Source organism: Pectobacterium sp. 1950-15, from assembly GCF_037136835.1.
Lineage (GTDB): Bacteria > Pseudomonadota > Gammaproteobacteria > Enterobacterales > Enterobacteriaceae > Pectobacterium.
On the sequence record NZ_JBBBQR010000009.1, the window covers coordinates 114,686 to 172,356 of the forward strand.

Here is a 57,671-nt window from a genome sequence, read left to right on the forward strand (position 1 = left end):
TTTCCTCCATTAAAAATTTGCAGCTAGATATCACAATAACAGATACACCATCCAATAGATTCTTTCGCCTTTTAACAAAAGTCTCGGCTTATTGTCATTGTATTCTGTCGCTTTCCACGGTGGTTGTACAGATGCAACCTACATTGTCAGCAAGAGTTCACACACGAAAAAACACGGCGAGAAGACCAAATCTAAACATATGATAAACAGATAAAAAAAATCCGGAAACGCGAGACGATTCCGGATTTTTATATTACTCAATCTGAGCGTTATTTCTCTGTTTTATCCTGCAGTTGGCCTACCTGCGGCAGACCCGTACTGGCGGAGGAAGAGAGCAAACCCGTTTCAACGTAGTTAAACAGTTTTTCACGCGTGTCCGTGATATCCAGATTGCGCATGGTCAGCTGGCCGATACGGTCATCCGGCGAGAAGACCGAGTCACCTTTCTCCATAGTCAGACGCTCTGGTTTATAGGTCAGATTGTCAGACACGGTGTTCATGATGGAGTAATCATTGCCACGACGCAGCTCCAGCGTTACTTCACCAGTGATAGCGCTGGCGATCCAACGCTGAGAAGCATCACGCAGCATCAGCGCCTGAGAATCGAACCAGCGTCCCTGGTACAGGAAGCGACCCAGCTGACGGCCATTGGCGTGGTACTGCTCGATAGTGTCTTCGTTGTGAATACCGGTAACCAGACGCTCATAGGCAATGTGCAACAGCGCCATTCCCGGCGCTTCATAGATGCCACGGCTTTTCGCTTCAATGATACGGTTTTCGATCTGATCGCTCATCCCCAGACCGTGGCGTCCACCGATACGGTTCGCTTCCAGCATCAGTTCGACATCATCAGCAAAGGTCTTGCCGTTCAGCGCGACCGGATGACCACGCTCAAAGCGAATGGTTACTTCTTCTGCCGGAACTTTGACGTTCTCGTCCCAGAATTTCACGCCCATAATCGGGTTAACGATTTTGACGCTGGAATTCAGGAATTCCAAATCCTTCGCTTCGTGCGTCGCACCCAGAATATTGGAGTCGGTAGAATAAGCTTTCTCGGCAGACATTTTATAGCCGAACCCAGCCTGAGACATAAACTCGGACATCTCCTGACGACCGCCCAGTTCATCAATAAAATCGGTATCCAGCCACGGTTTATAAATCTTCAATTCAGCATTGGTCAGCAGGCCGTAGCGATAGAAACGCTCAATATCGTTGCCTTTATAGGTGCTGCCGTCACCCCAGATGTTCACACCATCTTCTTTCATCGCCGCAACCAGCATCGTACCGGTCACTGCGCGGCCCAGCGGCGTGGTGTTGAAATAGGTCACACCCGCTGTCGTGTTGTGGAATGCGCCACACTGAATCGCAGCGATACCTTCAGCAACCAGCTGCTTACGGCAATCGATAAGGCGAGCATTTTCCGCGCCATATTCCATAGCCCGACGAGGGATTTCCTCGTAGTCATCCTCATCTGGCTGCCCCAGATTTGCGGTGTACGCATAAGGAACCGCGCCCTTTTGACGCATCCAAAGCAGCGCGGCGCTGGTATCCAGACCACCCGAGAACGCAATACCAATACGCTGACCAACCGGAAGATGCTTGAGAATCGTTGTCATAAATATATCCCTGCTCGAAAGATCTATGGATAGAAGCCTCGCAGCCCACACCATTATGTTACGCCATGCATTAATGAGCGTTTGGGCCCTACGCACATCCTACATCAAGGGCCGGTCGATAACCAAAGTCGACACACTCACAAATGCATATTTATGCAAAATAAGTGAGTGATAATTTAAACATCTTTTTGGCAGGACAGGAAGAGAAGAGTCGTGCTTTCGTGTAAAAAAATTCATGGCCGATTCACGACCAAGTTAGCAAGTATAGCGCCATCTTCTCTTTAGGCTAAGCAACAAAAATCGTTTACGCGACCCACTCGACATTAATAAAACATCGTTTCATTTCGGCGATATTTCTTTGCTATCCTCTTGCGGTTAACACCTTCCCTTGCATATTGCTGGAGATGCTATGTCTAAGAAAGTCGCCGTTCTGCTGGCCCCAGGGTTTGAAGAAGCAGAAGCGATCATGGTGATTGATGTACTGCACCGTATGAAGATAGAAGTCACCATGCTGTCATGCTATGACAGACTGGAACTGCGCAGTTATCACAATATTCGACTGTTTGCCGATTCTCTGCTGGAAAGAAACCAGGACACGCTGTTTGATGCCGTGGTCATCCCTGGCGGCCCACAGGGTACGGTTAACCTGGCCGCCAACCCGATGGTTGTCGAGTTTATTCGTCGCCATGACGAGGCGGGAAAACTGATTTGCCCACTGTGCTCTGCGGCTGCACGCGTATTGGGCGGTAACAACCTGCTGAAAGGCCGTCGCTACGTTTGCTCAGGCAAGTTATGGCAGGACGTGACCGATGGCGTTTATGTTGACGAGAAAGTCGTGGAAGACGGCAATCTGATCAGCGGCAAAGGGCTGGGCGTGACGTTCGATTTTGCCTTTACCATCGCCAGCCGTCTGACTGGAGACAAAGAGAACGCCAACTTCCAGGTTGAGCACATCGATTACGATTACTGGCGCGTGCCGGCGTAACCGCTCACCCGCCAATTAATAAGGCGCGTACCGCCGCGCCTTCCTGAGCCAATCCTCTTAATAACCTTCGCCATAGCGCTCACGGTACTCCTTCGGCGTGATGTCATACCCCTTCTTAAAGACAGCATAAAAGTAAGGTAGCGAAGGGTAGCCACACATTAACGAGATCTCGCCAATCGAGAGCGAGGTCGATATCAGCAGGTTACGCGCCCGATCCAGCTTCTCCGCGTGAATCACACCGTGAATCGTCTGACCGACTTCATCTTTAAAGCGCTTCTCCAGATTCGAGCGGGAAATCCCGACCGCATCCAGCACCTGCTCGACCTTAATCCCTTTACAGGCGTGATAGCGGATAAAGTGCATGGCCTGAATAACGGCAGGATCGTGCACAGAGCGATAATCCGTTGAGCGACGTTCCACCACCCGAACCGGCGGCACCAAAATACGTTGCAGCGGCAAATCGGTCTGGTTCAACAACAGCTGATGCAGCAACTTCGCGGCGCGATACCCCATTTGGCGCGTGCCCTGTGCCACCGACGAGAGCGCGACGCGTGACAGGTAGCGAATCAGATCTTCGTTATCGATTCCGATAACGCACAGCTTTTCCGGTACGGCAATATTCAGATGTTCGCAGACCTGCAACAGATGGCGCGCGCGCGAATCGGTCACCGCGATAATCCCCGTCTGCGGCGGAAGCCCCTGCACCCAGTCGGCCAGCCGGTTTTGCGCGTATTGCCAGTTATCCGGCGACGTTTCCATCCCCTGATACACCACGCCTTGATACTTTTCTGCCGCAACCAACTGCCGGAAAGCGTATTCCCGCTCCTGTGCCCAGCCTTTCCCACCCGATACCGGCAGGCCATAAAAGGCAAAGCGGTTCAGCCCCTTCTCTTTGAGGTGCATAAACGCGCTTTCCACCAGTGCATAATTATCTGTCGCGATATAATGCACGGGCGGGTAATCCTCGGGACGATGGTAGGAGCCGCCAACGCCTACCAGCGGTACATTCACATCCTGTAGCAGTTGCTTGATCTCACCATCGTCAAAATCGGCAATCACGCCGTCTCCCAGCCACTCTTTGATGTTATCAATGCGGCAACGGAAGTCCTCTTCGATGAAGATGTCCCAGTCACACTGAGAAGCCTGTAAATATTCACCAACTCCTTCAACCACCTGACGGTCATACACTTTGTTGGCGTTGAACAGCAGCGTGATGCGATAGCGTTTTTCAAACATGGCAGTCGGCACTCATTAATCGCAAGTTCCTTGAAAGTCTTCTTCCTTGAATAGCACAGCGCCCCCAGAGGCCAAAATAATTTGCTGATTATTGCGAGCCGCCACGTATTTCCTCCACAACCTCCACATCAGTCATACGCGCCGCTTTGTTGCGGTATCCATCCACACCGCCAATAGCAGGATTCCGCCTTTTACGACGTATTGCCAGAAGGTCGGCACATCCAGCATGCTCATTCCGTTATCCAGCGACGCCATGATAAATGCCCCCATCACCGCGCCCGCCACGCTGCCGATACCCCCCGCCAGACTGGTGCCGCCAATCACGCAGGCGGCAATCGCATCCAGTTCGGCAATGTTTCCGGCGGATGGCGAACCAGCTCCCAATCGCGAGCTGAGAATCAGCCCGGCGACCGCGACCATCAGGCCGTTAATCGCGAACACCGCCATTTTGGTGCGCTCGACATTCACGCCCGATAAACGGGCAGCATCGATATTTCCGCCCACGGCATAGATGCGGCGGCCAAATGCGGTTCGCGTCGCCAGAAAAATACCGCCCAGCATCAACAGCGTCAGCACCAGAACCGGCGTTGGCACACCGCGATAGTCATTCAGCAGATAAATCGCCCCCAGCACCACCAGTGCCGTCACCGTCTGGCGGCCAATATCACCCGCGGGAGGGTTTACGGGTAACCCTAATCGCGCGCGGCTGCTGCGCCGACGCCACTGCCAGGCGATAAACACCATCAACCCGATGGCGCCGAACATAAAACCAATGCCGGAAGGCAGATAGCTCTGCCCAATCTGCGACATCGCTTCACTCGTCGGGGAAACCGTCGTCCCATTGGTAATGCCGATCAGAATGCCGCGAAAAGCCAGCATCCCCGCCAGCGTCACGATAAAAGAAGGGACTTTCCGGTAGGCGACCCACCAGCCATTCCACGCGCCGAGCAGTAATCCCAGCGCAAGTGTCACAACGATGGTCAACGGTAAAGGCCAGCCAAACCAGACATCAAAAATCGCCGCCGCGCCGCCCAATAGCCCCATCATCGAACCAACCGACAGATCGATCTCAGCGGAAATAATGACAAACACCATACCGACCGCCAGAATGCCGGTGATCGCCGTTTGCCTTAACAGGTTGGAGAGGTTACGCGCGCTGAGATATGCCCCGTCAGTCATGTAGGTGAAAAAGAGCATGATGGCGATGATAGCGGCAATCATCACGTAGACCTGAAGATTGATGCTTTTCAATCGTTGCAGCATCGAGACAGAGCCAGCGACATGTTGTTGTTCAGACTGCGATGTTTTCAGCACGATGTTCACTCCTCAATGCAGCTTCCATAACCTGTTCCTGGGTTAAATCACGGTTGATCAAATCCGCTTTGATACGCCCCTGATGCATCACCAACACCCGATCGCTCAACCCCAGCACTTCGGGCAGCTCAGAAGAGATGACAATGACGGCAATGTGCTGTTTTACCAGCGCATTAATGAGCTTGTAGATTTCATACTTGGCACCGATATCAATGCCGCGCGTGGGTTCATCAAGAATCAGAATTCGGGGTTTCAACAGCAGACATTTCGCCAGCACCGCTTTTTGCTGGTTGCCGCCGCTGAGCCGGGCGATCGCCAGCTCTGGGCTGGAGGTTTTCACCTTCAGATTCGCTAGCGACTGCCGGATGATGTCCTGTTCACGCGCATCGTCCAGCATGGAAAACGCCCCAGTGAATTGATCGAGTGCCGCCAGCGTCATGTTCTGCGCGACGCTCATCACCGGGACAATGCCATCCTTCTTACGATCCTCCGGCACCATCGCAATACCCTGCGCCATCGCCTGCTGGCAATTGCTGATGGTCACCTGCTCGCCGTCAATAAAGATGTCGCCCTGCCAATGACCGTGATAGGCACCAAACAGGCATTGCACCGTTTCCGTACGCCCTGACCCCACCAGTCCAGCAATGCCGAGAATCTCGCCTCGGTGCAGAGCAAACGAGACATCATCCACCCGGCGAATGTGGCGATTGACCGGGTGCCAGGCGGTAAGGTGTTCTACGCGCAGCACTTCTTCACCAATGGTATGCGGTTCATTGGGATAGAGCTCCGTCAGTTCCCGTCCCACCATCATGGCAATGATCTGGTCTTCGCTCAGCTCGACCGCAGGGCGCGTGCCAATAGGTTTCCCATCACGAATCACGCAAATCACATCGGAAATGGCTTTAACTTCGTTGAGCTTGTGCGAGATATAGATGCAGGCAATACCGTGATCGCGCAGATCCTGGATGATCTCCAGCAGGATTGCGGTTTCACGTTCGGTCAATGATGCTGTGGGCTCATCCAGCACCAACAGACGCACCTGCTTGTTCAGCGCCTTGGCAATTTCCACCAGCTGTTGCTGGCCTAATCCAAGCTCACCCACTTTGGTATTCGGATCGACGGCCAGCTTGACCTGCTCCAGCATACGCTGGCAGCGAAGGTACATATTGTCGTAATCCATTACGCCAAAACGCGTCCATTCGTTACCCAAAAAGAGGTTCTCCAGTACCGTCATCTCTTTCACCAGCGCCAGTTCCTGATGAATAATCGCAATGCCTTTTTGCTCCGTATCGCGAATATGGCTAGCGCGCAGTTCGTCACCGGAAAACACAATCTGCCCCTCATAGCTGCCATGCGGATAGATGGCACACAGCACCTTCATCAAGGTAGATTTCCCCGAGCCATTCTCGCCGCACAGCGACAAAACCTGACCTGCCTCCAGCGTCAGGCTGACATTATCGACGGCTTTCACCGTGCCAAACGCCTTGGTGATGTTTTTCATTTCCAACAGATGTGGCATCACGGCCTCCGTGATTCAGGTATCTCAGACCTCGTCTGCGACAGTGGCGAGCCACAACCTCGTGTCGTGACTCGATGAACGTCTTTCCTGCATCCTGAAATCTAGTGGCTGCGGCGTGCGTTAATACACATCCGCTTTTTTGTGGAAGCCATCGGCGATGACGGTGGAATCGATATTGGATTTATCGACGGGAATCGGCGTCAGTAAGAAGGAAGGAATATCTTTCAATCCATTGTTTAATTTAGCGTTAGATTCCGGCGTTTTGCCGGAACCCAGCGCCACGGCGATATCTGCGGCATCTTTCGCCAGCTTGCTGATCGGTTTATAGACCGTCATGGTTTGCGTGCCTGCCACAATACGTTTGATTGCGGCCAGATCGGCATCCTGACCGGAAATGGCGACCTTCCCAGCCAGTCCCTGTGCGGCAAGTGCCTGAATCGCCCCGCCCGCCGTCGCATCGTTCGATGCGACGACAGCATCAATCTTATTGCTGTTCGCCGTTAGCGCATTTTCCATAATTTTCAGCGCATTCTCTGGTAGCCAGGCATCAACCCACTGATCGCCGACCACTTTTATTTTCCCGCTTTCGATCAGCGGCGTAAGCACTTTCATTTGCCCCTGACGAAACAGCTTCGCGTTATTATCAACAGGTGAGCCGCCCATTAAGAAATAGTTTCCGCCGGGCACCTTATCGATGAGATATTTCGCCTGTAGCTCACCAACCTTTTCATTATCAAATGAAATATAAAAATCCACATCCGCATTATTAATCATGCGGTCATAAGCAAGCACTTTTATTCCTTCACGTTTGGCTTCCGCAATAACATTGCCAAGCACTTGACCGTTATAAGGAATAATAACTAAGACATCGACACCGCGATTGATCATGTTTTCTATTTGAGAAATCTGCGTGGCCTCATTGCCGTTTGCTGATTGAACAAACACATCAGCCCCTTGCTTTTTGGCTTGCTCAACAAAAAGATCGCGATCTTTCTGCCAGCGTTCAAGACGCAGATCGTCAATCGCCATGCCTATTTTAACGTCCTTCGCGAATCCGGGCTGACAAGCTAAAGTGAATACGGCACAGGCTGAGAGTAAAAAATGTTTAACTTTCATCATAGCGTACCTTTTTTTATTTAAGATGCAGGGCCTAAGACTCCAATAGCAATAGCCAGATGAGTATTGTCGCTAAACATCCCCCCATCAATTACAGATTTTTATCCTCCAATTATGTTTTTTGGTTTAATTCCCGTTTTTTGATACGGGTCATATTTTATTGTCGAGTCACATTTTCACGTTGTTACACCTTGCGAAGCGTATTCAGAGTAAATACCGTTATTTTTTGCGACGCAGCGCACATTTAATAATTCTCTGAATTTCAGTGTGAAATAACGTAATTGAGGAAACGTTCATCCACTCCGAAAATTAATCCCATTCCCATCTCTTCCGTCTGGGTGGTTTCTAAGGAGTTAACGATGCAAGCCTATTTTGAACAGATCGAAAAAGTCCGTTATGAAGGTAGCCAAAGCGACAATCCCTTCGCCTTTCGTCACTACAATCCCGACCAGGAAATTCTCGGTAAACGGATGGCAGACCATTTGCGTTTTGCCGTCGCGTATTGGCACACGTTCTGCTGGAACGGTGCGGATATGTTCGGCGTCGGCTCTTTTGCCCGGCCGTGGCAACAGTCAGGCGACGCGCTGGAGCTCGCGAAGCGCAAGGCGAACATCGCATTCGAATTCTTTCAAAAGCTGAACGTGCCTTACTACTGCTTTCATGACGTCGATATCGCACCGGAAGGAAACTCACTGAAAGAGTATCTGCATAATTTTGCGGTTATCACCGATGTGCTGGCGGAAAAGCAGCAGGATAGCGGCGTGAAGCTGCTGTGGGGTACCGCCAACTGCTTTACCCATCCTCGCTATGGCGCAGGCGCGGCCACCAACCCTGACCCAGATGTCTTTGCCTGGGCGGCTACGCAAGTGTTCACGGCAATGAACGCGACCAAAAAACTGGGTGGCGAGAACTATGTACTGTGGGGCGGGCGCGAAGGGTATGAAACCCTGCTTAATACCGACCTGCGTCAGGAGCGTGAACAAATCGGTCGCTTCATGCAGATGGTCGTCGAACATAAACACAAAATCGGCTTTCAGGGCACGCTGCTCATCGAGCCGAAGCCACAGGAGCCAACCAAGCACCAGTACGACTACGATGTCGCCACCGTTTATGGTTTCCTGAAACAGTTTGGGCTGGAAAAAGAGATTAAAGTCAACGTGGAAGCCAACCACGCTACGCTGGCAGGCCATTCATTCCATCATGAAATCGCTACTGCTGTCGCGCTGGGCGTATTCGGATCTGTCGATGCGAACCGCGGCGATCCGCAGCTCGGCTGGGACACCGATCAGTTCCCTAACAGCGTGGAAGAGAACGCGCTGATCATGTATGAAATTCTCAAGGCGGGTGGCTTCACGACGGGTGGGCTGAACTTTGACGCCAAAGTTCGTCGCCAAAGTACCGATCGCTATGACCTTTTCCACGCGCATATCGGTGCGATGGATACCATGGCGCTGGCGCTCAAGGCCGCTGCCAGAATGATTGAAGATGATAAACTCAATCAGTTGGTTGCTAAACGCTATGCAGGCTGGAACGGAGAACTGGGTCAGCAAATCCTGCAAGGCAAGGCCTCGCTGGAATCACTTGCCCACTATGCAGAAAGCCATCAGCTGGCACCACAGCACCAGAGTGGCCAGCAGGAATTGCTGGAAAACCTGGTTAACCGCCACCTATACCCTAAATAATTCGAGTTTCAGGAAGGCGGCAAGAGAGGGAATCCCGATGAGCTTACTCAGGTAAGTGATTCGGGTGAGTGACAAATCTACCGGGGGTAGATTTGAACGCTGCTTGCAGCGGCCCCAACGGGGCGAGGCACACGTAAGTGTGCCGAGTAGCCCAGCCAACGCACATGCAACTTGAAGTATGACGGGTAATTTGGCTAAAACGGGACGCTCACTACGTCACACTTACTGCGGCAGGCTACCCCTGTCGCAGAGGCTTATCAGGAGCCACTATGTATATCGGTATTGATCTGGGTACGTCCGGTGTGAAAGCCATCCTGCTGGATGAAGCAGGCGAGGTGATTGCCAGCCATAGCGCCGCATTGAACATTTCCCGCCCGCATCCGCTCTGGTCAGAGCAAGCACCTGAAGATTGGTGGCAGGCAACCGATCGGGCGTTACAGGCATTGGCAGCGACGCACAACCTTCGCGCGGTGAAAGCACTGGGGCTAACCGGGCAAATGCACGGGGCGACCTTGCTGGACGCCCGCCAGAACGTGCTACGCCCCGCGATCCTCTGGAATGACGGGCGTAGCGCGGCTCAATGCCGCACGCTGGAACAACAGGTGCCAACATCGCGCCAGATTACCGGTAACCTGATGATGCCGGGCTTTACCGCGCCCAAACTGAAATGGGTGCAGGAAAACGAAAGCGAGATCTTTCGCCAAATCGACAAAGTCCTGCTGCCAAAAGACTATCTGCGCTGGCGTCTGACGGGAGAGTTTGCCAGCGATATGTCCGATGCAGCCGGAACACTCTGGCTGGATGTCGCAAAACGAGACTGGAGCGACACGCTGCTGGAAGCCTGCGCGCTGAGCCGCGAACATATGCCCGTGCTGTATGAAGGCAATCAGATTACCGGTTATCTGCGGCCTGATATCGCCAGCCGCTGGGGCATGGAACCCATCCCCGTGATTGCTGGCGGTGGGGACAATGCGGCGGGAGCCATTGGCGTCGGGCTATATCAAGCCGGACAGGCAATGCTGTCTCTCGGCACATCCGGCGTTTACTTTGCTGTCAGCGATGGCTTTCTCAGCAACCCGCAGCATGCCGTCCACAGCTTCTGCCACGCGCTGCCGAATACCTGGCACCTGATGTCCGTGATGTTAAGCGCGGCATCCTGCCTCGACTGGGTCGCCCGTCTGACGCACGCAGAGAGCGTACCCGCGCTGTTGCAGGAAGTCGCCTCGACGCCAGCCGATGATACGATAACGCCAGTGTGGTTCTTACCCTATCTCTCCGGCGAACGTACGCCACACAATAATCCTGATGCCAAAGGCGCATTCTGGGGGCTCACCCATCAACACGGTCGCCCAGAACTGGCAAAAGCGGTACTGGAAGGCGTGGGGTTTGCGCTTGCCGATGGCATGGACGCACTGCATATGACCGGGCTAAAACCCGATAGCATCACGCTGATTGGCGGCGGTGCTCGCAGCGCCTACTGGCGGCAAATGCTGGCGGATATCAGCGGTCAAACGCTGGAGTACCGCACGGGAGGAGATGTTGGCCCCGCGCTGGGGGCAGCACGTCTGGCACAGATCGCCATGCATCCGCATACGCCACTGGCAGACCTGCTGCCGCCGTTACCGTTGGAACAGGTTCATCAACCGGATCCCCAACGCCATGATGACTATGCCGAGCGGAGACGTACATTTAAGGCACTCTACCAGCAGCTTAGCCCGCTGATGTAGCGTAGCAGCGTCAGCTCACCCAGCGCCGCACATCGATTTTCTGTAGCGCCATCGACAGCAACAGGCTGACCGCTAGCGCGATGGCGAAAACATACAAGATATCGAGAACTGGGTGGGATGGCAGCGCCACGTCATGCGTTCGCAGATAATGAATGATCAACGCATGGAAGCCGTAAATCGCCAGCGAATGGCGCGAAATAGTGGCAAACCCCGGTAAAATCCGCTGGCTACAATAATGTTTAAACACCACGAGAAGGCTGACCGCAGCCAGAAACACCAGCGGGCCACAGTAGATGTAAAATGTCTGGGTAAACGTATCATTCAATAATGTGTGGTGTTTCGTCCCCATTGCGACCAGCGCGACACAGGCAACAAAGAATGGGATAGCGGCCAGCACAACTTTCTTTGGCACATCCAACATCCCCAACGCACGCCCCAGCGCGGCATACAGCACATAGTAAAACGTATCGCCGTAAATATAGAGGTTCACGGGCAGTAACTTAAACCCTTCAAATACCACCCGCCCCGTATTGGGGTTAGCGACAACGGCCAATAAGACAATCAAGACCGCTAAATATTTGCCCGATACGGGCTTGATGGTAATAAGCGGGGAGAGCAGATAAATCACGATAATGGCGTAGAAAAACCATAAGTGATAAAAGACCGGTTTTTGCAGCGCATGGTGCAATGAATTCAGGCCATTAATCGGCGTGAGCGTCGCAATATAGATCAGCGCGACCGCACTATAAAAAAGCAGGCATAAACCGATACGCAGGAAATGTTTTTTCCCCGCGCTGCGCTCGCCAAAGAATAAGTAACCCGAGATCATGAAAAACAGCGGAACACAGACGCGCGAGGCAGAGTTCAGGATATTCGCTACATCCCAGTGACCATCGCCCGGCGTGCCGCCCGCAGTAATATAGTAGGTGGTGCTATGAATCAGAACGACCATCATGCAGGCCAGCGCCCGCAGGTTATCAATCCAGCCGATCTTATCCGTCATGCACAACCTCTTGAAAGCAAAGCGCTATTCAAAACAGCGTAGCCGTTGTTAAGCGCTGGCACAATCGATTATTAACAACCAGCAACTATCAATGATCAGCTATCAACAATCGGTTAAATCTGAGTGATAAGGACGGATTGATGCGGGAAACCCGCATCAATGTACATCATGCCTGCGTACCCGCACAGGCAGGCACGCAGGGTTTGAAGGAAGTACGCCGTTAGAACAGCCCCATCGGCTTATCAGAGTAACTCACCAACAGGCACTTGGTTTGCTGGTAATGTTCCAGCATCATTTTATGGTTTTCACGCCCGATGCCGGACTGCTTGTAGCCCCCGAACGCTGCATGCGCCGGATAAGCGTGATAACAGTTGGTCCAGACGCGTCCGGCCTGAATACCACGCCCCATCCGGTAGGCAATGTTACCGTTACGGCTCCACACGCCAGCCCCCAGACCGTATTCCGTGTCGTTGGCGATCTCCAGTGCGTCATCCATCGTTTTGAAGGTCGTGACCGCCAATACCGGTCCAAAAATTTCCTCCTGGAAGACACGCATACTGTTTTTACCGAACAATATCGTCGGTTCCAGATAATACCCTTCCGCCAGCCCACCCGGCATCGCCTTGCGCTGGCCGCCCGTGAGCACCCGTGCGCCCTCTTTCTTACCGATATCAATGTAGTTAAGGATGGTATCAAGCTGGCCTGCTGACACCTGAGCACCCATCATGGTTTTGCTGTCCAGCGGGTTGCCGATGCGGATAGCCTCAACGCGCTTGATTGCCCGCTCCATAAAGCGATCGTAGATCGATTCCTGCACCAGCGCACGACTCGGACAGGTACAGACCTCTCCCTGATTGAAAGCAAACAGCGTGAAGCCTTCGAGCACTTTGTCAAAGAAGCTGTCTTCTTTATCCATCACATCGGCAAAGAAGATATTCGGCGATTTGCCACCCAGTTCCAGCGTTACTGGCGTCACGTTCTGCGCCGCATAGCTCATGATCTGCTGGCCCACTTCAGTCGACCCGGTGAAAGCGACTTTCGCAACGCGTTTCGACGTCGCCAGATATTCGCCAATTTCACTTCCCGACCCATTGACGACATTAATGACACCTGGCGGCAGCAGATCCTGAATCAGCTCCATCAAAATCAGCACCGACATCGGCGTCAGTTTGGCGGGTTTCAGCACAATACAGTTACCGGCGGCCAGCGCAGGCGCCATTTTCCAACAGGCCATCAGCAGCGGGAAATTCCAGGGAATGATTTGCCCGACAACGCCGAGAGGTTCATGAAAATGGTAGGCCACGGTATCGCCGTCAATTTCACTGATCGCCCCTTCTTGCGCACGGATACAGGCCGCAAAATAGCGAAAATGGTCAATCGCCAGCGGCACATCCGCTCCGCTAGTTTCGCGTATCGGTTTGCCGTTATCCCAAGTCTCTACCCGCGCCAGCAGCTCAAGATTTTGTTCCATTCGGTCGGCAATACGGTTCAGCACCAGCGCCCGATCCTGCACTGACAGGCCACCCCATTCCGCTTTTGCCTTGTGAGCGGCATCCAGCGCGTGGTCAATATCTCGCGTTGACGAACTGGCCACTTCACACATCGGCTGGCCCGTTACTGGCGTCAAATTGACAAAATACTGACCCGCATCAGGTGGAACCCAGGCTCCGCCGATAAAATTGTCATAGCGTTTTTTCAGGTTGAGAGAACCGTAGTCGTCAGATGCAGGTCGGCCTTCAAAATTATCATGCGCCATTTCAGTCTCCTTTTCATTTCCGAGTGAGCGGCCATGCCGCAGTGAAAAAAGAGGCAAACAGTAAGCAGTTAAATTAAGCCTATACGGGGTATGGAGTTAGCGACAGGATTCGGCCAGAGAAGAAAGCAACTCTTCGAGTTGACGCACAGTTTCTTGCGAGAAAAAGTCGCATCCCTTCAGGCGCGGTGAGGTATACCCTAAATAATTCGAGTTTCAGGACAAAACGTATTCGTTTTGAATAACGCGAAGCGTTAGCCCTTTAGGGCGATGCTCATCAATGAGCATCGTAACGCGGCAAGCGAAGGAGTCCCGATGAGCTTACTTGAGTAAGTGATTCGGGTGATTGACAAATCTGCCAGAGGCAGGTTTGAACGCTGCTTGCAGCGGCCCCAACGGGGTGAGACACACGCTAGTGTGTCGAGTAACGCAGCCAACGCACATGCAACTTGAAGTATGACGGGTATAATACTTTTAATTTCCAAGGTTACTAACATGCAGGTATTTCAGGTGGAAGGGGTTCATTTACGCGCGGCTACCGCCCTTGAAGGCGCAACGCAACATTCGGTCTATCATCCTGACTCGCTGCACCAGCCGCAGCCTGACTGGCTGGCGGAAGAAGTGCCCGTGGCGCTGGTCTACAACGGCATCTCGCATGTCGTCATGATGGCATCGCCGAAAGAACTGGAACTGTTCGCCCTCGGGTTTTCCTTATCTGAAGGCATTATTCAATCACCAGCAGACATCTACGGGATTGATGTACTGCCCGCCTGTAACGGTATCGAAGTACAAATTGAGCTTTCCAGCCGACGTTTTGCCGGGCTAAAAGAACGACGTCGGGCGATGGATGGCCGCACAGGCTGTGGCGTATGCGGCGTGGAGCAGCTCGCGGAGATCGGCAAGCCGGTGACGCCCCTGCCCTTCACGCAGGCCTTTTCCCTCAGCAAACTTGAAAACGCGCTGGTGCGGCTGCGCGATGTGCAGAAGATCGGTCAGGTGACGGGTTGTACCCATGCCGCAAGTTGGGTCGCGCCAGACGGCACGCTGTCCGGGGGAAGCGAAGACGTCGGCCGCCATGTCGCGCTGGATAAACTGCTGGGTGCTCGAGCAAAACTAGAGTGGCAACAAGGTGCCGCGCTGGTCTCCAGCCGTGCCAGCTATGAAATGGTCCAGAAGTCCGCCATGTGCGGCGTGGAAATCCTGTTTGCTGTCTCGGCGGCAACGTCACTGGCGGTTGAGGTCGCCCAACGCTGCAACCTGACGCTGGTCGGTTTTTGTCGACCAGGACACGCAACGATCTACACACATCCGCAGCGCCTGAGCGAGTAAGCGCTACCGCAGCTTGAAGTATGACGGGTATAGATTAATTTGTTTTTACATAGTGCAATAATGACATAACCGTTTGTTATCATGAGGTAAAGCAATATGGTTCATGACATCAGAACGAGAATAATCATTTTCAATATCATTTAATTAACTATAATGAACGTATTGCTTACGCGGTACTAACAGTACAGTGCCGTAACATTTTTTTTACCATGGAGATGCTAAACATGAGTTATTCACTGCCATCGCTGCCTTATGCTTATGACGCACTGGAACCGCATTTCGACAAAGAGACGATGGAAATTCACCATTCCAAACACCATCAGGCTTACGTCAATAATGCTAATGCCGCGCTGGAATCTCTGCCTGAGCTGGCTAAATTGTCTGTTGAAGAGCTGATCGCTCAACTGGATAAAGTTCCTGCTGAGAAAAAAGCAGCACTGCGTAACAACGCAGGTGGCCATGCTAACCACAGCCTGTTCTGGAAAGGCCTGAAAGTAGGCACGACGCTGACTGGCGACCTGAAAGCCGCCATCGAACGTGATTTCGGCAGCGTTGATGCATTTAAAGAGAAATTTGAGCAAGCAGCAGCAACCCGTTTTGGTTCTGGCTGGGCCTGGCTGGTGCTGAAAGACGACGGCAAACTGGCTGTAGTCTCTACTGCAAACCAAGACAGCCCACTGATGGGTGAAGCAATTTCTGGTACTTCTGGCTACCCAATCGTTGGTCTGGATGTATGGGAACACGCTTATTACCTGAAATTCCAAAACCGTCGCCCAGATTACGCGAAAGCATTCTGGAACGTAGTGAACTGGGACGAAGCAGCGGCTCGTTTCGCCAGCGCGAAAAAATAAAACCGTTGAATGCCTGATCCCATCAGGCGCCTTCTGCGTTTGAATAGAAACTGGAATAACAGCCTGTTATTCCAGTTTTTTTATATCCGTCATACTTCAAACCGCATGCACGTTGGCACTATTTGGTTCATCATTGACCCTCGCCCCGACAGGCCGCCGCTGACTGGCGCGTAAAGTTCCAGAGTAACGTGCCGATATCTACTGCGGGTTTTTATCATGTTGTTTTGCAAAAATAGGCTTGGCAAGCGGTAATCCGAGATGCTAGCACCGCTAATCAAGTGTGCATCAGGATAGTGAATTTGACTCAATAAGATATAGTGGTGGGATGTGATGGCTATGAATTTTGACAATCTAAAAGTCGGTAAAAAATTAGGATTAGGCTTTTTCCTGATTCTGCTGATGACCATGGTGATTGCCGGTGCGGGCATTATGCATATTAGCTCGCTGAAAGACAGTATTGATAAAGTTAATTTAAGCAACAATATCAATGATGAAATTAACCAGGCTAAATATTACCGCGCATTATACGGCACCACATATAACCCAGATGATATAAAAAGGAACATTGAGCATATTGCCAATGTCAGCAAACTCGCTGAAAAGGCAAAAGAATTTCACTGGCCTGAAAGCGACGCCAAGAAAATAGCTAATATCCCTACATTAATTACCAGCTATCAGGAAAAACAAAACAATTATATTAATGCCGTTAGCAAAAAAGATGCCGTTAGAAAAAGCTGGAATATTTCAACCACGGAAAAACCCCTACAAGATCTCAACGATCAATTAAAGACAGACAACAACAGCACAAACCTACAGCTATTACTTTCCGATCTGAACCAAAAACTGATTGCCGTCCGCTACCACGTTCGTGGTTTATTACTTTCTACCAATAAAGAATCCGAAGAAAAACTGACGGATGCCATCAACGCGGCACAAACGTCATTGACCTTCCTGTATCAGAGTCTGTCTGCCGAACAACGTGAAACACTGACACCCGTTCTGACAATCATGAACAACTATGAAGAGCAGGTTCTTGCTTACATGCCAGCCTATCAGGAAGAGATGGCGCAGGCAGCACAAATGCGGAGCGTTGCCGACCAATTGAACAGCGTGGTGAAATCCCTGCTTAGCGATCAGCTGGCAGCCTCACAGGAAGATATTCACAGCGCCACGCTGCAAATGAGCATCGCGGCGCTAATTACACTGCTGCTTGGCCTGCTGATTTCCTGGTTCATTTCACGTCAGATCACCACACCGTTGGGCAACACATTGAACATGGCTGAAAAAATCGCGACAGGCGACCTCACCATGTCCATCAACACGACGCGTAAAGATGAGCTGGGTCAGTTGATGAGTGCGATGTCGAAAATGAATGACAACCTGCACAATATGATCGACGACATTCGCGTCGGCGTCAGCCAGATTTCTAACGCCTCCAGCGAGATCGTCGCGGGCAATACGGATCTGTCATCACGTACCGAGCAACAGGCCGCCGCCGTTGAGCAAACCGCCGCCAGCATGGAACAGCTCACCGCGACAGTTAAGCAAAACGCGGATAACGCGCACCACGCCAACAAACTGGCAATCAGCGCTTCCCAAACGGCCAAACAGGGTGGCGAGCAGGTGAATAACGTGGTGCAAACCATGACCGCGATTGAAAACAGCTCTAAACGTATCGCGGAAATCACGTCCGTCATTAACAGCATCGCCTTCCAGACCAACATTCTTGCATTGAACGCCGCGGTGGAAGCCGCTCGCGCCGGTGAACAAGGCCGTGGCTTTGCCGTGGTTGCCAGCGAAGTCCGCAATCTGGCACAGCGCAGCTCTCAGGCCGCGAAGGAAATCGAAGGCTTGATCTCTGAATCGGTTCATCAGGTATCGCACGGTGCAACGCTGGTCGGCAACGCGGGCAAAACGATGAATGATATCGTCACCTCGATCACACAGGTGCATGACATCATGGGTGAAATTGCCACTGCATCGGATGAGCAAAGCCGGGGCATCAGCCAGGTTAGCCAGGCGATTGTTGAGATGGACAGCACCACGCAGCAGAACGCCGCGCTGGTTGAACAATCTTCTGCCGCCGCCGACTCGCTGGAAGAACAGGCACGACTGCTGAAGCAGGCGGTTTCCGTCTTCCGTCTGGCCAACACACAGCACGATGAGACGCCTGCCAGTATCGCATTTACCAACCCAACGCATCGTCTGCACGCACCGCGCTAATATCGCAACAGCCACGTACCAGAAACAACAAAGCCCCTGTTAAACAGGGGCTTCATCAACAAATCCATCACGCCAACACGTACATCATCAGCGTCTGTCGGCGCAGAGAAACAAACCTCAGAACGGTTTCGGCGCGTAGCCCGTCATCTCTGTTAAGCCCATTTCGCGCCCCAGTGCAGTCATCGGATGTACCACTACCAAACCGCGAACGCTTTTCTTCAACGTCCCCATATCAGCCTGCTCTTTTTTCGTAATCGCACGGCTGAAAGGCAGCTTCGCCAGTTTCTGCGCTTCTTTGCTGAGTTTCTGTTCTCTCACGTTACGCAGGCGCTCAATTTCGGCCGTTAGCTTCTCACGCGCTTCCATATTGAGGGCGATAGCTTCGGCATCACCTTGTGCCAGCAGCGTGGCCTGCTTACGCGTCAGCTTATCCAATTGGTCGCTAAGGCGTTTAATCTCTGCTTTTTCCTGCTCTTTCATAAAAGATAACCTGTATAACGGGAGAATAATGCGGAGCACAGCATACACTATACTCTTGGCTGACGCAGTGACGTGATAGCGTGGAATAGGGTTAAAACGCCTTTTTCAGGCTAATTTGCGCAATCAGAGTAGTTAGAGATAACACTAGCGTGGAACGCACCATCTGCTGATAACGCTGCTGCTGCATGTTCACCAGAAGCGGATCGGCGGCGTCGGCCCCCTGCGGCAAAGCTGGCTCTGCGGGCAGCGCCGTAACGCAGTGCAGTTCGCCGATGGGCCCCAGAATTTCATCGTCGGTAAAACGATAATGCCGATCGTCATGCGTCAGCTCTTCACCCAGCGCCATTAACAGTTCTGCATCTTCGTACTCTTTACGGCTGATCATCCCCAGACCATAAATCAGTTTCAGGCGCACGGACAGGTCGCCCAGTGGGCCCGTTCCCGTCATCAAGGGTTCAACGGCATATTTCACCGCATAGTCGTCTTTACGGAACACCTGCAACATCAGGATACTGACCGCTTCAGACAGCAATTCAACGGCACAAAGCATAAAATCGCGCACGGTCTTCCCTGAGTTCAGCGCTTCCAGAACCCGGTTTTCAAACGCCTGTGTTTCTTCCATCGTCACTTCTCGACCCTTTAACCCCGCACACAGCATACCCCATCTCGGTAGCATGCTTACCGGCAGGTGTGGCGACATCCCATCCCCGACGTCGCCTATACCTTTTACACCGTGTCGAAAAGACCGGTGACGAGACGCGCCGATTACTGCATGGCGTTATACACATTCACTGCTTGCGCGACAACCTCGCTGTCAGCATCCAGGCCAGAAATCTGTGCCAGCGCCGCCTGCGGCCCCTGTGCGCGGAGCAACTCGGCCAGTTCCAGCGCCTGCGGATCCTGTTCGCTGCGATAATGCATCGCGGCGGCAATACCGGTAATCAGGTTGTCATGCGGCAAATGGTACTCCAGCGTTCCCAGCAGCGGCTTGATCAGACGGTCGCCCGCGCTCAGTTTACGCAGCGGCTGGCGGCCAACGCGCTCCACATCATCATGCAGATGGGGGTTTTCAAAGCGGCTAAGAATTTTATTGATATAGGCGGCGTGCTTATCCGCATCAAAACCGTAGCGCTTGATGAGCACCGCACCACTCTCTTCCATTGCGCCTTTGACTACGGCTCTGACTTTCGGGTCAAGAATCGCATCGCGAATCGTTTGGTGCCGCGCCTGCTGGCCGAGGTAGGCCGTAATCGCATGACCCGTGTTCAGTGTGAACAGCTTACGCTCGACAAATGCCATCAGGTTGTCGGTCAGTTCCATACCAGGAATCGCTGGCGGCTCACCGCAGAACTGGGTTTTATCAACGATCCATTCGCTGAAGGTTTCTACCGTCACCGCCAGCACATCATCACTGCCCGCTTCGGAAGGGGGAACGATACGATCCACCGCAGAATCGACAAATCCCACATGCTCGACAACCCATTCCTGATGGCCTTCCGGCAGCAGTTTCAACACATGCTGTTTTAACTGGCTGGTGCCGCGCACCATATTTTCACAGGCAATAATGTTCAACGGCCGGGTATTGCCATCGTTATGACGCTTAACCAGCCCCTGAGCGATAGCTCCGGCGATTTTTTCCAGAATCTGCGGCCCGACAGCAGTGGTCACCAGATCGGCTGCGGCAATCAGCGCGACGGCATCCTGACTGCCGCTGTGAACGGCACTCACGTTGCTCACGGTATCAAGGCGTGTGTTATCGCCCACAATCCGCACCGTATAGCTTTTACGGCTGTTCAGGGCATCCAACAGCGGCTGATTGACGTCAGCAAATGTCAGTTCGACGTTGGCATCCGCCAACAATTTCCCAATAAATCCACGGCCAATATTACCCGCGCCAAAATGTAATGCTTTCATGAGACATAACCTTAAAAAAACATAAAAAGAGGCCGCCCGAAGGCGGCACTAGCCACATCAATTAGGCACTCTTTTTACCGGAGAGTAAGTCGAGTACTTCCTGAACATCCTGCGTGTGCGCCAGACGTTCAATGACAGCGTCATCATCCAGTGCGTTGGTCAGGCTGGTGATGACCTGAATGTGTTCGTTGTTACGGGCAGCGATACCGATAACCAGACGTGCAACTTCATCTTCTTCATCGCCAAAGCGCACCCCTTCAGGGTATTGGCAGAAAACCACGCCCGTTTTCAGCACGCGATCTTTCGCTTCAATTGTACCGTGCGGCACGGCGATCGACTCACCCAGATAGGTAGAGGTCAGCTTTTCGCGTTCCAGCATCGCTTCAACATACTCAGGCTCGACGTAGCCACCTTTCACCAGTTGCTCACCGGCGAAACGGATTGCCTGCTCTTTGTGTGTCGCATGCTGATTCAGGAACACATTGCCTGCGCCCAGTTGGAACAGGTTTGTCTGCGTATCGGCTACAGCGGGTGCAGCCGTTGCGACGGTTTCAGGCTTCGCGGCACCCTGTGCAGCGACCAGACGCGCCGCCAGATCGCTATACAGACCGCTATCAAGGAAGTTGGTCAGCGAAATGTGCTGTGCCTGCGGCGCATGACGCATCGCGCGCTCGGTCAGGTCACGGTGCGTAATCACCAGATCGACATCGTCCGGCAGACTATTGATCGCGCTGTTAGTCACCGAAATGTTGGTCAGCCCGGCATCCTGCACTTTCTTGCGCAGCACGCCAGCACCCATCGCGCTCGAGCCCATACCGGCGTCACAGGCTACGATGATTTTACGCACGGTGCTCATATCGCCGCTGACGCCAGCGCTCGTCGCCGTACCTTTCGCGGACGCTTTCATTTCCTGTACGCGGCGCGTCGCGTCACCCAGGTCTTCTTCTTTTTGCTTGGTGCTTTTCAGCAGAATCGCCGACACGATGAAGGACACCGCGAAGGCTGCCGCAATGGCCGCAAGGTTAGCGAAGTAAGCACCTTTTGGCGTCATCGCCAGCACTGCCAGAATAGAGCCCGGAGACGCAGGAGAAACCAAACCGCCGCCCAGTACGCTCAGCGTAAACACGCCGGTCATCCCGCCCAGAATCACCGCGATAATCAGACGCGGATTCATCAGGACATAAGGGAAGTAGATTTCGTGAATCCCGCCCAGGAAGTGGATAATCGCCGCGCCCGGCGCTGACTCTTTCGCGTTACCACGACCGAAGAACATATACGCCATCAGCACGCCCATACCTGGGCCTGGGTTCGCTTCGATCAGGAAGAAAATAGACTTGCCAGTTTCCGTTGCCTGCTGAATGCCCAGCGGTGAGAAGATACCGTGGTTAATCGCGTTGTTCAGGAACAGAATTTTCGCGGGTTCAACGAAGATGGACGTAAACGGCAGCAGGTTGTTCTGTACCATCAGGTTAACGCCGGAAGCCAGCACCTGAGAGAAGACTTCAACCAGCGGACCAATTGCCAAAAATGACAGAATTGCCAACAACATACCGATAATACCGGCAGAGAAGTTGTTGACCAGCATTTCAAAGCCGCTCTTGATTTTACCGTCGACCATACGGTCAAAACGTTTGATCGCCCAGCCACCCAACGGGCCGACGATCATCGCGCCGAGGAACATCGGGATATCGGTCCCGACGATCACACCCATCGTCGTAATCGCACCCACCACGCCGCCACGTTCACCGAATACCAGACGTCCGCCGGTATAACCAATCAGCAATGGCAGCAAATAGGTAATCATCGGACCGACGAGCTTCGCCAATGTTGCATTGGGGAACCAGCCAGTAGGGATAAACAGCGCGGTAATAATACCCCAGGCGATAAAAGCGCCAATATTGGGCATGACCATATTACTGAGGAAGCGACCAAAGTTTTGCACTTTGATCTTAATATCTGGTGAAAGCATAAAAACACACCCCTATTGAAACGCGCTGACAATAAGAGCGCGTGGTAATTATCGTGAGACGGCGTGGCAATATGTGTTAGTTGCAGCGATGGTTAGCAACAACGACCGACAGCCTTATTTTTACCGAGATATCAGCAGTGACCAAAACCTCGGCTGTTATAGGCATATCGGTAATCAAAACACCGATTGCTTCCGTCAGTATTACTGTATGCAGCGCGGACTCTAACACGCTGTTTTCATACCGCAACTCCATGGCAGGAACGTGACAAAAATCACACAACCACCCTACATCAACGATACAAATAGGTGATTTACTTCACAAAAAACCGTTAAAAATGAAAAACTAAACCGATTCCCAGACAAATACAGCCCTTTATATGTGATTCACATCACATTTTAATGACCCGTATTTGTTTTATTTATGTGACGACAATCACAATTTATTTTTACTCTCTCGCCTGCTCTCGCCCTCTTATCCAGAATACCTATCCGTAATAGCGCATCGCTAGAGCATGAGAAAACGACGCGATTAGGGATAATTCACGCCACTTACCCCTCTGAGCGCATTCATTAAATTCTGCTGTTGCATGGGTAACGTCGCCACCATGCCGTTATATTGCGCCACCTGCTGCGGCGTACGGAATTGTACAGACGCACCATTGAACACGGCCTGATCGCCCTGAGCCTGAAGGAAATCGCCGATCTGAGTCAGGCTCTGTGCGAAAGCAATCGCATTCGGAATGGCGGGCAACAGCGCGTTAGTTGGCTGTATTACCGTGCGTGCATACAGCCGCTCATAGGGTATCTGCACTTCTTCAGGCTGTTTTAACGTCCGGTGAGCATTGTCCGCCTGCACTTTCGCCGCCTGCACATGCTGGCTCAGCAGGTTCATTGCCCCGATAGATTGCCGCAGGCCATCACGCTGTGTCAGATAGTCTTTAGGGACGCGAATGCGGGAAATTTGCCCCAGCATCGGCGTAAGACTGCCGGATACGGCTTGATTAAACTGCTGAGAAAAGGTGGTTAAAATCGCGTAATCGTTGGCAAAATTGCCAAAACTCTTCTTTTGCTCTTCCGTCAATGTCGGCAGCGTTCCATCCTGCTGCGACTGCGCGCTTTGCAGGAACGCAATGAATGCCTTCCGCTGCTCCGCCTCACTGTCACCACAGGCAGCCAACTGCAATGCCGCCAGAATAACCAGAACTGGCAGCAGCCAGCGTGAACGGTACATCATCAGCCTTCTCATGCCCTACTCCTGTTATGCTCACTGCCCCGCCAGTCGCGTCCTCTTCAAACAGAAACGCGCTGACGTTGGATTTTCCATGACAAGATTTTCTACGACATAAGCATAGTCGAATCAGGCTGGCTGTGCAGAAAAAGGCCAGGTCTGACAACGAATAGCCATTGTTTAAGTATCGAAATACACGGAGGCGATCACAGGGGTGAGGCGGGACGTTTTACAGCGCGGAAAAAATAACCCCCGAACAGGAGAACCTACTCGGGGGTTGAGACGACGGTAACGCTATCGCCGTTATTGCAGGACGGAAATATCCGCTACCTGCAAGAACAGCTCGCGCAGTTGGCTCAGCAGCGTCAGGCGGTTCACACGCACCTGCTCATCTTCCGCCATGACCATCACCTGATCGAAGAATGCATCGACAGGTTCACGCAGTGAGGCCAGCTCAACCAGCGCTTCCTGATAGCGGCCTTCAGCGAACAGTGGCGTCAGCTTGTCGCGCAGCACGACAAGGTGCGTTGCCAGCGTAATTTCCGCGGCGTCTTTCAATACGGCTGCATTAACGCTTTCGTTCAGCGTATCGGTAGATTTCGCCAGAATGTTGGAAACACGCTTGTTAGCCGCGGCCAGCGCTGCTGCAGCATCCAGCGAACGGAAGTGGCTGACGGCTTTCACGCGGGCATCGAAATCCGCCGGACGAGTTGGACGACGCGCCAATACCGCTTGAATGGTATCCACGCTGTGACCTTCTTCCTGATACCAGGCGCGGAAACGGCCGAGCATAAACTCAATCACGTCATCCACAACGTTGGTGTTAGTCAGCTTGGCGCCATACAAACGCACCGCTTCTTCGGCCAGCGTCTGCAAATCCAGCGGCAGGCGTTTTTCGACAATGATGCGCAGCACACCGAGGGCGGCACGACGCAGCGCAAACGGATCTTTGTCGCCTTTCGGATGTTGGCCAATGCCAAAAATCCCTGCCAGCGTATCCATCTTGTCGGCAATCGCCAGCGCACAGGCCACCGCAGAAGAAGGCAGTTCATCACCTGCAAAGCGCGGCTGATACTGCTCATTCAGCGCAACGGCAACATCTTCCGCTTCGCCATCATGACGCGCATAGTGCATCCCCATCACGCCCTGCGTGTCGGTGAATTCAAACACCATGTTGGTCATCAGGTCACACTTGGACAGCAGACCCGCACGCGTCGCGTGATTCACATCAGCGCCAATCTGACCAGCCACCCAGCCTGCCAGTGCCTGAATGCGGTCGGTTTTGTCGCGCAGCGTACCCAACTGCTGCTGGAATAAAACGGTTTCCAGACGCGGCAGGTGATCTTCCAGACGCTTCTTACGGTCGGTATTGAAGAAGAATTCGGCGTCAGCCAGACGCGGGCGCACCACTTTTTCATTACCGGAAATAATCTGCTGTGGATCTTTGGATTCGATATTGGCAACAAAGATGAAGTTTGGCAGCAGATTGCCGCTGTTGTCGTAAACCGGGAAATACTTCTGGTCACCTTTCATGGTGTAAACCAGCGCTTCGGACGGCACCGCGAGGAATTTTTCTTCAAATTTCGCAGTCAGTACCACTGGCCATTCCACCAGCGAAGTGACTTCTTCCAGCAGGCTGTCGCTCAGATCGGCGTTGCCGCCAATCTTGCGAGCGGCTTCTTCGGCATCGGCTTTGATTTTCGCTTTACGCGCATCGTAGTCGGCGACGACTTTACCGCGCTCCAGCAGAATTTGTGGATACTGTTCAGCAGTATCGATCGTAAATTCCGCTTCACCCATAAAGCGATGACCGCGAATAGTACGAGCAGAATGGATACCCAATACCTGACCGGGGATCAGTTCTTCATCCAGCAGCATGGTTACAGTGTGTACCGGGCGCACAAACTGTGTTTCTTTGTCGCTCCAGCGCATCAGCTTTGGAATTGGCAGCTTCGATAATGCGGTGCTTACCATGCCAGCCAGCAGCGCCTGCGCCTGCTCGCCTTTCGCGTGGGCGCGATACAGCAGCCACTCGCCTTTATCGGTCGTCAAACGCTCAGCTTGCTCAACGGTGATGCCACAGCCACGCGCCCAGCCTTCTGCCGCTTTGGTGGGTTTCCCTTCAGCATCAAATGCTTGTGCAATCGCCGGACCGCGTTTTTCTACTTCACGATCGGGCTGAGAAGCGCTTAAGCGTGCCACTTTCAGCGCCAGACGGCGCGGCGCAGCAAACCAGCTCACCTCACCGTGTGCCAGATTGGCGGCATCCAGCTCCGCCGTGAAATTAGCGGCAAAGGATTCTGCCAGATTACGGAGAGCCTTCGGCGGCAGCTCTTCCGTGCCAATTTCCACCAGAAAAGTCTTGTCAGTCATGGCTGCCTCTTAGCTCTCTTTCTTATTACACATCGGGAAACCCAGTGCCTCACGCGAGGCATAGTAGGCTTCCGCAACCGCTTTGGTCAGGGTACGAATACGCAGAATGTAGCGCTGGCGCTCGGTAACCGAGATCGCTTTACGCGCATCCAGCAGGTTAAAGCTGTGCGCCGCTTTCAGAATGCGTTCGTAAGCCGGTAAAGGCAGCGGTTTTTCCAGCGCCAGCAGGTGCTGCGCTTCTTTCTCATATTGCTCGAAGCAGCTGAACAGGAAATCAACGTCAGCGTGTTCAAAGTTGTAGGTCGACTGCTCGACTTCGTTTTGATGGAACACATCGCCGTAGGTGGTTTTACCTAGCGGGCCATCGCTCCAAACCAGATCGTAAACGCTATCAACGCCCTGGATGTACATCGCCAGACGTTCCAGACCGTAGGTGATCTCACCCGTCACCGGTTTACATTCCAAACCGCCAACCTGCTGGAAGTAGGTAAACTGCGTGACTTCCATACCGTTCAGCCAGACTTCCCAGCCCAAACCCCAGGCACCCAGCGTCGGGTTTTCCCAGTTGTCTTCCACGAAACGAATATCGTGAATGGTCGGATCCATACCCAGCTCTTTCAAAGAACCGAGGTACAGCTCCTGAATATTGTCCGGTGATGGCTTAATGACGACCTGAAACTGGTAATAGTGCTGTAAGCGGTTCGGGTTTTCGCCGTAGCGCCCATCGGTCGGACGACGAGAAGGCTGCACATAGGCGGCGGCCATTGGCTCCGGCCCCAGTGCCCGCAGGCAGGTCATAGGATGTGAGGTGCCTGCGCCGACTTCCATGTCCAATGGTTGAACAATGGTGCAGCCCTGGCGAGCCCAATAATCCTGTAATGTCAGGATCAGGCCCTGGAAGGTCTTGGTATCAAACTTTTGCATGTTGGATTCGCGCGCGATACAAGTGGATTTATAAGGAATGCGCCAGTATACCCTCTGACCGCAAGATATACAGCCAGAATGCGGTAACAAGTGCAAATCCCCGTCATCATCTTTCAAATTCCGGGATCAGCCGGAAAAAACGGTCTGCAACATCTTCAGGCTCAGCAGCAGTAACAATGCCGCAAAGGCCTTTTTCAGCGTTGCCACAGGCAGACGATGCGCCAGACGGGCGCCGACAGGTGCGGTGAAAAAACTGACGGCGGAAATCAGGAAAACGGCGGGCAGAGAAACATAACCGACGCTGTAGTCAGGCAATCCGGTCGTCGACCAGCCGTTGATCAGGTAACCCAACGCACCGGAAAGCGCAATCGGTAGCCCAACCGCTGCGGATGTGCCGATCGCCTGCTGAATACGAACGTTGCACCACGTCAGGAACGGCACCGTGAGCGACCCGCCGCCAATCGCCACCAGCGCTGAAATGCTACCAATCACCAACCCCGCCAGCGAAATGCCTGCCGTACCGGGCAACTGGCGCTGCGGTTTTGGCTTGATATTCAGCACCATTTGCAGCGAAACGTAAGCCATGAAGCAGGAGAAAAAGATCGCCAACGCCCGCGTCGGCAACAGCGTCGCCAGCCAGGTGGCCGCGAATGTCCCGATCAGAATGGCAGGCGTAATCCGCATTACCACAGGCCATAGCACCGCCTGATGTTGATGATGCGTGCGCAAGCTGGAAATCGCCGTGACGACAATCGCCGCCATTGATGTGCCCAACGCCAAATGCACCAAATGGGTATTATCCACCCCCTGTGCAGCAAACAGCGCCGTCAGCACCGGCACCATAATGCCGCCACCGCCAATGCCCAATAAGCCCGCCATAAAGCCTACCACCGCGCCTAATGCCAGATAGGCTGCAATCCACTCCACTGCCATTCCCTGTACCCCTGTCTCTGTCTATGCTTTTCTTATGATCGATTGAACAGCGTTGAACTAATACACAGCCCTGAGCTAATGAACAGCCTTGAGCGAATATAGCCTTAAGCGAATAAATAACCCTGAGCTGCTGGCAAAACATTATTCACGATTCCACGACGACTTTCCGCCCCATCCGCCAGCGATCTTTCATATCTGCGAGCACGCCCGCAAAACACTGGTTGCCCATACAGCACTTTAAGTGCCATCATCACACCACATTGCGACAGACCGCCTTACAATCAACGGCATCACCATAATCAGGAGAAAGGCATGCAACGCTGCGGCTGGGTTACACAAGACACCTTATATCAGGAGTACCATGATAACGAGTGGGGAAAACCCTGCACCGACAGCCAGAAGCTGTTTGAGTTACTGTGTCTGGAAGGCCAGCAGGCGGGTCTTTCCTGGATCACGGTTCTAAAAAAACGCGAACACTATCGCCGTTGCTTCCACCAGTTCAACCCTGAGCAAGTCGCACAAATGACGCAGGATGACGTAGATCGGCTGGTGCAAGACAGCGGCATTATCCGCCATCGAGGAAAAATCGAGGCGATTATCACCAATGCACAAGCGTGGGTGGCAATGGAGAGCCAAGGGGAAAGCTTCTCGCATTTCATTTGGTCTTTTGTCGAGCACCAGCCGCGCCTCAATCACCCCGCTTCGCTCGCAGAAGTCCCCGCCAAAACGGACGTTTCGGATGCCATGTCCAAAGCCCTGAAGAAACGCGGCTTCAAATTTATCGGCTCAACCATCTGCTATGCCTTCATGCAAGCAGGTGGATTGGTCAATGACCATGTCACCGACTGTTTTTGTCATCAGGAAAGCGCGTCATGATCCGTCCTTACCGCGACCACGATCTCGCGCCGCTGATGCAGCTTTGGCTAAAGAGCACCATTCTGGCGCATCCGTTTATTCGTGAAGATTACTGGCGAGAAAGCGCCAGCGCGGTACGTGACGTCTATATTCCCCAGTCGCAAACCTGGGTTTATGAGGAGCAAGGAAGCCTTATCGGCTTTATCAGCGTGCTGGAAGCACGGTTCATCGGCGCACTGTTTGTGGAACAGGCCTATTATGGAAAACGGATTGGTACAGCGCTGATCCAGCATGTTCAGGCACAGTTTCCCTTACTCAGTCTGGAAGTGTATCAGCAGAATACGCGCGCCTGCCGGTTCTACCATAAGCAGGGGTTCATCATCGTTGAGGAAAATGTTAATCAGGATACACAAGCCACGGCGCTGATCATGCAGTGGGCGAATGAGGGAGCCGTAAATGCCGCTCCCTCCGATTTAGTCGGTCACCGCTGAGCCATCGACTCAGCGCAATATCAGAACGTTGTCCAGTTATCGCTGCCGTTATCCCGCGATGCGAGCGTCGGCAGACGAGCCGTCGGCTTATTGCCCGAGTTACCGTTACCGGTGCCCGATCCTTGCAGTCGTGGCAGACCGGCAACATCCGCATCAGATATGCGGAAAACCGACATCAGTTTTGCCAGCTTCGAGGCCTGCTCCTGCAACGAGTTCGCCGCGACAGAAGATTCGCTCACCATGGCGGCATTCTGCTGAATAGTGGTATCCATTTCAGCCACTGCACTGCCGATTTGCGCAATCCCGCGGCTCTGCTCATCCGATGCCGAAGAGATTTCCCCCATGATGTCATTCACGCGACTCACGGAAGCCACAATGTCATCCATCGTCGTTCCCGCCTGAGAAACCAGATCCGTTCCGGCACCCACGCGAGAAACCGACTCTGAAATCAGGCTTTCGATCTCTTTTGCCGCCTGAGAGCTGCGCTGGGCAAGGCTGCGCACCTCACTGGCAACCACCGCAAATCCCCGTCCTTGTTCACCGGCACGCGCCGCTTCCACCGCCGCATTCAATGCCAAAATATTGGTCTGGAAAGCGATGCTATTAATGACGCTTGTAATATCAGAGATTTTCTTCGAACTCCCTGAAATATCGCTCATGGTGTTAATTACGCGGTTAATAATCTCCCCACCGCGATTGGCATTGGTTGAGGCTTCTCCGGCAATCTGGCTGGCATGTCGGGCGTTGTCGGCGTTGTTTTTCACCGTAGCCGTTAACTCTTCCATACTGGCTGCGGTTTCTACAATCGCCGCCGATTGCTGTTCGGTACGTGATGACAAATCATTATTGCCTACGGCAATGTCAGAAGCAGCACTTTCAACGCTGTACACACTTTGACGAATATCAGTCATTAAATGACGTAGTTTCTCCGTCATCACCATCATCGCCGTCGTGAGTTGCCCCAGTTCATCATGCCGCTCTACCGTAACATTGGCGGACAGGTCGCCGCCCGCAATGCGTTCCGCCAGCTTCAGGTTGGTGATAATGGGTCGGGTAATTTGTCGGGTGACAGACCAGGCGATCAATAGCCCGAATACGATGGCTATCGCCCCTAAAACCAGCGTTTGCAGTACGGAGCTATTGATGATGTCATCATTCTTCGCGCCGAGCTTTTGCAGAATATTGCCGATATCACTCGTCATTTTGTCTCCGGTTGCCCGGAATTTAACATCTGTGGTCTTTAGCTGCCCCAGTTGTACGTAATACTGCTCTGCCGTTTGATGATAATTTTCAAATGCTTGCCAAAACGAATCCACGACGCGACGACGATCGCCACTGACCGACGATGCCAACGCATCGTAGGATACCTTCGATGCAGCATAGACCTGTTTCTGTGCATTAAACGCGGCTTCGCTGTTCTCTTTTTGTAAGATATAAGTGCTATTGACCAGTTTCAGAAACAGCAGTGAGAACGCGTCTTTCTGCATCGCTAACGCATTTTCATCCGCGCCGACGGGAAAGTTCGTCATAAATGCCGTTAATGCATCAGAGGCATTCATCTGGCCGATTTTTTTTGCCGTCGCGACGACCGCATTGGCGGCGGCTTTCAGGGTATTCAGATCGGTATCATAATCTTTAAAATCTTGATCAAGATTATTAAAATCAGAGAGATAACCCTCCTCCCACGTGAGTGCTTTCGCTTTTTCTTTTTGCTGATTTGCCTGACTAATATAGGTATTCAGATTCTTGATATTGTCATCCGCAAAGGTGAATGAATATTTCACTCTCGCCATTTTTGACTGATCGAGATAGTGATTCATTTCATTCAAAATGGTCGTTTTAACATACAGATCGTGAATGATAAAAAATCGTACAGCGCCAACGCCAGACGCCATCATCACTAACAGCAGGACAATACCGAAACCGCCATACAGCTTATGAGACACCTTGAGGTTACTCATAATCCTGGTAAAAAAATGCATTTCCGCCCCCATTAACAAACCGTGTCTAAAACATGAATCTGTCTAAAAAAACACCATGCCTAAAACATCCCCGTAAATAGGGTTATCGGTTTGTCGTGGCAATGCTTTACCCTAAATGAGTGATAGCAATCACAAAGGAAATATATTAATCAATTAAGACATAAAAACTCACGCTAAGCGCCTGTATACGATCGTTCATCGTATTCATCGTGCAAATCCCCCATTAATCGCGGTTAACCTTGGGCAGATGCGGGGGCGGTATCACTTGCAGTCTCCCGCCAGCTACGCGATTATTCGATGAGCTATTTCTACGTTAACTTCCTTAATCTGCTGGAGTTTGTGATGAAACCTAGCGTTATCCTGTACAAAAAAATTGCTGACGACCTACGCGCTCGTTTAGATCAACACTTCATCGTCACTGAACTTGACGCCTTTCCTTCACTCGACCACCCGGCTCTGGCAACGGCCGAAGGCATCATTGGTTCCGGTGGTAAAGTCGATAAAGACTTCCTGCAACACGCCCCACGTTTACGTGCAGCGTCCACCATTTCTGTCGGTTACGATACCTTTAACGTCGATGCACTGAATGACAAAGGGGTGATTCTCATGCATACCCCAACCGTGCTGACGGAAACCGTGGCGGATACCGTTCTGGCACTGATGCTCGCCAGCGCACGACGGGTCGTGGAAGTGGCCGAACGCGTTAAAGCAGGCGAATGGAAAGGTGGCGTTGACAGCGACTGGTTTGGCACTGACGTTCACCATAAGACCATCGGCATTCTGGGGATGGGTCGCATCGGTCTGGCTGTCGCACAACGCGCCCACTTTGGTTTTAGCATGCCGGTTCTTTACAACGCTCGCCGCCATCACGCCGAAGCGGAGCAGCGCTTTAATGCTCGCCATTGCGATCTCGATACGCTCCTGGCCGAGTCTGATTTCCTCTGTATCACGCTGCCACTCACGGCGGAAACGCATCATCTGATTGGGCGTGAGCAGCTGGCAAAAATGAAATCCAGCGCCATTTTGATTAATATCGGTCGTGGTGCCGTCGTAGATGAAGACGCGCTGACGGAAGCGCTGGTGAAAGGAACCATTCAAGGGGCAGGCCTGGATGTGTTTGTCAAAGAGCCGCTCCCCGTCGATTCCCCGCTGCTGGATTTACCTAACGTCGTGGCACTGCCGCATATCGGTTCTGCCACGCACGAAACCCGTTATGGCATGGCCGCCTGCGCCGTTGACAACCTGATTGCCGCTCTAAGCGGTCAGGTGAAAGAAAACTGCGTGAATCCGCAGGTTTTGAAATAGTCCTCAGTCAATCTGAGCGCTGCGACGACGTGCTCGCAGCGCTGCTGCCCTCCTACTCAATAAACCCGTCATCACACGCGAAACGCGGCTATTTTCCGCAAAAAACCGCCCTTCTCCCTACCTAAAAACTGGATAACCAATGCCAGTTTTGTTCTTTGCTGTTTCCTACTGCCTATGGAAGTATCGGCTGTAACGAACGGTTAACGTCCCCGCCGTATTTCCCCGTTTCAGGACGCAACCGATCCGCACATTCACCTGATAAAACAGAACGTTAATAAAAACCATTACCTGTAGGAACAACCATCGTGGCGACTTTTTTACATCCTCATCAGAAACTCACTATTTTTGCCTCGTTGCTCCTTCTGGGCGGTGCACTGAGCGCACAGGCAGCGAACGACACACCGAAAATCGGCGGCACACTGATTTATCTGGAACAGCAGGCACACACCAACCTCTATACGCCCGCAGGCGGGTTTTACCCGAACGGTGGCATTCTCAACCAGATTACCGACAAACTGACGTACCAGAACCCGGAAACGCTAGAGATCGAGCCGTGGGTGGCGGAATCCTGGACAGTCAATGCGGATAACACCGAATACACGTTCAAGATTCGTCCCGGTATCAGCTTCTCTGACGGCACCCCGCTGGATGCCAACGCGGTAGCGAAAAACTTTGATACCTATGGTTTGGGGAACACAGCGCTTAACCAGCCGGTTTCAGAAGTCATCAATAACTACCTGCGCAGTGAAGTCATCGACCCGCTCACGGTGAAGTTTTACTTTAAGAAGCCCTCTCCAGGCTTTCTGCAAGGCACCTCAGCGATCGGTTCCGGTCTGGTATCTCTCAGCACGCTTGAGCGCAATTTCAATCAGTTAGGCAATGCCAAAAACATTATTGGTTCCGGCCCGTTCGTGGTCAGCAACGAGAAATTGGGACGCGAACTGAAACTGACCGCCCGTAAGGATTACAACTGGGCGCCGGTTAAATCGAAGCATCAGGGGCGCGCCTATCTGGACGGTATTACCTATCTGGTGACCCCGGAAGACAGTGTGCGTATTGGTGCGTTGGTATCCGGTCAGGCGGATTTCATTCGTCAGATTCAGGCCTACGATGAAAAGCGGGTGCAAAGTCAGAACTTCAATCTTTATGCCCCGCCTACGCGTGGCGTCAATAACAGCGTCGTTTTCCGCCCGGACAACCCGCTGGTCGCCGATATCCGCGTGCGTAAAGCGCTGCTGCACGCCACCAACACCAAAGAGATCATCAATACGCTGTTCTCTGACAACTACCCACAGGCCACGTCACCGCTGGCCAAAACCGCCGCAGGCTATGTCGATCTCTCTAGCAAGCTCACCTTCGACCCCGCGCAAGCCAACAAACTGTTAGATGAAGCGGGGTGGAAAACCGGTTCGCAGGGATTGCGGCAAAAAGACGGCAAAACGCTGGAACTGACCGCTTATGAATCGCTGCCGCAGCCGCAGAACAAAGAAACCTTACAGTTGGTTTCCCAGCAGTGGGCAAAAGTCGGCGTGAAGCTGAATGTGTTGGCGGGTGACGCAGGCAGCAAGACCGTCGATAGCCTCGATCCGCTGAAAACCGGCGTTGCACCAGCGATGGTAGGCCGCGCCGACCCGGATGTGCTGAAAAGCCAATATTACCCGACGGTACGTAACGTCCTGCTGCAAAAAGGTGGCTCCAGCGACAAGGTGAAGGACTTTGTTGATCCGCATCTGAATACGCTGCTGGATGGCATCGCCGCTGAAACCGACCGCAGCAAGCGGCTGGCGCTGGTCGGGGAAGTACAGAACTACCTGATCGATCAGGCCTACGTCATTCCCATTTTTGAAGAACCACAGGTGTTTGCCGGCGCGCCCACGACAAAAGGCATCGCGTTTGAAGCCGTCGGTCGCCCGAGTTTCTACAACACCTGGCTGGATAAGTAACGCGGAAGAAAGAGGGAAGCGATCATCATGAACCGATATCTGGCACTGCGCATCGGTCAAGCACTGCTCGTCTTGTGGGCGGCATTTACCCTGTCTTTTATCCTGCTTCAGGCGATGCCGGGTGATGCTGTACTGATCAAGTTCCAAAACCCGGAGCTCGGCCTGAGCGCCGAGCAGATCGCACAGTTGCGTTTGTCTTACGGTGCCGATACGCCGGTACTCACGCAATATTTTCATGCGATAGCTCAGATATTACGTGGCGATCTCGGCCTCTCTCTTCAGGCGGGCGTGCCGGTCACCGAGTTGATTGCCGCGAATCTGCCGCCTACGCTGCTGCTCGCGGTGCTGGGCTTCATCGCTGCTGGCCTGCTGGCGTTTGCTCTGGCGTTCTTATCGACGCTGACGCCGTTTCAGTGGCTGCGAAGCACGCTGCAATCGCTACCGTCGCTGTTTATTTCCGTCCCGACCTTTTGGCTCGGCATCGTGCTGATTCAGATTTTCTCTTTCCGTCTGGGGCTGATTCCGGTGATTAACCCCGGCGAATGGGAAGGCCTGATTTTACCGGTTCTCACGCTGGCTCTGCCGATCTCCGCCCCGCTGGCTCAGGTGCTGATGCGCAGCATCGATCAGGTGCAAACCCAGCCGTTTGTTGCCGTCGCCCGCGCCAAAGGAGCCAGCCGCAGCGGCGTGCTGTGGCGACATATCGCCCGCAACGCGATGCTGCCCACGCTGACCATCGCCGGCCTGCTGTTGGGCGAGCTGATTGCGGGAGCGCTGATTACTGAAACCGTGTTTGGCCGTAACGGACTCGGCCAGTTGACGCAGGAAGCCGTGAACTATCAGGACAGCAGCGTATTGCAGGCCATCGTACTGATTTCCGCTGCCGCCTTTGTTGTCGTCAATCTGGCCGTCGACCTGCTCTATCCCCTTCTCGATCCGCGCCTGAAAAAAACGCCAGGAGCCACGCTATGACTACCGTACAGCTGGAAAAAATCACCTTTCCTCTTCTGCGCAAGCGGCCGCTACTGCGTCGCTACGCCTTCCAACCGGGGCTATTGCTGGCTTGGCTGGTGATGCTGACCGTCGCGCTCTGGGCGCTGTTCCCCGGCTGGTTTACCGGCTATAGCCCGACAGAAGGCATCACGGGCGCACAGCGGCTGGCCCCCGACGCCGACTACTGGCTTGGCACCGACCAGTTGGGACGTGATCTCTACGCGCGCATCGTTTATGGCGCGGTGCACTCGCTTTCCGGTGCCGTTATCGCCGTCGGGCTGGGTCTGGTGCTCGGTAGCCTGTTCGGTCTCTTGGCGGGCGCGGTGGGCGGCTGGCTGGATAGCGTCGTGATGCGCAGCATTGATGTGTTACTGGCCATTCCCGGCCTGCTGCTGGCGCTGAGCGTCATCATTCTGTTGGGTTTCGGCACGGTTAACGCCGCGATTGCCGTGGGCGTCACCTCCGTCGCCAGCTTCACCCGGCTGGTACGTTCAGAAGTGCTGCGCGTGCGCCACAGCGACTACGTCGAAGCCGCCTATGGCAGCGGCGGCACCTTTTTCAGCGTGTTATGGCGGCACATCCTGCCGAACTCACTGACCACCGTTTTCGCCTTTGCCGCGCTGCAATTCGGCAGTGCGATTCTGGCCATCTCCACACTCAGTTTCCTCGGCTACGGTGCACCACCGCCCACGCCGGAATGGGGACTGCTGATCGCCGAAGGCCGCAACTACATTGCTACCGCGTGGTGGTTAACCACCTTCCCCGGTTTAGTTGTCGTACTCGTTGTACTGTCCGCCAACCGCATCAGCCAATCGATCAGAAGGACGGAACGATGAGCCTGTCAGCCAGCTTACAAACCAGCGCGGCGGTGCCCGTACTGGCTCTGGAAAACGTCACGATTGCCTACCGCAGTGACGATCGCGAGCAGACCGTCGTGGAAGGCGTCTCTTTTCATATTCAGCCCGGTGAAGTCGTCGCACTGGTGGGGGAATCCGGCTCAGGGAAAACCACCACCGCACAGGCGGTTATCGGTCTGCTGGCCGAAAACGGACGGTTAACACGCGGCGCCATTCGGCTCAACGGCGTGGATATCAGCGGCTGGTCGCAGAAGCGGTTGGACAGCGTGCGCGGTGCGCAGATCAGCCTGATCCCGCAGGATCCCACCAGTTCCCTGAATCCGGTGCAGACCATCGGCGAGCAGGTGGACGAGATTCTGCGCATTCATCAGCGGGAAGATCGCCAGACTATCCGCCAGAAAACGCTGGCGTTGCTGGAACGCGTGGGACTAAACCAGCCGGAGCTGCGAGCGAAACAGTATCCGCACGAGCTGTCCGGCGGCATGAAACAGCGCGTCCTGATCGCGATTGCCATCGCGCTAAAACCCGCGCTGATTATTGCCGATGAGCCCACCAGCGCGCTGGACGTCACCGTGCAGAAACGTATTCTCGATCTGCTTGATGAACTGCGACGCGAAAATGGGACGGCGGTGCTGTTCGTTACGCACGACCTGGGTGTCGCGGCCGAGCGTGCCGATCGGCTGCTGGTCTTCCAGAACGGCTACATTCAGGAACAGGGGCCAACGCTGGAGGTGCTCAGCGCGCCCTCAAGCCATTATGCCCGCACGCTGCTGGCGAACGTGCCGTCGCTTAACCCAACGCCGCGTCCACCGCGCAACCATGCATCCGACATCATTGTCTCGGTCGACAATCTGGTACAGACCTTCCCCTTATCGGGCCGTAAAGGGGAACATTTTCGGGCCGTGGATGACGTCTCTTTCAGCGTGACACGCGGCACAACGCACGCCATTGTCGGCGAATCCGGCTCGGGTAAAACCACCACGGCACGTAGCCTGCTCGGGTTTCATCACCCCAGCGCCGGGCGCATTCTGATCGACGGCACCGATATCACTCACCTGAAAGGCGAAGCGTTACGGCAGTTCCGGCAGAAAATTCAGCTGGTCTACCAAAATCCCTTTGGTTCACTCGATCCGTCGCAGCGGTTATACGACATCGTCGAGGAACCGCTGCGCAATTTTAATCGCTATACCGCCGCGCAGCGGGAGCGAAAAATTCATGAGATGTTCGAGCGCGTCGCCCTGCCAGTTGCGCTGCTGTCACGCAAACCGCGTGAGCTGTCCGGCGGCCAGCGACAACGTGTCGCTATCGCCCGGGCGCTGGTGCTGGAACCGCAGGTACTGGTGCTGGACGAGGCTGTCTCAGCGCTGGATGTCACCGTGCAGGCGCAGATTCTACGTTTGCTGGCTGAATTACAGGAATCACTTGGGCTGACATACCTGTTCATTTCGCACGATTTGGCGGTCGTACGCCAGATCGCCGACACCGTTTCCGTGCTGTACCACGGCAAGCAGCTTGAATCCGGCCCGGTAGAGCAGATCTTCGCCCATCCCGAACATCGCTACACCCGTGAACTCATCGAGGCCATCCCCGGGCAGCAACACCCGGCTTTTGCCCGCTCGCACCACGCTCAAATTCACAATTCGCACTAAACCAAGGACTGTAGAATGACAACAAAACGGCTGGGATTTTTCACGCGATTGCTGGATGACGTCTCCGCCCAGCAGCGCTATCGGCTGGCAACGGAACAGATCGTCAAAGCCGAACAACTCGGATTCGACAGCGCCTGGGTCGCGCAGCACCACTTTCACGCTGATGAAGGCGGGCTGCCTTCACCGCTGGTGTTTTTGGCGCTGGTCGCCGCGCGCACTCAGCGCATCCAACTCGGTACTGGCGTTATTACGCTGCCGATGGAAGAACCGCTGCGCGTGGCGGAAGATACCGCCGTGCTTGATTTACTCAGCAACGGCAGGCTGGAAGTCGGCGTAGGTTCCGGCGGTACACCGTCCTCATTTGCCGCGTTCGGTCATGACAGCGCGCAGCGCGGGCAGATCCTCGGGCGCTATCTGGAAAAACTGCGCGCCGCGTGGCGGGGAGAAGCCCTGAGCGAAGACGGTAACCGGCTCTACCCTGCCGCCCCACATTTGGATAAGCGCGTCTGGCAGGCCACGTTTTCCATCGAGGGGGCGGAACGAGCTGGTAAAGCAGGCGATGGCCTGATGCTCTCTCGTACCCAGCCGCGCCCGGAACATTTCCCGGACGCCACGCTGGCTGACCTGCAAAATCCGATGATCGACGCCTATCTGGCTGCACTTCCCGCAGGCGTCACACCGCGCATTCTCAGCTCACGCAGCGTTTTTGTGGCTGACGATCGTCAATTAGCGCTGACTCTGGCAGAGAAAGGGCTTACTCGTTCCGCCGCCCGTTCCGGCACGTTCCGTGCGATCCCTCACGACTCGATAGAAGCGCTGATCGCCTCCTTTGATAGCCATGTCGGCACCGCGCAGGATGTCATCGCGTCACTTCGGGCAGACAGCTCGCTGGAGCGCGCGACCGATGTGACATTCCAGGTGCATTCCATCGATCCGCCGCATGCGCTAATTCTGCGCTCGCTTGAACTGATTGCCACTCAGGTAGCTCCCGCGTTGGGCTGGAGACCCGCCGTCAAACAGAAAAGCCCGATCGGGCAGGAGATTGCATGACGCACGCTAACACGTTACACACCCCTGACGTACTGGATACGCTGGCCGAAATTAGCCCGGACTCCGCCCTCGCGGCAGCCAGAAAAACCCGTGATGCGGCGACACGCCACACTCAGGGCAGCTACGAGGCGCTGTTTAACGCCAACACCGCAGACGACGCGACACTGCCGCTATCGCTGCGCTTCTGGTTCGCGACCAAGATCAGCGGCTGGCAGCAGGATGAGCAATTGCAGCGTTTTTATGCCGAGCGGCTGTCGGACTTCCCAGAACCCGCGTTGACACCCGCGCTACAGCTGGCGCTGGATCATGCCGAACGGCTGACGAAAACCCCCGTACACGCCTCGGCGTCCCACGTCAGCGCGCTGGAACAGGCAGGCTGGTCGGTAGACGATATCGTGACGCTGTCGCAGCTCATCGCGTTTGTGAATTTTCAAAGTCGGCTACTGCGCGGCTATCGCCTGATTGCCAACCATCGCGTCGGCCAACCGCATTCACAGGCCTCTGTTGCAGGTCAATGGCATACCCAGCCGCAGACGCACAGCGGTAAATCCGCGCCGCAGGCGTTTACTCAGGCAGAACTGGGCTGGGAACCGTGGATCGCGCCCAAACCGCTGGCCGAATTCAATGCCGATGAGCAGGCGATTCTGGCGCGCTTCGGCCACACCGATTCCGACTATTTCCGTCTGCTAGGCCGCAATCTTCCGGTGTTGGAACAGCGCACGCTGACGGATAAAGGGATTTTCTATACCGCTGGTGGCCTGCCGCGCAAAGAACGCGAACTGATCGCTGCCGTCACCAGCAAGGTCAACGGCTGCATCTACTGCGCCTCGGTACACGCGCGTAAAGCCAGCCAGCTTTCCAAACAGGACAGCGATGTGCAGCGACTGCTGGATGTCGTTCCCGGCGGTGATTTGGGTATCGGTCAAAGCCCACGCTGGCAGGCAATTATCGATTTCTCGGCACGACTTTCCGCCACGCCCGCGCAGGTCAACGCCAACGACCTGAAGCAGTTGCAAGAACAGGGGTTAGATACGCTGGAGATCGTCGATGTGGTGCAGTCTGCCGCCTTCTTCTCATGGGCCAACCGACTGATGCTGACGCTAGGAGAACCCTTCTGGCCGGAGCATTAATCAGCCTTGTGCGATAGCCAATCAGGCGACACGGTGGTGTGTCGCCTATCGATGTTTATTTTTTCAGGCAGGCTGGGAAATCCGCAGGCAATTCGCTGGCAGGGCAGTTGATGACCTCGTTGTTGTTCTCGCCACAGTCGCGGATGAACGTAATAGTAGCGAATTCATCGATGACTTCGGTGGGGTACGCGGGGCCCGCTTCACGATACGCTTCCATTTCAGCAATATGTTCGTTCTGGAAGCACACCGTTTTCTCTGGGTTATTGATGATCCACCGCGGGAAGAAGATGGTGCCGTGAAAGAGCTTATCGGCAATGTTAACAATCAGGCTGACGTCTGTTCCCGTCGGTTCTGTCCATGAAATCTTATACACCTCGCGGGCAACCTGCACGATATACACCTGCTGGTCCTTAACCCAACGATTACCCACGATACCGCTATGAATACGGTAGTCTATCGTGTTGGCATTTTTGACATACAGCTCATAATTCCAACCATTATCATAGGTATATACCAGGTGTTTCCCCACAAAATGGCTCAGATCGTGTTGATTAAATGACGGCATGATGGTTCTCCCTAAATATGTGAATTCACTCTAGAGCTTTATTAATTCGATGAATAACGCTATTTTTCAGGTAAAACCATTCGATATTTAGATGTATTAAAGATGCTGGCAAAGACGACGCTGGAACAGTGGGAAATCCTTCAGGCGGTTATTGATTTGGGCGGCTATACGCAAGCGGCAAATGCGCTTCATCGCAGCCAGTCTTCGGTCAGCTATCAGCTTTCTCTGCTGCAAGAGCGATTGGGCATCGCGCTACTCACCATCCACGGACGCAAAGCTGAGCTCACTCCAGAGGGTGAAAATCTGCTCGCGCAGGTGCGCCCCGTAATACGTTCGTTTCATGCGTTGGAAGCCCGCGCCCATTCTCTGAAAATGGGTGAACAGACCAGCATCAACCTGGTGGTTGACAGCACCTTCCCCAAAGATCGCTTATTTCACCTGCTCAGCACCTTTCAAAAACAGCATCCTGCCACGCGTATCCACCTGACCGAAGTGCTGCGTAATGAAACGCCGGAACAGTTGAAAGCGCGCGAGGCGGATATTTATGTCATCACCTCGCGTGAACTTGACGGCATTGCCGGGCAATGGCTGATGAACGTTGATTTTGTTGCCGTCGCACACGGCCATCATCCACTTTTCTCACTCCCCACGCCGTTAAGCCATGAAGCACTGTCTCGCTACCCCTGCGTAGAGATTGTGACGCGCACAACGCCACATACGCAGCCTTCCTCCGCCGAAAGCTGGACGTTCACCACATTTGAAGCAGCCACGCAGGCCGTTTTGCATCAGGTAGGCTACGGCTGGCTGCCGGCAGCACGAATTGCAGAACACATTACGCGTGGCGAATTACAAATACTGCCGTTACAGCAAGGGGAAAGGCGCACCACCCCGCTCTATCTGTTAGCCGAAGAGAAAGGGCAGCCGCTCAGCAAAGAGATTCTGACGCTCATCGCGCTACTGTTCGGCAGGCTCTGAGATATGAAGATTATTAAGCGATCAAACACCATTTAGCTCATAAATGAACTAAATTGAGTAAAAACTCACAAGAAGTCTTACATATGGATATTAAGAAAACTTAAGGGCTATACTTAACCGATAATCGGTTATATTTAAAAGGTAGAGTCCATTTATGAACACTCCCGCCACTGCACCAACATTACTAAAGCTCGACGCCATTAGCGAAGCTATCGACGAACTACGGCACGAACTCGCGCGTAGCGATGCTTCGAGCAAAGAGGTTGTGCTGGAAAACCACATTCATTCACTGGATGTATTCGGCGTTCAGCTAAATATGCGACGTAAAGCGTTGGGCATTGAACTCGCTACGCTAGAGCTACAGACTGGCGTATCCATATCCACGCTAAAACGTTTATTCAAAGACCCCGCTCAGGTGAAATTTGCCACGGTTTATAGCGTCTGTTCCGCTTTAGGGATAAAACTATGCGCCGTCAAGTAAAGGTCTATCTTTACGGTGTCCACATCGGCCAGTTAAGTCAGGACGATGAAGGTTATTTGTTTGAATATAAAAAGTCCTACATCGGTCCGCCCTTATCACTGAGCCTACCAATACAGACCGGAACATTTCGCAGTAAAATATTACCACCCTATTTTGCCTCGTTAGCCCCCGAAGGTTGGTTGCGGCGACAGTACAGCCAGCTTCAGCATCTGGATGAGAAGGATTTATTTGGCATCCTCATTCAAAACGGTAAGAACCTGATCGGCGCAGTACAGCTGATCGCGGAGGATAAGTCATGACAAGATGTCGGATTTTGCTGACACCGCTAACACACGAAGAAGAAATTGCCACAGGCTATAGCCGTAAAGGGTTGAAGCATCTGGCAGGGTCAGCGCATGCTTCCCCGACCTTACGTTTCACCCGCCAGCAATTCATGCACGACCTGCCACAAACACAGAAAGGCATGAGTATTTCTGGTTATCAGCCCAAGATTCAGATGGTATTAGAAGACAGGACGTTTACCGTCGTTGATCATCAAGGGCTATACATCCTCAAACCCTCTCCGATTGAATTTCCCCATTTGGCGGAAAATGAACATGCCACGATGACGCTAATGGCACGCCTGGGATTTGCCGTCCCACCACACGGCTTGCTCCGTTTTAAACCGGAACAGACGGATGACGAACCTGAGTTCGCTTTCGTTATTAAGCGCTTCGACCGCGACGAAAAAACGGGTCACCCTATCCATCAGGAACAGTTGGATGGAGCAATGGGGATCGGTGAAAAATTCGGTAAAATACTCACCGACGGTAGGCAATACGTCAGTTATGAGCAGTTAGCTTTATTCCTTAGCGAACACGTTAATGACAATATTGTCTTCAAAATAGATCTGTTCCGTCGCATCGCTTACGCCTACATGCTGGGTAACAACGACATGCACCTGCGTAATTTTGGTTTGATACATTCGCGCTCAGGTTCGTTAATGTTGGCTCCCATTTATGATTTTGTTTCCGTCGCTCCCTATTCCACCTATTTCTCCTCCTGTTTCATGGCATTGCCACTGCTGATTCAAGAAGAGGGGGATGAAGCACTCGCGCCAGGATTTGAAACCGCATACGGAGAATACCTTGGTATGGATTTCATTCTGTTCGGACAGCGTATTGGGCTGAGTGAAAACCTGACCAGAAAGCTACTGGCAGACCTCACCAAAGAAGCTGAATGCGTTGAAACAACCTATCGGGATTCCTTTATGCCTTCGGACGCGATTGATACGACGCTGCAGTGCTATCGACATCGCCTGAACCTCATGAGCATTCTCGATGCAGAACGGATTTAGTGCTTCAGAATCAAACGTCTTGTTTCGTCACTGCGGATATCGGTGCAGTGGCGCAGACCTTCCGCTACGCTATCCGGCAGGCCATGATTCACGATACAGGTGCAATACCATGATAAAACGTGTCTTCCTCACGCTCTCTTTATTGACGCTTTCCGCATCGTCACTGGCGCAGGATGCCCTGCCGGACGCGGTGAAGAGTATCGAAAAACAGGGCATTACGATCATCAAGCCTTTCACCGCACCCGGCGGCATGCAAGGTTGGTTGGGCAGCTATCAGGGCGTGGGGGTGACCATTTACTTAACGCCGGACGGTAAGCACGCCATTTCGGGCTATATGTATGACGAACACGGTAACAACCTGAGTGAAACGCTGATTCAGCAGGAAGTATATGTACCTGCCGGTCGGGAAATGTGGCAGAAACTACAGCAGGCGCCGTTTATCACTGAAGGCTCAAAGGATGCGCCGCGCAAAATCATCGTCTTTGCTGACCCGTTCTGCCCGTACTGCAAGCAGTTCTGGCAGCAGGCACAGCCGTGGGTAAAAGCAGGAAAAGTACAGTTGCAAACGCTGCTGGTCGGCGTCATCAAACCGGAAAGCGGACGTTATGCCGCAGCCATTCTTGCCGCCAGCGATCCGGCCAAAGCCTGGCATGAGTATGAGCTCTCGAATGGTAAAACGGTGCCTCCGTTCCCCGAGTCCTCATCACGCGACATCTGGAATAACATTCAGCACAATCAGCGGCTGATGGATGAACTCGGCGCCAACGTCACGCCCGCCATCTATTACCTGAATGATAAGAATGAACTACAGCAGGTCGTCGGGCTGCCGGATGCACAGCAGTTGGCGGAGATGATGGGGAAATAAACACAGGAGGGCATCTCCCTCCTGACGTTTCTCTTAGCGATGCGACCAGTACGCCATAAAGTTGATCGTCTCTTTATCAAGGTGGCGCTCGTCGAGCAGATAACGGCGCAGCCGTTTGATGGCGGAAGACTCTCCCGCCGCCCAGGCGTAAAACGGGCGATGTGCTGTTGCTCTTTCCCACAGCAGCTCGTCTTCCGGCGTTTCCTGTGCGATTTCATCGCGATTGGTACAGGCGCTGGCGGGAATCTCCACGTCCTGTTGCACCGCTGCCAGCAGGCGTTCACCCCATACTGTGCTGCCGGTTTCCTCACGCGGCAGCCAGTGAATCTGCGCAAACGGGAAATTGCCCGATGTCACGCAGTCAGCCGCTTTCGGCACTTCAAAAAAAGCCTGCACCGACGGTGGAGAAGACTGACTCGCCAACTGTTCAAGAATCCCCATCGCCGCTGGCAGCGCCGTTTCATCTGCAATCAGCAACACCTGCTCAACGCCCTCATGCGGTGCCCATTCATAGCCGCCGCTGTCGCTATCAGCCTCTGCATTAGGCGCGACAATCTGTAGCGTATCGCCCGGCTTAGCGTGATTCGCCCAGCTTGAGGCAGGCCCGGTATCGCCGTGCAGCACAAAATCGATCGCCGCCTGCTGTGATTCCTGTGAGACAAAACGCAGCGTATAGGTACGCAAAATCGGGCGACGCTCACGCGGCAGCGCCAGATAGTCCTGATACCAGGTATCGCTCACGTCCATCGGCACCAGTTCCCCGCTTTCACTGGCGAACAGCAGCTTGATACGCTGATCCGGCGCGTCCAGTTTCATCTGGCGCACTTCCGGGCCGGTGAACACACAACGAGCCAATGAAGGTGAGAGTAACGTCTTACTCTCTAAGCGTAAGTTGAACAACCGATAGGCTGAAGACGTTGTACGGGTAGCTAAAGACATAGTGATAAACCGTATGTTTTGTAAGGAAAATCAGTCAGTGGGATCAAACCCATCACCGCAACTTACCATAAACAAAACACTAACGATAATCATTATCAACATTCAGGTGAATGTCGTGATAAAAGCAGCATTTTCTTCATTGCGTAGGCCGGAGGCCATACTGATCGGGCATAAAAAGACTTGTTAACAGGTCTTCGATTGTTTATTTTAAAGACCTATTAACCGGTCATTAAAGGTCTGTCATGCCGAATATTATCTTGAGTGATACCAGTGCCAGCGTCAGTGAACTGAAAAAAAACCCGATGGCGACGGTCAATGCTGGCGATGGTCTACCTGTCGCTATTTTGAACCGCAACCAGCCTGCGTTTTATTGCATTCCTGCGGATCTCTACGAAAAAATGCTGGATGCGCTGGACGACCAGGAACTGGTTAAGCTAATCGGTGAACGCAAAAACCAGCCACTGGTTGACGTGGATTTGGATAGTTTCTTATGAGCTATAGCGTCAAATTCAGGGAAGATGCGCTGAAAGAATGGCTCAAACTCGATAAAACCATCCAGCAGCAATTTGCCAAAAAACTAAAAAAATGCTGTGAAAATCCCCATATTCCATCGGCAAAGTTACGGGGGATGAAGGACTGCTACAAAATAAAGCTCCGAGCATCAAGCTTTCGTTTGGTTTATGAAGTCATTGACGACATCTTGATTATCGCCGTAGTGGCGGTAGGTAAACGTGAGCGCAGTGGCGTTTATCATCTGGCGAGTGAGCGAATGAGATAACCGCATTAACCTGAACATAAAAAAATGCTGGCCAAATAGTTCACTATTCAACCAGCACATTTTCGTTTTCAGAAAAGCAGTAAAACCCGCTTCCCTACACCATCAACGCATCGTCACAAACTCTTCCGACGCGGTCGGGTGGATGGCGACGGTGTTGTCGAAGTCTTTTTTGGTCGCGCCCATTTTGACGGCGACCGCGAAGCCTTGCAGCATTTCGTCCATACCAAAACCAATGCCGTGGATGCCGACGATTTTTTCTTCTTTGCCCACGCAGACCAGCTTCATACGGCACGGCTGACGGTGCTGTGTGACGGCGGTGTACATCGCGGTGAAGGCAGATTTATACACTTTCACCTGATCGTCGCCGTACTGCTCACGCGCCTGCGGCTCGGTCAGCCCAACGGTGCCAATCGGCGGGTGGCTGAAGACGACGGTTGGAATATTGCTGTAGTCCAGATGCTCGTCCGGCTTGTTGTTAAACAGACGTTCGGACAAACGGCGCCCCGCCGCCACGGCAACCGGCGTGAGCTCGACGGCACCGGTGTTATCGCCTACGGCGTAAATACCGGGGACGTTGGTATTCTGAAATTTATCGACGTTGATGTAGCCTTTGTCGTTCAGCTCTACACCAGTGACGCTCAGGTTCAGGTTATCCGTCGCGGGTTCACGACCAATCGCCCAAATCAGGCAATCAACAGTCTGTGACTGACCGTTTTCCAACTCCAGCGTCAGGCTGCCATCGGCATTCTTCACAATCGCTTTCGGGATCGCTTCGGTATGCAGCGTCGGCCCTTCGGTGTTCATCACTTCCACCAGCGTATCGACAATCAGCGGATCAAAGCTACGCAGCGGCGCGTGTTTGCGTACAAACAGGTGGGTTTCAGAACCCAGTCCGTTCAGCACGCCGGCAATCTCCACCGCGATATAACCGGCCCCGACGATAGCGGTACGCTTCGGCAGCGCATCCAGCTCAAAGAAACCGTCGGAATCGATACCGTATTCCGCACCGGGAATAGTGGGGTGAACCGGACGACCACCCGTCGCAATCAGGATATGATCAGCCGTAATTTTTTCACCGTTCACTTCCACCGTGTGCGCATCGACAAAGCGGGCAAAACCGTGGATAACATCGACCTTATTCTTGCCCAGCACGTTATCGTACGACTGGTGGATGCGATCGATGTAGGCGCTACGGTTCTTGACCAGCGTGCCCCAGTTAAACTGGTTTACCGTGGTATCGAACCCGTAATCCGGCCCGTACTGATGGATCGCTTCGGCAATCTGTGCCGCATGCCACATCACTTTCTTCGGCACACAGCCGACGTTGACGCAGGTGCCGCCCAGATATTTTGCTTCGATCAACGCACATTTTTGTCCATACATCGCCGCGCGGTTGATAGATGCGATACCGCCGCTGCCGCCGCCAATAGCAAGGTAGTCATAGTGTTTGGTCATCAGTGTATCCATGCTTAAGTGAATAAAATTTGCCTAGAGTGTAACGCCAGAGCCATACGCCGAATAAAGGTTATGCCTATGGTTGCGATAGGAGAAACCAACCGGGTCACCCACCGCAACGGTGCGCATTACTCCGGTACGATTTGCTCCACCAGCGTATGTCCGGTGCCTTCTGGTACCAGCACGCTATGCAGCCAAGGCAGTACGCTCTTCATCTGCGCTGCCAGCTTCCACGGCGGGTTAATCACAATCATGCCAGACGCCGTCATGCCGTAGCGATCGCTGTCCGGCAGCACCGCCAGCTCAATTTGCAGAATGTTGCGAATACCCGTGGCTTCCAGCTCTTTCAGCATACGTTTGATGTGCTGACGCAGCACCACCGGGTACCACAGCGCAAAGACGCCGGTCGCAAAACGCTTATGCCCTTCCTGAATACCTTTCACTACGGCCTGATAGTCCGTTTTCAACTCATACGGCGGGTCGATCAGCATGAAACCGCGACGGGAAAGCGGCGGCAGTTGAGATTTCAACTGCTGGTAGCCATCGTCACGCAGCACTTTAGCGCGCGAATCTTTCTGAAACTCATTGCGCAGCAGCGGGAAATCGCTGGGGTGCAGCTCGGTCAAATGGAGCTTGTCCTGCTCACGCAGCAGCTGGCGCGCAATCAGCGGGGAACCGGGGTAATAGCGCAACTGGCCATTATGGTTATAGGTGTGCACGGCCTGCATGTAAGGTTCGAGTTCAGCCGGAATGTCGTCACGCTGCCAGATTTTCGCGATGCCATCCAGATACTCGCCTGTGCGCTCGGCATGTTCGCCGCTAAGCTGGTAGCGGCCGGCACCCGCGTGGGTATCCAGATACAGGAAAGGTTTTTCTTTCTCTTTCAGGGCAGTGATGATCAGGCTCTGAACGGTGTGTTTCAGCACGTCGGCGTGATTGCCGGCGTGGAAACTGTGGCGGTAACTTAACATGCTTGCTTTCCGGTGAAGTTTTTATAAATAACGTCGATTAGCTGACAGTATAACCGTCTGCGGCGGAAAATATCCCGCCAAACGCTTCACCCTGCGAACCGCCACGCAAACCCGCTATTTTTATCTTATTAAATCAGTAAATTGTGAAACATGGCCGTTTTTCATTCGATTGAAAGCTACCGATATTCAGGCACATAAAGTACGATCGCACGCTAACCATGATGGAATTGGACGTTATTCTGATGGAACCTGAATATCAGCGCTGGCTGATGGCGCTTTCCGCCCCGATGGTCGCACTCAATATCAAGTACGGCGCCCGCTTCTGCGAGCCGACCTTTTATGAGCCCGGTGAACCCATCAGTCTGAGCAACAGTTGGGGCATTACGTCCCGCGAAGGCCTGATCTCAATGATTAACGATATGACAGACGGCGGCCATGCCGAGCGTCTGGCGTATTACTACCACCTTTGGCACCACCTGACGGCATCCGAATGGCAGCAGCATTGCGCCAATCAATCTGAAGAAACACAGGGTGCACTCGCGCTGGTGAGCGAAACGGCCGCGCTATGCGGTGAAGGCGGGATCCGCGCCTGGGATCTGGGCCGCATGAGTTTTCTGAGCCGCATCGGATTACTCAACGGCTGGATTAGCGAAAAAGAGAACTTGTGGATTCACACCCGGCTGGCCGACAGGGCGCGTTACTATTACCGCAGTTGGGAAAATTATTACGCCGCGTTCTTAATCGGCCGCACTTACTGGCTCACCCTGGATGAAGAAGACCCAGAGTGCCGGCGCTACATTTTCAGCAACGCTAGCCAGAATCCTGACTACATTAACCAAATCGGCACGCTCTACACCCACCCAGACTGCCCGATTCATGACCTCGACTGGGATGTTGATCCGATAGAAATGGATAAGCCCGAGTCCTTACCAGAAGCGGAAATATAATGGACACACAATGCTGGGAGCGATTAGGCATTGAGCCGACTCAGGATCTGGATGTTATCCGTCAGGCTTATCGTCAGAAAGTACCGCAGTTTCACCCGGAAACCGACCCCGAGGGCTTTAAACAGCTGCGCGACGCGTACGACACCGCCTGTAAGCTGGCGAAAAACCCCATGCCGTCGGGCGATGAAGAACAGACCACCGCAGAATCGCATGACACGTCCCCGGCAACCGAGCACGCCGATCCCCAGGCAGAAGCGCTGGTTAACGCGTTTGAGCTGTTGTTGAGCAACCCAGCCGAACGTTTCGTTCCGCTGTACTGGGAACGTTATATTCAGCTCCTGAACCAACACGCTTTCGATGTGATCGATCGCATTCGCTGGCCGTTGCTTCAGCGCCTGATGCGCGAATCTTGCATCTCCATCCGCTGTGTTCGCACGCTGGCCGAACGCCTGCGCTGGCAGCAGCGGCAGGGTGAGCTGTCCGGCGACGGAGTGGAAGATGTCCGTCACTTCCTCGACTCACTCGACTATGAGGATCTGTTCGATTTCTCCCTGCTCTCACACCTGAGCCTGCCCGCGCAGTTGGAAACCATCTTCTATTTCCAGCAAGCTAACGGAACGTACTGGAACCGTCCGGCATTTATGCTGGGCACGCTGCTGCGCAATCCGACCGCGATTTATTGGCCTGACAGCCCTGCGCTGATGCAAAAACTGGCGCGCTGGCACAGCCATGCCAGTGTCCCTAACGCCATACTGCGCGATTACTGTCTGCAACAGTTGGATACCACACCGAACGACGCGGAATGGCTTGCGCTCAGTGCCAGCCTCTGTGCCCTGACCGGAGAAGACGAACGCGCCTTCACGCTGTGGCTGACACTTTATCAGCACACTCACCATGCACAGGCAGAGCAATGGCTGATCGACTGGTGTAAACAGCACCAGCCAGATGCCCTTCCCTTATTGATTCAGTCGTTCAACTACACGCCAGCGCCGGATCTGACGGGGTTAGCACTGGACGATCCGCGCCAGCGCTTCTTCATTTCACAGCACAACACCCAGATGCTGATACGCTGGGGAGAGGCGCTGAAACTGCCACTGTCGCCGATGGCGGAAAGCTACGCCCGCTGGAAGCTGGGCAAGCAGGAGCTGCGGGATATCTACCGACACCTGCTGCTGCACAGCGGGGAGGCCATTCAGGATCGCCTGTATTGGCACGCCAGCATGTTAACCGTGGGTAATGAGCGCCTGTTGCAGGACATTCTGGCACAGCCATTGCCCGATGAACCGCTGTATGCGTTGATCTTACAGGGCTTACAGTTTCAGGCGTCGCAGCGCTTATCCTGGCTGGACACCTCTGGCGCGATTCACGCTTTCACAGAGTGGCTGTATTCGTCGTCAGAAGCGGAGCTGCCAGACGCATTCACCAATCAGAAATCATTCGCCTGGCTGCAAGCGCAAACCTGGCTGCGACAATGGCGTCCGCTGTCGCTGAATCAGCTAAACAAACTGTATAGCAGCGGCATACACACAGAGGAAATCGACCCGATCAATGACTGCCTGGTCGAACTGTCCGCTCGCTACGAGTGCGATGCGTCTCTGGTCCCGCAAGGGGTGGAGAAGCCGCAGGATCTCAGCGCCAGAGAAGAACTGAGACAGGCGATTCTGATCGCATTAATGATGACCGATCCAACATCTTGTCTGGACTTGCCGCGCCAATCGGTGCTGCCTGAACTGGCCTTAACCCACCCTGCGCATTCACTCTCTCGACGCTTCCGCAAGGCGGAATGCCGCAATGGCGATGCGGTTACTCCGCTGAAAAAGCAGTTGGATCTCACCGAGCCGCTGCACTATCACTGCTGGATGAACTTCCCTGTCTCTATTGAGGAATATCTCAGCAACGGCGAGATTTACAACGAGTCTGCGGCGAGCCATTTTTATCTTACCGATGAACACTGGCAGTCGGAGTTGGCAGCGTCACCGATCATTTACCAGATCTTTTTCCACGCGTTCTATGCCCTTGTGGGAGAGGAAGAGCAGGCCGAACAACACCTTGAGCGACTGGCCGCGCTCCCCGTAGAAACGGAACAGGAAGAAGCGATACGCACCGCCTTTACCGAAGGGTCGGACGAGTTGGAGAAGCAGCTAAAACAGCTCTCCGATGACAAGCGGGTCACCCTCATCGGCAAGCTGATTCAGAGCTGTGCAAAGGATGACGCGTTCCTGTTCGATAACAGCGATCAGGGTTTTTTAGCCGAGCATGTGTCCTACCCGCACGAAGACGTCACGCTGCGACTGGTCGCAAAAATCCTGCTGCAATGCGCCGATCGGCGCGAACGCCTGTTCAAAGCCGCACCGGCTAAAAAGAGCTACTGGTGGCAGTTCTGGCGCACAAACGCCCGCATTGGCCGTCTTGGTTTCCTGATGCAAGGCGGGTTGGGAGGTTATTTTCTCTATCGCGCGAGTGACTGGATCGGGTCGCCGCCGGCATATATTGAAGGACTGCTGATGGTGCTCATCGTGCTCAATCTGCTGATTGCTGCACGTCGACGCTATAACGATATCGGATCCAGTACGCCGTGGGTGATGAGTGTCTTTAGCGTACTCATCCCGCTATTTCTGCTGCTCCCTCTGTTGGCGCCAAGTATTAACCGCTGGAACCAATTCGGGCCGCCGCCGGCTGGCAAGAAAACCGACACCGGCACCACATCGGCCTGACGAAAATAATTTGGGCGGCGTAGCAATGACACGCATGCATATACCCAATAGATTTCGAGTTGCAGGAAGGCGGCAACCGCAGGAATCCCCAGGAGCTTACTCAAGTAAGTGACTGGGGTGAGTAAGGGAAGCCAACACACCTGCAGCTTGAAAGATGACGGGTATATTTAACGAGAGACCTCATCCAGATACTGCTCAATACGCTGCCGCGTTTCGTCAATGGCAGGGGCATATTGCTCCGCCAGCGCCTGTTCGAAATCACGTAGCCAGAAGCCGATCTGCTGCCGCTCTTCCAAACGCGTCTGCGCCCAGGCTTTTTCCAGCCGTGCCAGCAGGTTGCGGTTCATCAGATTGTCTCTGGGGTGAATCTTCAGCGCTTGCAGCTTTTGATGGCTTTTCTGCTGTTGCTCGGCACTTAGCCCCGTCGGACTGCGATCGATCACTTTCGTGAAGTTATCGCCGCTGTCCGGCAGGTTAACATCCACTTCCAGCAGCCCATTGATGTCATAGCTGAAACGTACCTCAATAGATTGCTTATAAGATTTCGCTTTTATCGGCATGGTGAATTCATCGATAAACACATTGTTATCGACATAAGGGCTTTCCCCCTGATAGATCGCGATGCAAATGTTGTCCTGTCCGGCAGAGCCCGTGGAAAACGTCTCTACCCGCGAAGTCGGCACCACCGTATTGCGCTCCAGTATCGGGGAAAACAGACCGCTTTGTTTGTCGTTGGCGGTTTTAATCCCGAGGGTGTACGGGCAAACGTCCGTCAGGATCACTTCTTCAATATCCTGCTCACGTAGCCGACAGGCGGCCTGCACCGCCGCGCCTTTGGCGACAACAGTATCCGCATCCAAATGCTGATAAGGTAATTTGCCAAATAGTCTGACCACCAGCTTCTGGATAATCGACATCTTTGATGCCCCGCCGACCAGTACCACATGGTCTAACTGCTCAGGCTTCAGGCGAGCATCGTGCAGCGCCTGCTCTATCGGCGCACGGATACGGTTCATCAACGGCAGCCAGGCCGCTTCGATTTCTGCATCATCCAGCACGAGGCGCCATTCTTCCTCGCGCCAGTGCCATACCAGCTCATTCGATTGAGCAGGAAAACCGGGCTGACACTTCAGCGTTTCGGCCTGGCTGTAAAGACGTGTCAGATCCGTCGCAGGAATCGCCGAATCCTCAAGCTTCCACGCTTTCAGACAGCTTTTCACTATCGCCTGCGTGAAATCTTCGCCCCCCAGATAATTGTCACCCGCCGAGCTGTGTACCTCGATCAGTGGAAACGCATATTCCAGCACGCTGACGTCGAAGGTGCCGCCGCCCAGATCAAAGACCAGCGTACGCCCCAGTTCCTGCGTGTGTAAGCCGTAAGCCATAGAGGCGGCGGTAGGTTCATTGATTAAGCGAACGGCATTTAGCTCCGCCAGTTCAGCCGCAAAACGCGTCTGCTTGCGCTGCTCGTCGCTGAAATAGGCTGGTACGGAGATCACCACATCCTTGATGGGATACCCGAGATAACTTTCCGCATCGGCTTTGAGTGATTTCAACACCATGGCCGACAGTTCGGCAGGAGAGAACGTTTTGTCCCCAAGTCTGAAGGTTTTCTTGCTTCCCATGTAGCGTTTAAACAGCGACGCCGACACCTGTGGATGCGTCGTTAAACGGGAAATCGCGGGTTTGCCCACCAGAATGCTGCCGTCGTCATCAAGGCTAACGGCCGAGGGCGTGAAGTTATCATTTAGCGCATTCGGTATCAGGCGTGCCTCGCCATGTTGCCAAACGCTAATCAGGCTATTTGTCGTGCCCAGATCGATACCAATCGCCGGAGAAGCGTCTTGCGGGTGCATCATGCTGTTATTCCTTGTTAACTATTCCGTATTCCCAGGGTGCTCATCAGGCGCAGACCCCTCGCCCGTTCAGGAGGCAGGGCAATAGTATATACATCTTGTTCAAGAAAAGACCGCGCCCGACGAATTCAGGAATATTTTTCAACAGATCTGGTGAGTGATAAATAAGCGTTATATTATTTATTACATAGCGATCATTCACGGAGCATTATCATGGGAAACCATTTTGAGCGGGGCGTCCTCGCTGGGCTGAGATCCGCCAGCCCAAAATCCACCAACGACATCCACCCTTACTGCTACGATTATCGTCGCGGCTATATCTGCGGCTATGCTCACAATCTGGCGGAAACCAAAGGCGACCGCCAGCAGGCCGCCTTCGAAGCAGGGTTGTTATCACGCCGCTACGGGCTGGAACGGGAGAGAATCGCAGAATTCTTTACTGAACAAGGCAACCCTTATGCGATTCGGTTTTTTTATGCGGGCTATGATGCCCACACGGCAAGCTAGCTGATGCCGACTCGCGGCGCACTTCCCGTAAATCAAAGCTAATGGGGATCGTGATAGCGAGCTGCGCGTTATCCCCACTGATGCCACTATGCTACAGTCGATAATCCTGTGTTAACCAGAGATAGGGTTACCTATACTCGTCATAAAGCTAACTGATTGAAGTTAGGCGAGTATAAGCCTGGAAGAACAGATTATGCCTAATGCAAAATATACCCACAATCTTGAAGAAATTATCACCCATGGTTTTGAAACCATTGATCCAGATGAAAAAATTGAGGTAAACCTGAAAGACCTGCTGTATATCTACGGTGTATTACAGGAGTACATGCGTTTTTTCCATCAGCCTGACCACTATCAAACATTGGATGATGTAATTGCGTTTTTAGGATCGAATAAAGACAACGCTGGCTTTCAGATACTCAATACTGCCGTATATAAAAAAATGAGCGGCATGTTTCCGTTACATATTGATGAAAAATTTGATAACGGGGATTTTGATTCACCACAGTTACCCTTTTACTATGATGAAAAACGGCATCACTGATTTTGGCGTTTAATGCGTAGGAATGCAGGATAAGAAACCAATACATCAATCACATCGATTACTGATACATTGCGAGGCAATACCCTACTCCTATCCATGCATTAGCTACAACCCCTTTCATGACGCGCACGTAATCCACCATTGATTTTCACGACGCTTGACCTCATCTTAGCTATTAATCCGCAGTAGATATCCGCCTTGCCGGCCTATCTTCAACAGATTCCACTTACCGGCAACGAGATCACCCACAATTATCAGGACGGCACCATGACGAATCCATTACTGACCTCATTTACCCTGCCCCCGTTCTCCAGCATCAAAACGGAAGATATTGTCCCAGCGGTAAAATCCGCACTGGATGAATGCCGCGAGACGGTAGAACGTGTAGTGGCGCAAGCGGGGCCGTTTACATGGGATAATCTGTGCCAGCCGCTGGCGGACAGTGACGATCGTCTTAGCCGCATTTTTTCCCCCATCAGCCATTTGAACGCCGTGAAGAACAGCCCGGAGCTGCGCGGCGCTTATGAGCAATGTCTGCCGCTGCTGTCTGAACACAGCACCTGGGTCGGCCAACATGCCGGTCTCTATCAGGCCTATCGCAGCCTGCGCGACGGCGAGCACTACACCACGCTGAGCGTAGCGCAGAAGAAATCCGTGGATAACGCGCTGCGCGATTTTGAACTGTCCGGTATCGGCCTGTCGCCGGAAAAACAGAAACGCTACGGCGAAATTTCCGCTCGTCTGTCTGAGCTTGGCTCGCAGTACAGCAACAACGTGCTGGATGCCACGATGGGCTGGAGCAAACTGATTACCGACGTCACCGAGCTGGATGGCATGCCGGAAAGCGCTCTGGCGGCAGCCAAAGCGCAGGCTGAGGCCAAAGAACAAGATGGCTGGCTGCTGACGCTGGATATCCCGAGCTACCTGCCGGTAATGACCTACTGCACCAATCAGGCGCTGCGTGAAGAGATGTACCGCGCCTTCGGTACCCGTGCCTCCGATCAGGGGCCGAACGCGGGTAAATGGGACAACAGCGAGGTCATGGCGGAGGAGTTGGCGCTACGTCACGAGCTGGCACAGCTGCTGGGCTTCGATAGCTATGCGCACAAGTCGCTGGCGACCAAAATGGCGGAAAACCCGCAGCAGGTGCTCGATTTCCTGACCGATCTGGCGAAGCGCGCCCGTCCACAGGCGGAAGAAGAACTCGCGCAGCTGCGCGCTTTCGCCAAAGAACACTACGGTGTGGATGACTTGCAAGCCTGGGATATCACCTACTACAGCGAGCAGCAAAAGCAGCACCTGTATTCCATCAGCGATGAGCAGCTTCGCCCATACTTCCCGGAAAACCGCGCAGTAAACGGCCTATTCGAAGTGGTTAAGCGTATCTACGGCATCACCGCCAAAGAGCGTAAAGACGTTGATGTCTGGCACCCGGATGTCCGCTTCTTCGATCTGTTCGATGAAAGCGGTGAGCTGCGTGGCAGTTTCTACCTCGATTTGTACGCCCGCGAACACAAACGCGGCGGAGCCTGGATGGATGACTGCGCGGGTAAACTGCGTAAAGGCAACGGCGAACTGCAAAAACCGGTCGCCTATCTGGTGTGTAACTTCAACCGTCCAGTCAACGGCAAACCCGCTCTGTTTACCCACGACGAAGTCACCACGCTGTTCCACGAATTCGGCCACGGCCTGCACCACATGCTGACCCAGATCGATACCGCCGGTGTCGCGGGCATCAACGGCGTACCGTGGGATGCGGTCGAACTGCCGAGCCAATTCATGGAAAACTGGTGCTGGGAACCGGAAGCGCTGGCCTTTATCTCCGGCCACCACGAAACCGGCGAACCGCTGCCGCAGGAGCTGCTGGATAAAATGCTGGAGGCGAAGAACTATCAGGCCGCACTGTTCATTCTGCGGCAGCTGGAATTCGGCCTGTTCGATTTCCGCCTGCATGCCGAGTTTGATCCTGCGAAAGGCGCACAGATTCTGCCAACGCTGGCCGAAATCAAAGCGCAGGTGGCCGTGGTGCCAAGCCCAAGCTGGGGCCGCTTCCCGCACGCGTTCAGCCACATCTTCGCAGGCGGCTATGCCGCAGGCTATTACAGCTATCTGTGGGCCGACGTGCTGGCAGCCGATGCCTATTCCCGCTTTGAGGAAGAAGGCATCTTCAACCGTGAAACCGGCCAGTCGTTCCTGGATAACATTCTGACCCGCGGCGGTTCCGAAGAGCCGATGGAGCTGTTCAAACGCTTCCGTGGTCGCGAACCGCAGTTGGACGCCATGCTCGCGCATTACGGCATCAAAGGAT

At 53.5% G+C, this 57,671-nt stretch carries 49 protein-coding genes (2 of these 49 running past the window's edge); 28 read left to right on the forward strand and 21 right to left on the reverse strand.

The genetic code is table 11. From position 1 onward, the window contains the following. Positions 1-269: 269 nt before the first annotated feature. On the reverse strand, positions 270-1,616 hold the full coding sequence (argG, locus tag WCT94_RS12165) for an argininosuccinate synthase (protein WP_015842235.1): 1,347 nt from the start codon (positions 1,614-1,616) through the stop codon (positions 270-272). Between the two features lie 409 nt (positions 1,617-2,025). On the opposite strand from argG, the gene WCT94_RS12170 reads away from it, so the two are divergent. Beyond that, a complete protein-coding gene (locus WCT94_RS12170) occupies positions 2,026-2,601 on the forward strand; it encodes a DJ-1/PfpI family protein (protein ID WP_336869763.1) in 576 nt (191 codons plus the stop codon). A 57-nt stretch (positions 2,602-2,658) separates the two neighbouring features. Here WCT94_RS12170 and xylR read toward each other — a convergent pair whose 3' ends face one another. From xylR to xylF, 4 genes are all read right to left on the reverse strand, one after another. Further along, complete coding sequence (gene xylR, locus WCT94_RS12175; protein ID WP_015842237.1) at positions 2,659-3,837, reverse strand: D-xylose utilization transcriptional activator XylR; 1,179 nt, start codon at positions 3,835-3,837, stop codon at positions 2,659-2,661. Positions 3,838-3,969: 132 nt separating this feature from the next. Continuing rightward, a complete protein-coding gene (gene xylH, locus WCT94_RS12180) occupies positions 3,970-5,100 on the reverse strand; it encodes a xylose ABC transporter permease XylH (RefSeq protein ID WP_207189230.1) in 1,131 nt (376 codons plus the stop codon). A 28-nt stretch (positions 5,101-5,128) separates the two neighbouring features. Further along, entirely contained in the window at positions 5,129-6,670 is a 1,542-nt protein-coding gene (locus WCT94_RS12185; RefSeq protein WP_336869764.1) for a xylose ABC transporter ATP-binding protein, read from the reverse strand. 120 nt (positions 6,671-6,790) lie between these two features. Continuing rightward, a complete protein-coding gene (gene xylF, locus WCT94_RS12190) occupies positions 6,791-7,786 on the reverse strand; it encodes a D-xylose ABC transporter substrate-binding protein (protein WP_336869824.1) in 996 nt (331 codons plus the stop codon). A 359-nt stretch (positions 7,787-8,145) separates the two neighbouring features. Here xylF and xylA point away from each other — a divergent pair, with 359 nt between their 5' ends. Together xylA and xylB are read left to right on the forward strand one after the other, a co-directional pair. Beyond that, positions 8,146-9,468, forward strand: coding sequence for a xylose isomerase (gene xylA / locus WCT94_RS12195; protein ID WP_336869765.1), 1,323 nt, complete (start codon positions 8,146-8,148; stop codon positions 9,466-9,468). Positions 9,469-9,737: 269 nt separating this feature from the next. Next, the gene (gene xylB, locus WCT94_RS12200; protein WP_336869766.1) at positions 9,738-11,195 is read left to right on the forward strand and encodes a xylulokinase; all 1,458 of its coding nucleotides are present in this window, start codon (positions 9,738-9,740) and stop codon (positions 11,193-11,195) included. Between the two features lie 10 nt (positions 11,196-11,205). On the opposite strand, the gene WCT94_RS12205 is transcribed toward xylB, so the two are convergent. Both WCT94_RS12205 and exaC read right to left on the reverse strand, forming a co-directional pair. Next, positions 11,206-12,198 (reverse strand): acyltransferase, encoded by a 993-nt coding sequence (locus WCT94_RS12205; protein WP_336869767.1) that lies wholly within the window; start codon positions 12,196-12,198, stop codon positions 11,206-11,208. 220 nt (positions 12,199-12,418) lie between these two features. Beyond that, positions 12,419-13,954, reverse strand: coding sequence for an acetaldehyde dehydrogenase ExaC (gene exaC, locus WCT94_RS12210; protein WP_336869768.1), 1,536 nt, complete (start codon positions 13,952-13,954; stop codon positions 12,419-12,421). Between the two features lie 492 nt (positions 13,955-14,446). On the opposite strand from exaC, the gene fdhD reads away from it, so the two are divergent. The 3 genes from fdhD (at position 14,447) to WCT94_RS12225 (ending at position 18,354) form a co-directional block, all read left to right on the forward strand. Continuing rightward, positions 14,447-15,280, forward strand: a complete 834-nt coding sequence (fdhD, locus tag WCT94_RS12215; protein ID WP_336869769.1) for a formate dehydrogenase accessory sulfurtransferase FdhD — start codon at positions 14,447-14,449, stop codon at positions 15,278-15,280. A gap of 224 nt (positions 15,281-15,504) precedes the next feature. Next, complete coding sequence (gene sodA / locus WCT94_RS12220; RefSeq protein ID WP_015842246.1) at positions 15,505-16,131, forward strand: superoxide dismutase [Mn]; 627 nt, start codon at positions 15,505-15,507, stop codon at positions 16,129-16,131. Between the two features lie 330 nt (positions 16,132-16,461). Further along, positions 16,462-18,354 carry a methyl-accepting chemotaxis protein gene (locus WCT94_RS12225; protein WP_336869770.1) on the forward strand — a complete coding sequence of 631 codons (1,893 nt, stop codon included), beginning with the start codon at positions 16,462-16,464 and terminating at the stop codon, positions 18,352-18,354. A gap of 117 nt (positions 18,355-18,471) precedes the next feature. On the opposite strand, the gene WCT94_RS12230 is transcribed toward WCT94_RS12225, so the two are convergent. The 8 genes from WCT94_RS12230 to WCT94_RS12265 form a co-directional block, all read right to left on the reverse strand. Next, entirely contained in the window at positions 18,472-18,834 is a 363-nt protein-coding gene (locus tag WCT94_RS12230; protein ID WP_181848032.1) for a YibL family ribosome-associated protein, read from the reverse strand. A 91-nt stretch (positions 18,835-18,925) separates the two neighbouring features. Beyond that, positions 18,926-19,492 (reverse strand): MltR family transcriptional regulator, encoded by a 567-nt coding sequence (locus tag WCT94_RS12235; protein WP_336869825.1) that lies wholly within the window; start codon positions 19,490-19,492, stop codon positions 18,926-18,928. A gap of 107 nt (positions 19,493-19,599) precedes the next feature. Beyond that, positions 19,600-20,748 (reverse strand): mannitol-1-phosphate 5-dehydrogenase, encoded by a 1,149-nt coding sequence (locus WCT94_RS12240; protein WP_336869771.1) that lies wholly within the window; start codon positions 20,746-20,748, stop codon positions 19,600-19,602. Positions 20,749-20,809: 61 nt separating this feature from the next. Then, positions 20,810-22,717 carry a PTS mannitol transporter subunit IICBA gene (locus WCT94_RS12245; RefSeq protein WP_336869772.1) on the reverse strand — a complete coding sequence of 636 codons (1,908 nt, stop codon included), beginning with the start codon at positions 22,715-22,717 and terminating at the stop codon, positions 20,810-20,812. A gap of 529 nt (positions 22,718-23,246) precedes the next feature. After that, a complete protein-coding gene (locus WCT94_RS12250; RefSeq protein ID WP_336869773.1) occupies positions 23,247-23,963 on the reverse strand; it encodes a DUF3053 domain-containing protein in 717 nt (238 codons plus the stop codon). A 285-nt stretch (positions 23,964-24,248) separates the two neighbouring features. After that, on the reverse strand, positions 24,249-26,318 hold the full coding sequence (gene glyS, locus WCT94_RS12255) for a glycine--tRNA ligase subunit beta (protein ID WP_336869774.1): 2,070 nt from the start codon (positions 26,316-26,318) through the stop codon (positions 24,249-24,251). A gap of 9 nt (positions 26,319-26,327) precedes the next feature. Further along, positions 26,328-27,242, reverse strand: coding sequence for a glycine--tRNA ligase subunit alpha (gene glyQ, locus WCT94_RS12260; RefSeq protein ID WP_010286428.1), 915 nt, complete (start codon positions 27,240-27,242; stop codon positions 26,328-26,330). Positions 27,243-27,368: 126 nt separating this feature from the next. Continuing rightward, a complete protein-coding gene (locus WCT94_RS12265; RefSeq protein WP_336869775.1) occupies positions 27,369-28,175 on the reverse strand; it encodes a sulfite exporter TauE/SafE family protein in 807 nt (268 codons plus the stop codon). Positions 28,176-28,487: 312 nt separating this feature from the next. Between WCT94_RS12265 and WCT94_RS12270 the strand changes: the two genes are divergently transcribed. Then, positions 28,488-29,051, forward strand: coding sequence for a DNA-3-methyladenine glycosylase I (locus WCT94_RS12270; protein WP_336869776.1), 564 nt, complete (start codon positions 28,488-28,490; stop codon positions 29,049-29,051). Next, entirely contained in the window at positions 29,048-29,521 is a 474-nt protein-coding gene (locus WCT94_RS12275; protein WP_336869777.1) for an N-acetyltransferase, read from the forward strand. The genes WCT94_RS12270 and WCT94_RS12275 overlap by 4 nt, the downstream gene beginning before the upstream one ends. Before the next feature lie 20 nt (positions 29,522-29,541). Here the strand turns inward: WCT94_RS12275 and WCT94_RS12280 are convergent, their stop codons facing one another. Beyond that, positions 29,542-31,503 (reverse strand): methyl-accepting chemotaxis protein, encoded by a 1,962-nt coding sequence (locus WCT94_RS12280; RefSeq protein WP_336869778.1) that lies wholly within the window; start codon positions 31,501-31,503, stop codon positions 29,542-29,544. Positions 31,504-31,845: 342 nt separating this feature from the next. Here WCT94_RS12280 and ghrB point away from each other — a divergent pair, with 342 nt between their 5' ends. The 7 genes from ghrB to WCT94_RS12315 all read left to right on the forward strand — a co-directional run bounded on the left by ghrB (position 31,846) and on the right by WCT94_RS12315 (position 40,430). Beyond that, complete coding sequence (gene ghrB, locus WCT94_RS12285; RefSeq protein ID WP_336869779.1) at positions 31,846-32,808, forward strand: glyoxylate/hydroxypyruvate reductase GhrB; 963 nt, start codon at positions 31,846-31,848, stop codon at positions 32,806-32,808. A 305-nt stretch (positions 32,809-33,113) separates the two neighbouring features. Further along, positions 33,114-34,751 (forward strand): TIGR04028 family ABC transporter substrate-binding protein, encoded by a 1,638-nt coding sequence (locus WCT94_RS12290; protein WP_336869780.1) that lies wholly within the window; start codon positions 33,114-33,116, stop codon positions 34,749-34,751. 27 nt (positions 34,752-34,778) lie between these two features. Continuing rightward, complete coding sequence (locus tag WCT94_RS12295; protein WP_015842260.1) at positions 34,779-35,723, forward strand: ABC transporter permease; 945 nt, start codon at positions 34,779-34,781, stop codon at positions 35,721-35,723. Next, a complete protein-coding gene (locus WCT94_RS12300; RefSeq protein WP_336869781.1) occupies positions 35,720-36,580 on the forward strand; it encodes an ABC transporter permease in 861 nt (286 codons plus the stop codon). Before WCT94_RS12295 ends, WCT94_RS12300 begins: the two co-directional genes overlap by 4 nt. Then, on the forward strand, positions 36,577-38,250 hold the full coding sequence (locus WCT94_RS12305) for an ABC transporter ATP-binding protein (protein WP_336869782.1): 1,674 nt from the start codon (positions 36,577-36,579) through the stop codon (positions 38,248-38,250). The genes WCT94_RS12300 and WCT94_RS12305 overlap by 4 nt, the downstream gene beginning before the upstream one ends. A gap of 15 nt (positions 38,251-38,265) precedes the next feature. Continuing rightward, the gene (locus tag WCT94_RS12310) at positions 38,266-39,300 is read left to right on the forward strand and encodes a putative FMN-dependent luciferase-like monooxygenase (protein WP_336869783.1); all 1,035 of its coding nucleotides are present in this window, start codon (positions 38,266-38,268) and stop codon (positions 39,298-39,300) included. Next, on the forward strand, positions 39,297-40,430 hold the full coding sequence (locus WCT94_RS12315) for an alkylhydroperoxidase domain protein (protein ID WP_336869784.1): 1,134 nt from the start codon (positions 39,297-39,299) through the stop codon (positions 40,428-40,430). Before WCT94_RS12310 ends, WCT94_RS12315 begins: the two co-directional genes overlap by 4 nt. 55 nt (positions 40,431-40,485) lie before the next feature. Here the strand turns inward: WCT94_RS12315 and WCT94_RS12320 are convergent, their stop codons facing one another. Continuing rightward, positions 40,486-40,995, reverse strand: coding sequence for a phenolic acid decarboxylase (locus WCT94_RS12320; protein WP_431888042.1), 510 nt, complete (start codon positions 40,993-40,995; stop codon positions 40,486-40,488). A 102-nt stretch (positions 40,996-41,097) separates the two neighbouring features. Here WCT94_RS12320 and WCT94_RS12325 point away from each other — a divergent pair, with 102 nt between their 5' ends. The 5 genes from WCT94_RS12325 (at position 41,098) to dsbG (ending at position 44,652) form a co-directional block, all read left to right on the forward strand. Continuing rightward, a complete protein-coding gene (locus WCT94_RS12325) occupies positions 41,098-41,970 on the forward strand; it encodes a LysR family transcriptional regulator (RefSeq protein ID WP_336869785.1) in 873 nt (290 codons plus the stop codon). A 154-nt stretch (positions 41,971-42,124) separates the two neighbouring features. Continuing rightward, positions 42,125-42,451, forward strand: a complete 327-nt coding sequence (locus WCT94_RS12330) for a helix-turn-helix domain-containing protein (RefSeq protein ID WP_336869786.1) — start codon at positions 42,125-42,127, stop codon at positions 42,449-42,451. Continuing rightward, the gene (locus tag WCT94_RS12335; protein ID WP_039528006.1) at positions 42,436-42,750 is read left to right on the forward strand and encodes a HipA N-terminal domain-containing protein; all 315 of its coding nucleotides are present in this window, start codon (positions 42,436-42,438) and stop codon (positions 42,748-42,750) included. The genes WCT94_RS12330 and WCT94_RS12335 overlap by 16 nt, the downstream gene beginning before the upstream one ends. Continuing rightward, positions 42,747-43,787: a type II toxin-antitoxin system HipA family toxin gene (locus tag WCT94_RS12340; RefSeq protein WP_336869787.1), complete on the forward strand. Its 1,041-nt coding sequence runs from the start codon at positions 42,747-42,749 to the stop codon at positions 43,785-43,787. Before WCT94_RS12335 ends, WCT94_RS12340 begins: the two co-directional genes overlap by 4 nt. Positions 43,788-43,896: 109 nt before the next feature. After that, complete coding sequence (gene dsbG / locus WCT94_RS12345; protein WP_336869788.1) at positions 43,897-44,652, forward strand: thiol:disulfide interchange protein DsbG; 756 nt, start codon at positions 43,897-43,899, stop codon at positions 44,650-44,652. Between the two features lie 33 nt (positions 44,653-44,685). On the opposite strand, the gene WCT94_RS12350 is transcribed toward dsbG, so the two are convergent. Then, a complete protein-coding gene (locus WCT94_RS12350; protein ID WP_336869789.1) occupies positions 44,686-45,591 on the reverse strand; it encodes a siderophore-interacting protein in 906 nt (301 codons plus the stop codon). 242 nt (positions 45,592-45,833) lie between these two features. Here WCT94_RS12350 and WCT94_RS12355 point away from each other — a divergent pair, with 242 nt between their 5' ends. Both WCT94_RS12355 and WCT94_RS12360 read left to right on the forward strand, forming a co-directional pair. Further along, positions 45,834-46,085, forward strand: coding sequence for a type II toxin-antitoxin system Phd/YefM family antitoxin (locus WCT94_RS12355; RefSeq protein WP_010281712.1), 252 nt, complete (start codon positions 45,834-45,836; stop codon positions 46,083-46,085). After that, entirely contained in the window at positions 46,082-46,369 is a 288-nt protein-coding gene (locus tag WCT94_RS12360; protein WP_336869790.1) for a type II toxin-antitoxin system RelE family toxin, read from the forward strand. Before WCT94_RS12355 ends, WCT94_RS12360 begins: the two co-directional genes overlap by 4 nt. Before the next feature lie 102 nt (positions 46,370-46,471). Here WCT94_RS12360 and gorA read toward each other — a convergent pair whose 3' ends face one another. Then, positions 46,472-47,824 carry a glutathione-disulfide reductase gene (gene gorA, locus WCT94_RS12365; protein WP_205558868.1) on the reverse strand — a complete coding sequence of 451 codons (1,353 nt, stop codon included), beginning with the start codon at positions 47,822-47,824 and terminating at the stop codon, positions 46,472-46,474. Between the two features lie 128 nt (positions 47,825-47,952). After that, the gene (locus WCT94_RS12370; protein WP_225086278.1) at positions 47,953-48,795 is read right to left on the reverse strand and encodes a 23S rRNA (adenine(2030)-N(6))-methyltransferase RlmJ; all 843 of its coding nucleotides are present in this window, start codon (positions 48,793-48,795) and stop codon (positions 47,953-47,955) included. Between the two features lie 242 nt (positions 48,796-49,037). Here WCT94_RS12370 and WCT94_RS12375 point away from each other — a divergent pair, with 242 nt between their 5' ends. Beyond that, positions 49,038-49,742 carry a DUF1266 domain-containing protein gene (locus WCT94_RS12375; RefSeq protein ID WP_336869791.1) on the forward strand — a complete coding sequence of 235 codons (705 nt, stop codon included), beginning with the start codon at positions 49,038-49,040 and terminating at the stop codon, positions 49,740-49,742. Next, positions 49,742-52,456, forward strand: a complete 2,715-nt coding sequence (locus WCT94_RS12380; RefSeq protein ID WP_336869792.1) for a J domain-containing protein — start codon at positions 49,742-49,744, stop codon at positions 52,454-52,456. Before WCT94_RS12375 ends, WCT94_RS12380 begins: the two co-directional genes overlap by 1 nt. Positions 52,457-52,623: 167 nt before the next feature. Here WCT94_RS12380 and WCT94_RS12385 read toward each other — a convergent pair whose 3' ends face one another. Then, on the reverse strand, positions 52,624-54,315 hold the full coding sequence (locus tag WCT94_RS12385; protein WP_336869793.1) for a molecular chaperone HscC: 1,692 nt from the start codon (positions 54,313-54,315) through the stop codon (positions 52,624-52,626). 210 nt (positions 54,316-54,525) lie between these two features. On the opposite strand from WCT94_RS12385, the gene WCT94_RS12390 reads away from it, so the two are divergent. Further along, positions 54,526-54,819, forward strand: a complete 294-nt coding sequence (locus WCT94_RS12390) for a DUF2623 family protein (RefSeq protein ID WP_205558863.1) — start codon at positions 54,526-54,528, stop codon at positions 54,817-54,819. 193 nt (positions 54,820-55,012) lie between these two features. Next, positions 55,013-55,363 (forward strand): hypothetical protein, encoded by a 351-nt coding sequence (locus tag WCT94_RS12395; protein ID WP_336869794.1) that lies wholly within the window; start codon positions 55,013-55,015, stop codon positions 55,361-55,363. A gap of 267 nt (positions 55,364-55,630) precedes the next feature. Then, positions 55,631-57,671: the 5' portion of an oligopeptidase A gene (gene prlC, locus WCT94_RS12400; RefSeq protein WP_336869795.1), read on the forward strand. It continues 2 nt past the right edge of the window; the window shows 2,041 of its 2,043 coding nt (coding positions 1-2,041); it begins with the start codon at positions 55,631-55,633; its stop codon straddles the right edge of the window (only 1 of its three bases is visible, at position 57,671). After that, a protein-coding gene (gene rsmJ / locus WCT94_RS12405; RefSeq protein ID WP_015842281.1) for a 16S rRNA (guanine(1516)-N(2))-methyltransferase RsmJ crosses the window boundary here: on the forward strand, positions 57,670-57,671 show a 2-nt sliver of it. It continues 745 nt past the right edge of the window; just 2 of its 747 coding nucleotides fall inside the window; the start codon is cut by the window's right edge — 2 of its three bases fall inside, at positions 57,670-57,671; the stop codon falls past the right edge of the window. The genes prlC and rsmJ overlap by 4 nt, the downstream gene beginning before the upstream one ends.

Excerpts from the sequence above, each read along its gene's own strand:
- argG (WP_015842235.1), bottom strand. The coding sequence starts at position 1,616 with ATGACAACGATTCTCAAGCATCTTCCGGTTGGTCAGCGTATTGGTATT.
- WCT94_RS12170 (WP_336869763.1), top strand. The coding sequence starts at position 2,026 with ATGTCTAAGAAAGTCGCCGTTCTGCTGGCCCCAGGGTTTGAAGAAGCA.
- xylR (WP_015842237.1), bottom strand. The coding sequence starts at position 3,837 with ATGTTTGAAAAACGCTATCGCATCACGCTGCTGTTCAACGCCAACAAA.
- xylH (WP_207189230.1), bottom strand. The coding sequence starts at position 5,100 with ATGCTGCAACGATTGAAAAGCATCAATCTTCAGGTCTACGTGATGATT.
- WCT94_RS12185 (WP_336869764.1), bottom strand. The coding sequence starts at position 6,670 with ATGCCACATCTGTTGGAAATGAAAAACATCACCAAGGCGTTTGGCACG.
- xylF (WP_336869824.1), bottom strand. The coding sequence starts at position 7,786 with ATGAAAGTTAAACATTTTTTACTCTCAGCCTGTGCCGTATTCACTTTA.
- xylA (WP_336869765.1), top strand. The coding sequence starts at position 8,146 with ATGCAAGCCTATTTTGAACAGATCGAAAAAGTCCGTTATGAAGGTAGC.
- xylB (WP_336869766.1), top strand. The coding sequence starts at position 9,738 with ATGTATATCGGTATTGATCTGGGTACGTCCGGTGTGAAAGCCATCCTG.
- WCT94_RS12205 (WP_336869767.1), bottom strand. The coding sequence starts at position 12,198 with ATGACGGATAAGATCGGCTGGATTGATAACCTGCGGGCGCTGGCCTGC.
- exaC (WP_336869768.1), bottom strand. The coding sequence starts at position 13,954 with ATGGCGCATGATAATTTTGAAGGCCGACCTGCATCTGACGACTACGGT.
- fdhD (WP_336869769.1), top strand. The coding sequence starts at position 14,447 with ATGCAGGTATTTCAGGTGGAAGGGGTTCATTTACGCGCGGCTACCGCC.
- sodA (WP_015842246.1), top strand. The coding sequence starts at position 15,505 with ATGAGTTATTCACTGCCATCGCTGCCTTATGCTTATGACGCACTGGAA.
- WCT94_RS12225 (WP_336869770.1), top strand. The coding sequence starts at position 16,462 with ATGGCTATGAATTTTGACAATCTAAAAGTCGGTAAAAAATTAGGATTA.
- WCT94_RS12230 (WP_181848032.1), bottom strand. The coding sequence starts at position 18,834 with ATGAAAGAGCAGGAAAAAGCAGAGATTAAACGCCTTAGCGACCAATTG.
- WCT94_RS12235 (WP_336869825.1), bottom strand. The coding sequence starts at position 19,492 with ATGCTGTGTGCGGGGTTAAAGGGTCGAGAAGTGACGATGGAAGAAACA.
- WCT94_RS12240 (WP_336869771.1), bottom strand. The coding sequence starts at position 20,748 with ATGAAAGCATTACATTTTGGCGCGGGTAATATTGGCCGTGGATTTATT.
- WCT94_RS12245 (WP_336869772.1), bottom strand. The coding sequence starts at position 22,717 with ATGCTTTCACCAGATATTAAGATCAAAGTGCAAAACTTTGGTCGCTTC.
- WCT94_RS12250 (WP_336869773.1), bottom strand. The coding sequence starts at position 23,963 with ATGAGAAGGCTGATGATGTACCGTTCACGCTGGCTGCTGCCAGTTCTG.
- glyS (WP_336869774.1), bottom strand. The coding sequence starts at position 26,318 with ATGACTGACAAGACTTTTCTGGTGGAAATTGGCACGGAAGAGCTGCCG.
- glyQ (WP_010286428.1), bottom strand. The coding sequence starts at position 27,242 with ATGCAAAAGTTTGATACCAAGACCTTCCAGGGCCTGATCCTGACATTA.
- WCT94_RS12265 (WP_336869775.1), bottom strand. The coding sequence starts at position 28,175 with ATGGCAGTGGAGTGGATTGCAGCCTATCTGGCATTAGGCGCGGTGGTA.
- WCT94_RS12270 (WP_336869776.1), top strand. The coding sequence starts at position 28,488 with ATGCAACGCTGCGGCTGGGTTACACAAGACACCTTATATCAGGAGTAC.
- WCT94_RS12275 (WP_336869777.1), top strand. The coding sequence starts at position 29,048 with ATGATCCGTCCTTACCGCGACCACGATCTCGCGCCGCTGATGCAGCTT.
- WCT94_RS12280 (WP_336869778.1), bottom strand. The coding sequence starts at position 31,503 with ATGCATTTTTTTACCAGGATTATGAGTAACCTCAAGGTGTCTCATAAG.
- ghrB (WP_336869779.1), top strand. The coding sequence starts at position 31,846 with ATGAAACCTAGCGTTATCCTGTACAAAAAAATTGCTGACGACCTACGC.
- WCT94_RS12295 (WP_015842260.1), top strand. The coding sequence starts at position 34,779 with ATGAACCGATATCTGGCACTGCGCATCGGTCAAGCACTGCTCGTCTTG.
- WCT94_RS12300 (WP_336869781.1), top strand. The coding sequence starts at position 35,720 with ATGACTACCGTACAGCTGGAAAAAATCACCTTTCCTCTTCTGCGCAAG.
- WCT94_RS12305 (WP_336869782.1), top strand. The coding sequence starts at position 36,577 with ATGAGCCTGTCAGCCAGCTTACAAACCAGCGCGGCGGTGCCCGTACTG.
- WCT94_RS12310 (WP_336869783.1), top strand. The coding sequence starts at position 38,266 with ATGACAACAAAACGGCTGGGATTTTTCACGCGATTGCTGGATGACGTC.
- WCT94_RS12315 (WP_336869784.1), top strand. The coding sequence starts at position 39,297 with ATGACGCACGCTAACACGTTACACACCCCTGACGTACTGGATACGCTG.
- WCT94_RS12320 (WP_431888042.1), bottom strand. The coding sequence starts at position 40,995 with ATGCCGTCATTTAATCAACACGATCTGAGCCATTTTGTGGGGAAACAC.
- WCT94_RS12325 (WP_336869785.1), top strand. The coding sequence starts at position 41,098 with ATGCTGGCAAAGACGACGCTGGAACAGTGGGAAATCCTTCAGGCGGTT.
- WCT94_RS12330 (WP_336869786.1), top strand. The coding sequence starts at position 42,125 with ATGAACACTCCCGCCACTGCACCAACATTACTAAAGCTCGACGCCATT.
- WCT94_RS12335 (WP_039528006.1), top strand. The coding sequence starts at position 42,436 with ATGCGCCGTCAAGTAAAGGTCTATCTTTACGGTGTCCACATCGGCCAG.
- WCT94_RS12340 (WP_336869787.1), top strand. The coding sequence starts at position 42,747 with ATGACAAGATGTCGGATTTTGCTGACACCGCTAACACACGAAGAAGAA.
- dsbG (WP_336869788.1), top strand. The coding sequence starts at position 43,897 with ATGATAAAACGTGTCTTCCTCACGCTCTCTTTATTGACGCTTTCCGCA.
- WCT94_RS12350 (WP_336869789.1), bottom strand. The coding sequence starts at position 45,591 with ATGTCTTTAGCTACCCGTACAACGTCTTCAGCCTATCGGTTGTTCAAC.
- WCT94_RS12355 (WP_010281712.1), top strand. The coding sequence starts at position 45,834 with ATGCCGAATATTATCTTGAGTGATACCAGTGCCAGCGTCAGTGAACTG.
- WCT94_RS12360 (WP_336869790.1), top strand. The coding sequence starts at position 46,082 with ATGAGCTATAGCGTCAAATTCAGGGAAGATGCGCTGAAAGAATGGCTC.
- gorA (WP_205558868.1), bottom strand. The coding sequence starts at position 47,824 with ATGACCAAACACTATGACTACCTTGCTATTGGCGGCGGCAGCGGCGGT.
- WCT94_RS12370 (WP_225086278.1), bottom strand. The coding sequence starts at position 48,795 with ATGTTAAGTTACCGCCACAGTTTCCACGCCGGCAATCACGCCGACGTG.
- WCT94_RS12375 (WP_336869791.1), top strand. The coding sequence starts at position 49,038 with ATGGAACCTGAATATCAGCGCTGGCTGATGGCGCTTTCCGCCCCGATG.
- WCT94_RS12380 (WP_336869792.1), top strand. The coding sequence starts at position 49,742 with ATGGACACACAATGCTGGGAGCGATTAGGCATTGAGCCGACTCAGGAT.
- WCT94_RS12385 (WP_336869793.1), bottom strand. The coding sequence starts at position 54,315 with ATGATGCACCCGCAAGACGCTTCTCCGGCGATTGGTATCGATCTGGGC.
- WCT94_RS12390 (WP_205558863.1), top strand. The coding sequence starts at position 54,526 with ATGGGAAACCATTTTGAGCGGGGCGTCCTCGCTGGGCTGAGATCCGCC.
- WCT94_RS12395 (WP_336869794.1), top strand. The coding sequence starts at position 55,013 with ATGCCTAATGCAAAATATACCCACAATCTTGAAGAAATTATCACCCAT.